Genomic DNA, 56,324 nt, shown 5'->3' with positions numbered 1-56,324 from the left:
GCTAGTGCTGGGCGTCGCGGGTGTCGGCCTCGCGGAGGCGGCGGGCCATGATCGTGAGGAGCTTGTAGGACAGCCCCGGGACGGTGTCGAGCAGACCGCTGAACTCGCGCTGGCCGAGGACGAGCACCTTCATGTCGGTGTCGGCGACCACGCTGGCGTTGCGGGGCTCCCTGGAGAGCAGGGCCAGCTCGCCGAAGTACGCGCCGGGGCCGAGCTCGGTGATGATCTCGTCGTTGCGGCGCACGGTGGCGGAGCCCTCGAGGATGAGGAAGAACTCGTGGCCGATGCGGCCCTGGTCGACGAGCATCTTGCCGGCCGCCACGTCGATCTCGTCGGAGGCCTTGCCCACCTTTTGCAGATCCTTCCGGGAGCACGCCGAGAACAGCGGGACGCTGGCGAGGTGGTCGAGGTAGTTGGTCTTGGCCATGGCGGGCAACGGTAGCCCCTCACGGCCTGCGGCGACCGGATTCGCGCCTCGTCGCATCGCGGGTTCACGTTCCCGAAACAGACAGGCGACGGTGCGGAAACCCTGCCTCCCTACGGTCGCCGACATGTTCGCGACCTCGAGGAGGAAAAAGTGAGAACGAAGCTCGCCCTGGGAGCGGGGCTCATCGGGGTGGCGGTGCTGGCCTCGGCCGGCCCCGCCGGCGCCCAGGAGGCCACCGACATCCCGCTCGACGACGTGCAGATGATCCTCGACAACACGTTCGTGTTCATCTGCGCCGTGCTGGTGCTGTTCATGCAGGCCGGCTTCGCCATGCTCACCGCCGGCCTCACCCGGGCCAAGAGCGTGGCCAACATCCTCATGAAGAACATGATGGACATGTGCGTGGGCATCCTGGTCTTCGCCCTGATCGGCTACCACATCGCCTACAGCGGAGCCGACTACTTCGGCTTCAGCTGGCTCTTCAGTGGCTACGCCGATGCCCCGACCACCGACTACAGCCTCATGTTGCCGGTCGACTTCCTCTTCCAGGCGGCGTTCGCTGCGGCGGCGGCGACCATCGTGGCCGGAGCGCTGGCCGAGCGGACCCAGTTCCGCGGCTACCTCATGTACACGGTGTTCATCACCGGCTTCATCTACCCGATCGTCGTGAGCTGGCAGTGGGGTGGGGGCTGGCTCTCGCAGCTCGGCACGCCCTTCCAGGACTTCGCCGGTTCCACGCTTGTGCACTCAGTCGGCGGCTGGGCCGCCCTGATGGGGGCGATCATCATCGGCCCCCGGATCGGGAAGTTCGGCGCCGACGGCAAGCCCCGCGTGATGCAGGGCCACTCGATCGCCCTCACCGTGATCGGCGTGTTCATCCTCTTCATCGGCTGGTTCGGGTTCAACCCGGGCTCCCAGCTCGCCGCTGACATCGAGGTGCCCCGCATCGCCGTCAACACCGCCCTGGCCGCTGCGGCCGGTGGCGTGGCTGCCATGATCGCCAGCTGGGTCACCAGCAAGAAGCCCGACGTCTCGATGGCCGGCAACGGGATCCTCGCCGGCCTGGTGAGCATCACCGCCGGCGCCTGGGCGCTCGACGGGTTCGGCGCGATCATCGCCGGCGCCATCGGTGGCGTGATCGTGGTCTTCGCCGTGATCGGCTTCGAGCGGGTCCGCATCGACGATCCCGTGGGCGCCATCTCGGTCCACGGCGTCTGCGGCGCATGGGGCACGCTCGCCGTCGGCCTCTTCGCCAACGGCAACGCTCCCTTCCTCGACGAGGGGTCCGACGGTCTGTTCTTCGGCGGCGGAACCGAGCTCCTGATCAGCCAGGCCATCGGGGTGGTCGCGGTGTTCGTCTTCGTGTGCATCACCGCCGGCATCCTGTTCTCGGCCATCAAGGCCATGGGCTGGCTGCGGGTCTCCCCCGAGGAGGAGATGGCCGGGCTCGACATCAGCGAGCACGGCGCCCACGGCTACGCCGACGACACTGTGTCGGCGAGCTCCGGTGGCATGGCCACCGGCACCACCCGCGAGACGACGACGGTCTAGGAGGCCACCATGGAGCTCATCACCGCCATCATCAAGCCTCACGCCCTCGACGCCGTGAAGGACGCCCTCAAGGTTGTCGGGGTCCAGGGGATCACCGTCAGCGAGGTCAAGGGGTTCGGCCGCCAGGGCGGCCACACCGAGACCTACCGTGGGACGGAGTACACCGTCGACTTCGTCCCCAAGGTCAAGGTTGAGGTCCTCGCCGAGGGCACCGACACCGACCGTGTGGTCGACGCCATCGCCGCCGCGGCGGGCACCGGCAAGATCGGCGACGGCAAGATCTGGGTCACCGGCGTGGGCCGGGCCGTGCGGATCCGCACGGGCGAGGAGGGCGTCGACGCCATCTGACCCTGCGGGGCCAGCGTGACGCAACCCTCATCCGGACGGCCAGTGGGGCCGGCGCACCAGCGCCGGCCCCACTGTCGCGCTCGGGGCGAGCTTCTGGCACCAGGAACGCGCTGCTCGTCGGCGCGTTCCTGGTGCCAGAACGCTTGACGGGCCCCGTTCGGTCCTCCTACTCGGCGGGGCTGTCGTCAGTCGTCGTCGCCCACGTCCCGGCGCCGCAGGGCCTCGGCCAGCTCGTCGATGACGGTGTCGGGGCTGAGCTCGGTGCCGGCCCGGTAGGCGGCTCGGCCAACCATGTGGGCGGCCACGGGGGCGGTGATGAACTGCAGGCTGGCGGCCAGCACGAGCTTGGCGATGTCGCCCCGGTTCTCGACCAGCATCGACGTGCCGACCACCACCAGGAGGAGGCCGAGCGTGATGGCCTTGGTGGCGGCGTGGATGCGGGCGAACACGTCGTCGAACTGCTGGAGGCCGATCGCCGCCAGCAGGGCGAAGGTCACACCGCTGACGAGGAAGACGGAGGCGACGATCTCGACGGCCGACATCAGCGCGCCCCCCGTCGCTCGATGAAGCGGGCCACCGTGACGGTGCCGATGAAGGCGATCAGCGAGGCCACCAGGAGCACGTCGAGGAACGTGCCGCGCCCGGTGCGGGCGGCGTTGACGGTCACGCCCATGACGATGACGATCAGGAGCGAGTCGAGGGCGATGATCCGGTCGGCGAGGGACGCTCCGCGCACGAGGCGCACCACGCAGAGGCTGGCGGCGAGGGCGAGGCCGATGAAGCAGCCGAGGGCGACGGTGCTCACGAGGCTTCCGTCCGCAGGGCGTCCTCGACGTCGGCCAGGCGGCGCTCGGCCAGGGCGATGGCCGTCTCGGTGTCGAGAGCCCGCAGCACCCGCAGCTCGAGGTTGAGCACGTCGACCCGCACCCGCTCGATGGTGCGCAGGTGCAACACGTGGACGTAGAGCACGGTGGGGTGGCGCTCGATCTCGAGGGTGAGGGTGCCGGGGGTGAGGGAGATCATGTTGGCAACCGTGGCGACCACCACGTCGGAGGCGCCGGTGAGGGGGACGGCCACGATGGCCTCGTTGACGTTGGCGTTGCTCGGGGTGATGACCTCCCATGCCACCACCACGTTGGCCTCGAGCAGCTTCCAGAGGAAGTAAGCGAGGAGCTGCACGGCTTTGAGCGGGCGGAAGGTGCTGACCGCCGAGGCCTTCCGCACGGGGAAGAAGGTGGTGAGCAGGAGGCCCACCACCACGCCGCTGGCCACGTTGGCCGCGCTGACGTCCTCCCACAGCGCCACCCACACGACGAGCAGCCAGAGCACGGTGATGAGTCGGGCGGTCATCGGTCGAGCACCGCCCCCACGTAGGTGGTCGGGTCGAGGATGTCGACCGCCGCCCGCTCGCTCAGCTCGTAGATCGGCTGGGCGAACGCGGCGACGCCGAGGCTCAACCCGACCAGCCCGACGGTGGCGGCGACCATCAACCGGGGCGCTGCCAGCCGGCTGGGACCGTCGACGGGCTCGGTGGGCTCCCCCCAGAAGACGGCGTTCCAGATCTTCGTCATGGAGAACAGGGTGAGGGCGCTGACCGCCAGGCTGATGCCAGTCACCGTCCACTGACCCTCGGCGAGACCGGCCTGCACCAGCGACAGCTTGCCGACGAAGCCCGAGAAGGGTGGGAGCCCGGCGAGGCTCATGGCCGGGAGGGCGAAGAGGACCGCGACCACCGGTGTCCGCCGGACCAGGCCGCCGAGCCGTCCCAGTGCCCCGGTCCCGGTGGTCTGCTCGACGAGGCCGCCGACGAGGAAGAGCGACGTCTTCACCGGGATGTGGTGGATGACGTAGAGGATGGCGCCGGCCAGCCCGGCCACGCTGTAGAGAGCCAACCCGAAGATCATGTAGCCGATCTGGCTGACGATGTGGAAGCTGAGGATGCGCTTCACGTCATCCTGGGCCACGGCCCCGAGCACGCCCACGACCATGGTGAGGGCAGCCACCGCCAGCAGCAGCGTGGTGGGGAAGCCCTCCCCGCTGAAGAGCAGTGCCTGGGTGCGGATGATGGCGTAGACGCCCACCTTGGTGAGCAGGCCGGCGAAGACGGCGGTGACGGCCATGGGGGCGGTCGGGTACGAGTCGGGGAGCCAGAAGAACAGCGGGAAGATGGCGGCCTTGATGCCGAAGGTGACGAGCAGCAGCGCCCCGAGAGCGGCCTGCACGCCGTCGGGGATGGCGTCGAGGCGCCCCACCAGGTCGGCCATGTTCACCGTGCCGGTGGCGGCGTAGATGAGGCCGATCACGGTGATCAGCAGGGTGGAGGCCATGAGGTTGATGACCACGTACGTCATGCCCGCCCGGATCTGGGCCCGGCTGCCTCCGAGGGTGATCAGCACGTAGCTGGCCGACAGCATGATCTCGAAGGCCACGAACAGGTTGAACAGGTCGCCGGTGAGAAACGAGGCCGACACGCCCGCGGTGAGCACCAGGTAGAGCGGGTGGAAGTAGAACGCCGACTTGTCGGCGCGGGGCTGGCCGATGGCGTAGACGAGCACGGCCAGCACGGTGGCGAGCGACACGCAGAGGAAGAGCGCGGCCATGAGGTCGGCCACGAGGGTGATGCCGATGGGCGCCGGCCAGCCGCCCATGTCGACCGCCACCACGCCGTCGGCCTCCACCTGCACGAGCACGGCCACGGAGATGGCCATGGCCGCCGCCACGGTGAGCACGCCGATCACCTGCTGCGCCAGCACTTGGCGCCACAGCACGAGGGACACCCCGGCGCCGAGCAGGGGCAGGGCCACGAGGAGGGGGACGAGGATGTCCATCACCGGACGTCCTCGTCGTCGACCGTTTCGCCCAGGCCCCGGAGCACGTCGATCTCGTGGCCCTCGCGCGCACGCTGGGCGATGCGGCGGTCCTCGATGTCGTCCTCGGCCTCGTCGTTGTGGGTGAGGGTCCAGCTGCGGTAGGCCAGCGCCAGCAGGAAGGCCATGATCCCGAAGGTGATGACGATGGCGGTCAGCGCCATGGCTTGGGGGAGCGGGTCGGCGAAGGTGCTGGCTCCCTCGGCTGCGGCCGTCCCGATGCCGTCCTCCACCGCGCCGCCGGCCTGGGCCCCGCCGATGAGGGGGACGTCGCCGGCGCGGCCGCCTGCCATGAGCAGGAGCAGGTTGGCGCCGTGGCCCATGAGGGCAAGGCCCATGACGATGCGGGTCAGCGTGCGTTGCAGCATCAGGTAGGTGCCGGTGGCGTAGAGCACGCCGACGGTGAGGGCGAGGATGAGGATCACGTCGCCGCCTCCCCGCCCTCGGCCGGGGCGGCCTCGCCCTCGGTCTCCTCGCGCCCGAGCGAGCGCAGGACGCCCACCACCAGGCCGACGACCACGAGGTAGACGCCGATGTCGAAGACCAGCACGGAGGTGAACGAGACCTTGCCCAGCAGCGGGAGGTCCTGGGGGTGGTAGCCGCTCTGCAGGAAGTCGCCGCCGAACACCAGGGACGCCATGCCGGTGAGCACGGCGATGATGACGCCGGTGCCGAGGAGGACCTCGGGTGTGACGGGCTCGATCCGCTGCACCTCGTCGGCGCCGCCGCCCACGTAGCGGAGCATGAAGGCGGCCCCGGCGACGAGCCCCCCGATGAAGCCGCCCCCGGGGGCGTTGTGGCCGGCGAAGAGCAGGAACAGCGAGAAGAGCAGCACGGTGTGGAACGTGACCCGCACGCCCACGTCGAGCACCAGGGAGCGCCGGAACCTCATGGCTGCGCCTCCCGCTCCATCCGCTCGACCCGGGCGGCGCGCCCGGCGGCGACGGCCCGCTCGCGCCGCGCTGCCCGCACCAGGCCGGCGATGCCCAGGGCAGCGACGGTGAGCACCACGATCTCGCCCATGGTGTCGAAGCCCCGGAAGTCGACCAGGATCACGTTCACGACGTTGCGCCCCTGGGCCTCGGGCACCGACAGCGCCAGGTGGGCGTCGGAGACGGGGCTCTCGGTGCGCACGCTGGCGGCGACCATTGCGAAGGCGGCGATGAAGACGCCGACCCCGCTGGCCACGAGCACGCGCGGGGCCTGGCCGAGTCGCCAGCGCTGCGCCTCGAAGCGCTCGGGCAGGTGGCGCAGCACCAGCACGAAGATCACCAGCACAAGGGTCTCGACCAGCAGCTGGGTGAGGGCGAGGTCGGGGGCTCCTTGGATGATGAACAGCACGCCCACGCCGAAGCCCACGCCGCCGAGGAAGATCACGGCGGCGAAGCGGCGGTGCGACCAGGCGGTGGCCACGGCGGCGACGGCCACCACGCCGGCCACGACCAGCTGGAGCCAGGTGTCGGCCACCACGATCTCGGTGGGGAAGCGGGTGCCGGTGAGGAGCAGGGTGCCGGGGACGGCGAGCACCGTCATCATGATCACCCCGAGGTACACGGGCAGCGACCCGTTCTGCAGCACGGAGGTGACCCGCTCGGCGGTGCGGATGGTGCCCGAGACGGCGAAGCGATAGCCGTCGTCGGCGTTGGGCAGGGCCGGCACCCGTGCCTGGAGGGCCTCGACCTGGCGGCGGCCGAAGAAGAGGAGGGACCCGACCAGGAACGTCCCGATCGACAGCACGAGCGCGGTGTTGAAGCCGTGCCAGAGGATGAGCTTGTGGGGCTCGAGGAGCGGGTCGAGCGCTCGCCCGGCCTCGCTCACGTAGGGGCTGATCGGGCTGGGGAACAGGCCCATGGCCAGGCCCAGCACGCCGACCACGGCGGCGGGGCCGAGGAGGGCCCAGCCCGGCCGGGGGACGTCGGGGCCGATGGGCTCGCCGCCGAGCTCGTGGGCGCCCTTGTCGGCGAAGGCGCCCCAGAGGAAGCGGGCGGTGTAGGCGAAGGTGATCACCGAGCCCACCACGATGGCCACCAGCACCAGGACCCGGGCGCCGCCGAGATCGGCGTCGAGGATGCTCTCGAAGGCGGACTCCTTCGAGATGAAGCCGATGAGCGGCGGGAGGCCGGCCATGGAGGCGGCGGCGAGGGCACTCACCACGAAGGTGGGCTTCAGCCGCCGACCCAGACCCGACAGCACACGCAGGTCGCGGGTGTGGGCCTGGTGGTCGACGATGCCCACGACCATGAACAGGGTGGACTTGAACGCCCCGTGGGCCACCAGCAGGGCGGCGCCGGCGAAGGTGGCGCCTTCGAGGCCCACGCCCAGCAGCACGACCATGAACCCCAGCTGGCTGATGGTGCCGTAGGCGAGCACCAGCTTGAGGTCGTGCTGGCGCAGGGCCCGGTAGCCACCGACGAGCATGGTGGCCGCCCCCACGGTGAGCACCAGCGGCCGCCAGAAGCCGACATCGGCAGCGAACGACGGCGACAGGCGGGCGATGAGGTACACCCCCGCCTTCACCATGGTGGCCGAGTGCAGGTAGGCGCTCACCGGGGTGGGGGCGGCCATGGCGCCAGGCAGCCAGGAGTGGAACGGCACCTGGGCCGACTTGGTGAACGCGCCGGCGAGCAGCAGGAGCATGGCGGCGGGCACCACGCCGCCCGAGGGCGGCGACGCAAGGATCTCCGAGAGGGTGAAGGTGCCGGCCGCCTGGCCGAGGAGCACGCTGCCACCGAGGAGGGCGAGCCCGCCGGTGCCGGTGATGAGGAGGGCCTGGAGGGCGGCGGCCTTGGCCGCCGGTTTGGTGTCCTCGAAGCCGATCAGCAGGTAGGAGGTGATCGACGTCAGCTCCCAGAACACGAAGAGGAGCAACAGGTTGTCGGCCAGGACGAGGCCGAGCATCGCCCCGGAGAACCCCACGAGGGTGGCGGCGAAGCGGCCGAGGCCGGCCCGCATGGAGAAGTAGGCGTCGGCGTAGGCGAAGATGAGCACGCCGATGCCGCTCACCAGGCCCACCATGAGGAGCGAGAAGGCGTCCAGGCGCAGGGTGGCGTCGAGGCCGAGGCTCGGGAGCCACTGCCACGTCTCGGTCACCGGTGTGCCGTCGATGACGCCACCCGCCTTCGTGGCGGCCCACACCACCGTGGCCAGAGGGCCGAGGCCGCACAGCAGGAACACGCGCGTGCCCAGCCGCTTCGATGCCCAGGGGGCGACGGCGGCCAGCGCGGCGTGGATCCCGAGCAGGACGAGCAAGCGCTACGTGTCCTGGCGGTCGGCGGGGTCGTCGGGCTCGCCGGCGCCGGCTGCGGCCTGGTTGGCCACGGCGGCGGCTGCCTCGGCCGCCTTGGCCGGGTCGCCGAGGTAGCCGGAGGACACCTTGGCGAGGTGCTCGTCGAGCTCGAACACCAGGGGGATGCCGGTGGGGATGTTGAGGTCGGGGATGTCGTCGTCGCTGATGTCGTCGAGGTGCTTGACCAGGGCGCGGAGGCTGTTGCCGTGGGCGGCGACCATGACCCGTCGACCCTCGAGGAGGTCGATGCAGATGTGGTCGTGCCAATACGGCATCATCCGCGCGACCACGTCGGCCAGGCACTCGCTGGCGGGCAGCAGGTCGGCGGGGAGCATGGCGTAGCGGGGATCGTGGCGGGGGTGGCGCTCGTCGTCGGGGTCGAGCGGCGGGGGTGGGGTGTCGTAGCTGCGCCGCCAGACGTGGACCTGGTCGGCCCCGTACTCGGCCGTGGTCTCGGCCTTGTTGCGACCCTGGAGGTCGCCGTAGTGGCGCTCGTTGAGCCGCCAGTGCCGTCGCTGGGGCACCCACAGCCGGTCGAGCTGCTCGAGGGCGATGTTGGCGGTGCGGATGGCGCGCTTCTGCAGCGAGGTGTGGACGATGTCGACCTCGAGGCCTTCGGCAGCCATGAGGCGGCCGGCCTCGCGGGCCTCTGCCTCGCCCACCTCGGTGAGGTCGACGTCGTGCCAGCCCGTGAAGAGGTTCTCGGCGTTCCAGACGCTCTGGCCGTGGCGGAGCAGCACCAGCGTGGGCATGGCAAGACCCTACGAGACGGGCCGGGGCGAAGCACCCCCCAGACTTGACAAGAGGACGCTCAACTTCGATGTGTCATGCAGACGCATCGTGGTTACACTCACCACCAAGCAGATCGCCGCCTCCCGAGGGGGAGGCACCCCCCGAACCTGGAGGAACCCCATGGCAAAGGCCGTCGGCATCGACCTCGGCACCACCAACTCCGTCGTCAGCGTCCTGGAGGGCGGTGAGCCGACGGTGATCCCCAACGCCGAGGGCGGGCGGACCACCCCCTCGGTGGTCGCCTTCGCCAAGAACGGCGAGGTCCTGGTCGGTGAGGTGGCCAAGCGCCAGGCCATCACCAACCCCGACCGCACCATCCGCTCGGTCAAGCGCCAGATGGGCACCGACTGGAAGACCGACGACGTCGACGGCACGACCTACACCGCCCAGGAGATCAGCGCCCGTGTGCTCCAGAAGCTCAAGCGCGATGCCGAGGCCTACCTCGGTGACACCGTCACCCAGGCGGTCATCACGGTGCCGGCCTACTTCAACGACGCCGAGCGCACCGCCACCAAGGAGGCCGGTCAGATCGCCGGACTCGAGGTCCTGCGCATCATCAACGAGCCCACCGCCGCCGCCCTCGCCTACGGCCTCGACAAGGAGGGCGCCGAGCAGACGATCCTCGTGTTCGACCTCGGTGGCGGCACCTTCGACGTGTCGGTGCTCGAGATCGGCGACGGCGTCTTCGAGGTCAAGTCCACCCACGGCGACACCAGCCTCGGCGGCGACGACTGGGACCAGCGGGTCATCGACTGGCTCGTGCAGCAGTTCAAGGCCAAGGAGGGCGTCGACCTCGCCGCCGACAAGATGGCGGCCCAGCGCCTCAAGGAGGCAGCCGAGAAGGCCAAGATCGAGCTGAGCTCCACGCAGTCGACCCAGATCAACCTCCCCTTCATCACCGCCACCCAGGAGGGCCCCAAGCACCTCGACGAGACCCTCTCCCGGGCCAAGTTCCAGGAGCTCACCGCCGACCTCCTCGAGCGCTGCCGCTCCCCGTTCGAGCAGGCCATCTCCGACGCCGGCATCGACAAGGGTGCGCTCGACCACGTGATCCTCGTGGGCGGATCCACCCGCATGCCGGCGGTGGTCGAGCTGGTCCAGTCGTTCACCGGCAAGGAGCCGAACAAGGGCGTCAACCCCGACGAGGTGGTGGCCATCGGCGCCGCCGTCCAGGCCGGCGTGCTCAAGGGCGACGTGAAGGACGTCCTCCTGCTCGACGTCACCCCCCTCTCCCTCGGCATCGAGACCAAGGGCGGGGTGATGACCAAGCTCATCGAGCGCAACACCACCATCCCGACGCGGCGCACCGAGGTCTTCACCACCGCCGACGACATGCAGCCGTCGGTCGAGATCCACGTCATCCAGGGCGAGCGCGAGATGGCCAGCTACAACAAGACCCTGGGCAAGTTCCAGCTCGTCGAGCTGCCCCCCGCCCCGCGCGGCGTGCCGCAGATCGAGGTCACCTTCGACATCGACGCCAACGGCATCGTCCACGTGTCGGCCAAGGACCGGGCGACCAACAAGGAGCAGTCGATGACCATCACCGGTCAGAGCTCGCTCGACAAGGACGCCATCGACAAGATGGTCCGCGACGCCGAGGCCCACGCCGAGGACGACCGCAAGCGCCGCGATGAGGCCGAGGTTCGCAACAACGCCGACAGCCTCGTGTACCAGACCGAGAAGGTCCTCCGCGAGCACGGCGAGAAGATCGAGGGCACCGAGAAGGAGGCCGTGGAGTCGGCCCTCGCCGAGCTCAAGACGGCGGTCGACGGCAGCGACATCGAGGCGATCCGCACCGCCACCGAGACCCTCATGGGCGCCAGCCAGACCTTCTCGCAGCGGCTGTACGAGGCGGCTGCCGCCGAGGGTGGGGCAGCAGGCACCGCCGGCAGCGACGCCGGCTCGGCCCCGGCCGACGACGAGGTCGTCGATGCCGAGATCGTCGAGGACGAGGACAAGTCGGCCTGATGTCGGACGTCAACCCCACGCACGTGGAGCCCGACGACCCCCGAGCCGACGCCGAGGCGCCGGCCGAGGGGGTCGCCCGCGGGCCTGACGACGCCCCACCGGCTGACACCGGTCCAACCGACGACGGGCCCGACGACGGGCCGCCCTCGGTCGAGGACCTCCTCGCCTCGCTCGAGGCGGTCACCGCCGAGCGCGACGAGTACCTGGCCCTGGCCCAGGCGAAGCAGGCCGAGTTCGAGAACTTCCGGAAGCGCACCATGAAGCAGCAGGCCGACGACGTCGCCCGGGCGGCGGGCTCGCTGGTCGAGGTGATGCTGCCCGTGCTCGACGCCTTCGACTACGGCGTGGCCCACGGCGACGAGTCGCTGGTCCCCATGCGCGGCCAGCTGCTGGGCGTGCTCGAGCGCGAGGGCCTCGAGCGCCTCGACCCCGTCGGCGAGGCGTTCGACCCCAACGAGCACGAGGCCGTCGCCCACGAGGCCGGCGACGGGGGTGAGCCCGAGGTGGCCGAGACCCTCCGGGCCGGCTACCGCTGGAAGGGCCGCCTGGTGCGGCCCGTGATGGTCCGGGTGAGGGACTGAGGCACCGTGGCGCCGCAGCGTGAGTGGTTCGAGAAGGACTACTACGAGATCCTCGGCGTGCCGGAGACGGCGACGCAGAAGGAGATCACGCGCGCGTACCGCAAGCTCGCCCGGGACACCCACCCCGACGCCCACCCCGGCCTCGAGGACCGCTTCAAGGAGGTCTCGGCGGCCTACGACGTGATCGGCGACGCCGAGAAGCGCAAGGAGTACGACGAGGTCCGCCGGCTCGGCCCGGTTGGCGCCGGCTTCGGTGGGCCCGGCGGTGGCGGGTCGCCCTTCGGGGGCTCCGGCAGCTTCCGGGTCGACGACCTGGGCGACCTCGGCGACATCTTCGGCGGCCTCTTCAACCGTGGGCGTGGGCGGGGCGGGCCCCGTACCGCCGGGCCTCAGCGGGGGGCCGACCTCGAGGCCGAGCTCCACATGGCCTTCGTCGACGCCGTCAACGGGATCACCACCTCGATCAACCTCACGAGCGAGGCCCCGTGCTCGACCTGCCACGGCACCGGGGCGGCGCCGGGCACGTCGCCGACGGTGTGCACCGCGTGCGGCGGTCGTGGCGTGCTCGACGAGAACCAGGGCATGTTCTCGTTCAGCCAGCCGTGCTCGTCGTGCGGGGGCCGCGGGTCGGTGGTCACCACGCCGTGTCCCTCCTGCGGGGGCTCGGGGTCGGAGCACCGGCCCCGCACGGTCAAGGTCCGCATCCCCGCCGGGGTCGACGACGGCCAGCGCATCCGCCTGAAGGGGCGCGGTGGTCCGGGCCGCAACGGGGGCCCCGCCGGCGACCTCTACGTCGTGGTCCGACTCGAGGCCCACCCCATCTTCGGTCGGCGGGGCGCCGACCTGACGCTCGACGTCCCGGTCACCTTCCCCGAGGCCGCCCTCGGGGCCGACATCAAGGTGCCCACCCTCGACGGCGAGCCCGTGACCCTCCGCCTCCCCGCCGGCACCCGCTCGGGCCGGACCTTCCGGGTCAAGGGCAGGGGGGTGCCCAAGAGCTCAGGGGCCGGCGACCTCTTGGTGGCGGTCGAGGTGGCGGTGCCCGCCCGCCTCTCCGGCGCCGAGCGCGAGGCGGTCGAGGCGCTTGCCGCCGCCAATCCCGAGTCTCCCCGTGCCCACCTGGGAGTATGAGGTGAGCCATGCCGAGCCGTGACCGCAACCACGCCGTGTTCGTGATCTCCGTCGCCGCCGAGCTCGCCGGCGTCCACCCGCAGACCCTGCGCATCTACGAACGCAAGGGCCTCGTCGACCCTGCCCGCACCGGCGGGGGCAGCCGCCGCTACAGCGAGCACGACCTCGACCGGCTGCGGCGCATCAGCGAGCTCACCGACGAGGGCCTGAACCTCGCCGGGGTCAAGCGCGTCCTCGAGCTCGAGGCCGAGGTTGCCAGCCTCGAAGACGAGCTCGCCGAGGCCCGCGAGCAGGCCCGCACCGACATCGACCGGACCCATCGTCGCTACCGCCGCGACCTGGTCCCGCTCTCCCAGGCCATGGAGCTCTTCGGGCGCCGCATCCGCTGACCGCCGCGGGTAGGTCGTCACCCGTGCCCTCCTCCGGTCGGTTGGTGCGGTTACGGTCCTTGCGGCGGCCGGGCGACCGTGCCGCTGGACCGACGAAGGGGGATCCCGATGTCCACGCGCAGCTGCCCCGGCCGGTTGGCGGCTGTGCTTGCGGCGGCTGCCATCGCGGGCGGCCTCGTCGCGTGCGGTGGTGACGACGTGGGTGAGGCGTTCTGCGAGGCGGCGCTGGCCATCGGCGCCCCCGGTGATCCCGACGTCGACTTCGCCACCGCCTCGGCCGAGGAGGTCCGGGCTGCCGAGGAGGCGTTCATCGAGGAGCAGTTCCAGCCCCACGTCGACGAGGTGGCGACCAGCGGACCCGAGGGGGTGCGCGACGACGCCGAGCGCCTCTCCGAGATCGTTGCCGAAGCCACCGCCGACCCCGAGAGCGACTTCGGACGGGCGCTGTTCTTCGGTGAGGGGGCGGCGGCGCGCTCCGCCATCGTGGCGGCTGCCGCGAAGGACGACGGGTGCGACTGGAACCGCGTCGAGGTGTCGGCGGTCGACTACGCCTTCGACGGTGTCGCCGACTCGGTGCCGGCGGGGACCGTGGCGTTCGAGCTCACCAACGACGGCGACGAGCTGCACGAGATGGTGGTCGTTCGCAAGGTCGACGACGAGGATCGGACCTTCGCCGAGCTGCTGGAGCTGCCCGAGGAGGAAGCGCAGCGGCTCGTCACCTTCGTCACCGCCGGCTTCTCCGCCCCGGGGGCGACGGCGTGGTCGGTCGGCGAGCTCGAGGCCGGCGAGCATGCCTTGCTCTGCTTCATCCCGGTGGGCACCGTCGATGAGGACCAGGCCCTGGCCGGCGACGGTCCGCCCCACCACACCCGGGGCATGGTCCACGTGTTCACCGTCGAGTAGGCGCCACCCCTCCGGCCCGCCGCAAAGTTGACAATGATGTAGTCAACTTTCCTCACACCAGGTACCCTGCGTGACATGGCGATCGACCCCAACCGCTGGACCGTCAAGACCCAGGACGCCTTCAACGCCGCCGTCGAGTCGGCCCGGGGCGCCAGCCACCCCGAGGTCACCCCTGATCACCTGCTCGCCAGCCTGCTCGACCGGGCCGAGGGCGTGGTGGTGCCCCTGCTCGAGAAGGTCGGCGTCGACCCCCGCGCCCTGGCCACGGCCACCGCCGGGCGCCTCGACGCCCTGCCCAAGGCCTACGGCGCCGCCGAGGCCGGCATGTCGCGCGACCTGCGGGCGGTGCTCGAGCGGGCCGACAAGGCGCGCACTGACCTGCGCGACGACTACCTCTCCACCGAGCACCTCATCCTGGCCATGGCCGACATCGTCGGCGCCTCCACCGAGGAGCTGCTCACCGCCCTGCAGGCGGTGCGGGGCAGCCACCGGGTCACCAGCCAGAACCCCGAGGAGAGCTACCAGGCGCTCGAGCGCTACGGCCGCGACCTCACCGAAGCGGCTCGCCAAGGCAAGCTCGACCCGGTCATCGGCCGCGACGAGGAGATCCGCCGGGTCATCCAGGTGCTGTCGCGCCGCACCAAGAACAACCCGGTGCTCATCGGCGAGCCGGGTGTGGGCAAGACCGCCATCGTCGAGGGCCTCGCCCGGCGCATCGTCGAGGGCGACGTCCCCGAGGGCCTCAAGGGCAAGCGGGTCATCAGCCTCGACCTGTCCTCGATGGTGGCCGGCGCCAAGTTCCGCGGCGAGTTCGAGGAGCGGCTCAAGGCCGTCCTCAAGGAGATCACCGACGCCGGGGGCCAGGTCGTCACCTTCATCGACGAGATGCACACCGTGGTGGGCGCCGGCGCCGCCGAGGGCTCCATGGACGCCTCGAACATGCTCAAGCCCATGCTCGCCCGGGGCGAGCTGCGCATGATCGGCGCCACCACCCTCGACGAGTTCCGCAAGCACATCGAGACCGACGCCGCCCTCGAGCGCCGGTTCCAGCAGGTCATGGTCGGCCAGCCCTCGGTCGACGACACCATCGCCATCCTGCGGGGCCTCAAGGAGCGCTACGAGGTCCACCACGGGGTGCGCATCCAGGACGCGGCGCTCGTGGCCGCCGCGGTGCTGTCCGACCGCTACCTGACGGGCCGGTTCCTGCCCGACAAGGCCATCGACCTCGTCGACGAGGCGGGCAGTCGCCTGCGCATCGAGATCGACTCGCTGCCCACCGAGATCGACGTCGTCGAGCGTCGCATCCGCCAGCTGGAGATCGAGCGGGTGGCCCTGGCCAAGGAGACCGACGAGGCATCGGCCGAGCGGCTCGAGGCCCTCGATGCCGAGCTGGGCGACCTGCGCGAGCAGTCGACGTCGATGAAGGCCCACTGGCAGGGCGAGAAGGAGGCCATCACCGCCATCCAGGAGCTCAAGGAGGAGCTCGAGGGCAAGCGCGAGTCGGTCGAGCGCGAGACCGACCTCGAGCGGGCGGCCGAGATCCGCTACGGCCAGGTGCCCGAGCTCGAGCGGCGGGTCGAGGAGGCCACCGCACGCCTCGACGAGCTCCAGTCCGAGCAGCGGATGCTGAAGGAGGAGGTCGACGAGGAGGACGTCGCCGAGGTCGTCGCCAAGTGGACCGGCATCCCGGTGGCGAGGCTCATGGAGGGCGAGGTCGCCAAGCTCGTTCGCATGGAGGACGTGCTCCACCAGCGGGTGGTTGGCCAGGAGGAGGCCGTTCGCTCGGTGGCCAACGCCATCCGCCGCAGCCGGGCCGGGCTGTCCGACCCGAACCGGCCCATCGGCTCGTTCCTCTTTCTCGGACCCACCGGCGTCGGCAAGACCGAGCTGGCCCGGTCGCTGGCCGACTTCCTCTTCGACGACGAGCGCGCCGTGGTCCGCATCGACATGAGCGAGTACATGGAGAAGCACTCCGTCTCGCGGCTCATCGGCGCCCCGCCCGGCTACATCGGCTACGACGAGGGCGGGCAGCTCACGGAGTCGGTCCGGCGCCGTCCCTACGCCGTGGTGCTGCTCGACGAGATCGAGAAGGCCCACCCCGACGTGTTCAACGTGTTGCTCCAGCTCCTCGACGACGGCCGCCTCACCGACGGCCAGGGTCGCACGGTCGACTTCACCAACGTGGTGCTGATCATGACGTCGAACCTCCCCGGGGACCCGCGCGACTTCTTCAAGCCCGAGTTCGTCAACCGGATCGACGACATCATCCGCTTCCGCTCGCTCGAGGAGGCCGACCTCACCCACATCGTCGACATCCAGCTCGCCACCCTGGTGGAGCGCCTGGCACGTCGCCGCCTCACCCTGGAGGTGACCGACGACGCCCGCCGGGTCCTCGCTGCTCGGGGCTACGACCCGGCCTACGGGGCCCGGCCCCTCAAGCGCCTGCTGCAGAAGGCGATCGCCGACCCGCTGGCCATGGCCCTGCTCGACGGGCGCTACGCCGACGGCGACACCGTGGTGGTCGATGCCGACGACGGTGAGGTCGTGCTCGCTCGAGGCGGTTGACTGGAGGGGTGAGCACGAGCGATCCCCCCACCGACGGCCAGCCCCTCCGGGGCCGCCGCATCGGGATCACCGCCGACCGGCGCTGGCAGGAGCAGGCTGACCTGTTCCGCAAGCGCGGCGCCGAGGTGGTCCACGGGCCCACCATGCGGACCGTCGACCTCACCGCCGACGACGCGCTGCGCCGTGCCACCGCGGCGCTCGCCGCCGACCCGCCAGCGGTCCTGGTCGCCACCACCGGCTTCGGGATGCGGCGGTGGCTCGAGGCCGCCGCCGTCTGGGGGGTCGAGGCCGACCTGCTCGCCGCCCTCGGCCGGGCCCACGTGGTCGCTCGCGGCGCCAAGTCGTCGTCGGCCGTCCGCCAGGCCGGCCTCGAGGTGGCGTGGCGTGCCCCCCACGAGACGATGGACGAGGTGCTCGACCACCTCGGGGAGCGCGGCGTCGAGGGGGCCCGCGTGGCCCTCCAGCTCTTCGACCCCGACGACCACCCCGCCACGGAGGCCCTGCGGGCAGCTGTCGGCACCGGGGGAGAGCTGGTGGAGGTCCCGCTCTACCGCTGGGTGCTCCCCGACGATCCGGCGCCCGCCCTGCACCTCGTCGACCTCGCCGTCGAGGGCGGCCTCGACGCCGTCACCTTCACCAGCCAGCCGGCGGTGCGGAACCTGTTCCGCATCGCCGGTGACGCGCCCGGCGACCGAGCCGAGGCCCTCCGTCATGCCCTCAACGGCCCGGTGCTCCCGGTCTGCGTGGGGCCGGTGTGCGCCCGGGCGGTCGAGGAGGAGGGCGTGACCACCTCGGTGTGGCCCGAGCCCAACCGCCTCCCGCCGATGGTCCGGCTCACCGCGGAGCTCCTCGGCCCCGCCTCACGTCTGGCCTGACCGGGCGAAAGTCTCAGGTCTGCGTCCCTCATGCCGATGGTTGAGCGATGGCTGGCAAACGCAAGGGGGCGCCCGGCACCGAGCCGGGCAAGGACATCCGCCGCGAGGCGCGCGTCGTCGGGCTCGGGGACAACGTCCCCACCCTGGACGACGTCGATCGCCGTCGCCTCCAGCTCTGGATCATCATGGCCACGGTCATGGTGTCGGTCACCGCCACCATGGTCGTCCTCTCGATGTGGCAGGAAGGCGACATCGAGACGTTCATCAGCCCCTTCATTGCGCGGGTGGGTGTGCTCGTGATCGTGGCCGGCTTTGCCGCCTACGCGGTGGAGAAGGAGCTGCACCTCCGACGGCTGACGCGGCTGCTCCTCGAGGAGCGGGTCCTTGTCACCGCCCTCTCGAACCGCCTGAGCGAGATGTCGGCCCTGCTCGAGGCCGGCCAGGCCATGAACTCGGTGCTGGAGATCGACGAGGTGCTCAGTCGCATCCTGGACAACGCCCTCGAGCTGCTCGGTGGCACCGCCGGCTCGGTCATGCTCCTCGACGACGGTCGGTTGCGGGCCGTGGCGGTGCGCGGCAACGACCACGCCCACGGCACCAGCGTCGCCATGGGGGAGGGCATCGCCGGACGGGTGGCCGCCACCCGGGAACCCCTGCTGCTCGACGGTGAGCTCGACGAGCGCTGGCGCGGCCGGCACCTCCGGGTTCAGCCGGTCCAGAGCGCCATGTCGATCCCCCTGGTCCACCGCGACACCCTCCTCGGGGTGCTCAACCTCAACGCCGGCTCGGGCCGCCAGTTCAGCGAGTACGACCTCCGTGCCCTCAGCCTCTTCGGCGAGCACGCTGCCGCCGCCATCGGCAACGCCCGCCTCTACGAGGTCACCGCCACGACCGCCAAGAACATGACCCACGAGGCGCTGCACGACCCGCTGACCCGCCTGCCCAACCGCACCCTCTTTGCCGACCGGGTCGCTCACGCCCTGCACCGCCGTCGCAGCCGCGAGACCGAGGTGGCGGTGCTCTTCCTCGACCTCGACGACTTCAAGCGGGTCAACGACAGCTGGGGCCACCAGGTGGGCGACGAGCTCCTCTGCGCCGTCGCCGCCCGGCTCCGGGCGGTCGTCCGCGACGGCGACACCGCCTGCCGGCTCGGTGGCGACGAGTTCGCCATCCTGATCGACGAGGCGAGCGGCCCCGGTGAGGCGCTCGCGACGGCCGACCGCATCATCACCGCCCTCTGCGCCCCGTTTTCCCTCGCCGGTCGGGACGTGGCCGTCCGGGCCAGCATCGGCGTGGCGCTCAGCGAAGAGAACATCCCCGACGCCGCCGAGCTGCTCCGCAACGCCGACGTGGCCATGTACCTCGCCAAGGACGAGGGCAAGGCATGCGCCCGGCTCTACCGGGACGGCATGCACACCTCGGTGCTCGAGCGCCTCGAGCTGGAGTCGGACCTGGGCCGGGCAGTCGAGCAGAACGAGCTGCTCCTCCACTACCAGCCGATGGTTGACCTCGGGTCGGGCCGCATCACTGGCTTCGAGGCGCTGGTGCGGTGGGAGCACCCCACCCTGGGGGTCCTGCCACCCGACCGCTTCGTCCCCCTCGCCGAGCAGTCGGGCCTGATCGTGGCCATCGACCGCTGGGTGCTGCTGGCCGCGTGCACCCAGGGTCGGGCGTGGCAGCTGGCGCACCCGGAGGAGGCGCCGCTGATGGTGGGGGTCAACCTCTCCACCCGCCAGCTCGAGCACGACTCGGTGGTCGACCTCGTGACGCTCGCCCTCGAGGTGTCCGGCCTCGATCCCGCGCACCTGGTGATCGAGATCACCGAGAGCTGGGTGCTCCAGGACACCCAGGCGGGAGCGCGGCGCCTGCTCGGCCTCCACGACCTCGGGGTCCGTCTGGCCATCGACGACTTCGGCACCGGCTACGCCTCGCTGTCGTACCTCAAGCACCTCCCGGTCGACATCATCAAGGTCGACCGCTCCTTCGTGGAGGGCCTCGGCCAGACCCCCGAGGACAACGTGCTCGTGCGGGCGATCATCCGCCTGGGCGAGACCCTCGGCCTCGAGGTCATCGCCGAGGGGGTCGAGCGCCTCGACCAGGTCGAGGCCCTCCGGGGGCTCGGGTGCTCCACCGCCCAGGGCTGGCACTTCTCCCACCCGGTGCCGGTGGACGACTTCTCCGACCTCCTGGTGCAGCAGCGGGCCGGCATCGGCTGCGCCGACATCGCCCGCCAGCGGGCGACGTCGGCGAGCGCCGTCGCCGACTGACGCTGGTCAGCTGTAGAGCGCCTCGATCTCGTCGGCGTACTTGGCGTGGACGCCTCGCCGCTTGAGCTTGGAGGTCGGCGTGAGCTCCTCGGAGTCCGGGAGCCACTCCTCGCCGAGGATGGTGACCTTCTTGACCCGCTCGGCGTTGTTGAAGTCGGCCATGACCTCCTCCACCCCCCGTTCGACCTCGGCCTTGACGTCGGGGTCGTCGGCCAGGTCGGCGAGCGAGGTGCCCTCCTTGCCGTTGGCGGCGGCCCATGCCGTGGCGGCATCGGGGTCGAGCACCACGAGGGCGGAGACGAAGGGCCGCTTGTCGCCGATGGCGCAGGCCTGGCCGATCAGCGGGACCATCTTCAGCGACGCCTCGAGGTTGGCGGGGCTGATGTTCTTGCCGCCGGCGGTGATGATCAGCTCCTTCTTGCGGTCGACGATCTTGACGTAGCCCTCGTCGTCGATCTCGCCGATGTCGCCGGTGTGGAGCCAGCCCTCGCCGTCGAGCGCCTCGGCGGTCTTCTCGTCCTCCTTGAGGTAGCCGGAGAAGACGTTGCCGCCCTTGGCGATGATCTCGCCGTCGTCGGCCAGCTTCACGGTGCAGCCGGGGATGGCGCGCCCGACGGTGCCGGGCTTGATCTTGTACGGGTCCCAGGTGAGGGGGCCGGAGTTCTCGCTCATGCCGTAGATCTCCGACAGCGGCACCCCGATGGTGACGAACCACTCGAGCATCTCGGGCACGATCGGGGCGGCACCGGTGACGGCCACCTCGAGGGCGTCGAGGCCGACGAGCTCGCGCACGGGCTTGAACGCCACCTCGTCGAGGAAGCCGAGGGTGGCCTCCTCGTCCTCGGTGAGCTCGCGCGACTGGGTGGCCTTGGCCAGCGCGAGGGGCTTGGCCGCCTCGACGGCCTCGTTGAACTTCTGGCCCTTCTCGGGGTCGGCGGCGAGGGCGCCGTTGACCCCGGCGTAGACCTTCTCCCACACGCGGGGCACACCGAAGAGGATCTGGGGGCGCACCTGGCCGGCGTAGGCGGCGATCTGGGACGGGTCGGGGCAGGTGGTGACCTCCTCGCCGAAGAGGGCACCGAGGTAGTGGGTCGACATGCGCTCGGCCACGTGGGCCATCGGCAGGTAGGAGATGGAGCGGAAGCCCACGAACTCGCGGTCGACCATGCGGCGGTAGCTCTCGGCCGTCCAGCAGATGTTGTAGTGCGAGAGCATCACGCCCTTGGGCGGGCCGGTGGTGCCGGAGGTGTAGATGATCGTGGCCAGGTCGTCGGGCGTGGCCACCTTGGACGCGGCCTCGAGGTCGCCCGGCTCGTGGTCGAGGATCGACGACCAGGCGACGACGTCGTCGCCTGCGAGGCCGTCGGGGTCCTCGAGGATGGCGATCGTCGCCAAGTCGGGGAGGCCCTCGCGCACCTTGAGGAAGCGCTCGAGGAAGCCGACGTCCTCGACGATGGCCAGGGTGGCCTCGCCGTGGCCCACGAGGTACTCGACCTGCTCGGGAGAGGAGGAGTTGTAGATCGAGTACGGCGTGGCGCCGAGCATGAGGGCGGCCATGTCGGCCACGTGGAACTCGGGGCGGTTGCGCATCATGAGCGCCAACCGGTCGCCGGCGCCCACGCCGAGGGCGCGGAGGCCCTCCATGGCCCGAGCGACCTGGTCGGCGTACTCGCCGAAGGTCATCTCCTGCCAGTCGTCGCCGTCCTTCCAGCGCAGCGCCACCTGGTTCGGGTGCTCGCTGGTGGTCCCGAGGAACAGCGACGAGACCGTCTGCCCCTGGATGGCAGCGTCGATCTCTTCCTTGGTCACCTGGTCGGCCATGGACTCTCCCTCGTACGGTCGGGCGTGGTCCGTACGGTTCTACCAGGCTTCCCCTCGTCGTACCCCGGCCCCGCCGTGCCGCCGAGGAACCTCCGCCTTGACCACTCGGTCGGGCGGCGGGCAGCATGGGATCTTGACCGACCGGTCTAGTTTTCTCTGACCCCGAGGAGTTCCCCCATGGCCACCGCTGTCATCGTCGACGCCGTCCGCACCGCCGGCGGCAAGCGCAACGGCAAGCTCTCGGGCTGGCACCCGTCCGACCTCGCCGGCGAGACCCTGAAGGCCCTCGCCGAGCGCAACGACCTCGACCCCGCCCTCGTCGACGACGTGATCATGGGCTGCGTCATGCAGGTGGGCCACCAGGGCCTCAACATCGGTCGCAACGCCGTCCTCGCCGCCGGTTGGCCCGAGACCGTGCCGGCTACCACCGTCGACCGCCAGTGCGGCTCGTCGCAGCAGTCGGCCCACTTCGCCGCCCAAGGCGTCATCGCCGGCGCCTACGACGTGGTGGTCGCCGCCGGCGTCGAGGTCATGAGCACCACCCCGATGGGGGCGTCGATCACGCCCGGTTCGTTCCCCTTCGGGCCCGCCACCGTGGCTCGCTACGCCGACCAGGGCGGCCTCGTGCCCCAGGGCATCTCGGCCGAGCTCATCGCCGACAAGTGGGGCCTCACCCGTGAGGACCTCGACGCCTTCGGCGCCGAGTCGCAGCGCCGGGCGCTGCAGGCCACCGAGGAAGGTCGCTTCCAGAACGAGATCGTGCCGGTGAAGGGCAAGCTCTGGGACCGCGAGAAGAACGAGGTCGTCGAGCTCGACGAGATGGTCACCCAGGACGAGGGCATCCGCCCCGGCACCACCGCCGAGACCCTCTCCAACCTCAAGCCCGCCTTCAAGCCCGACGGCAAGGTCACGGCCGGCAACTCCAGCCAGATCACCGACGGCGCCTCCGCCACGCTGATCATGAGCGAGGAGAAGGCCAAGGCTCTCGGCCTGACACCCCGGGCCCGCTTCCACAGCTTCGCCCTGGCCGGCACCGACCCGATCATGATGCTCACCGGCCCCATCCCCTCCACCGCCAAGGTGCTCGAGCGGGCCGGCCTCACCGTCGACGACATCGACCTCTTCGAGGTCAACGAGGCGTTCGCGTCGGTCGTCCTCGCCTGGCAGGCCGAGCACAAGACCGACCTCAGCAAGGTCAACGTCAATGGCGGCGCCATCGCCCTCGGCCACCCGCTCGGCTGCTCCGGCACCAAGCTCATGGCCACCCTGCTCAACGAGCTCGAGCGCACCGGTGGCCGCTACGGCCTCCAGACCATGTGCGAGGGGGGCGGTCTCGCCAACGCCACCATCATCGAGCGCCTGGGCTAGCGGGTCGGGCTCGCGGGGCGCGTGCCGCCCCCGCGGGGCCCGTCACCGAGGGCGGACCCCTCCCACCCCCTCCGCAAGCTCCGGCATGGAGGGCGAGCGGAGCGAGCCCGACCAATGGGCAGGTGTCATTGGGGCCGAAGGTCCCTCCCCCTCGGTGCCACCCGCTCGCTCCGACGCCCCGTCCCGACGCTCGAACTTCTGGGCGGGGCTCGCCGCTGGGATGGGGGCCGCTCCGTCGTACAATCGCTCTGTGGGCACCTTGGTCAATGTTGGCGTTGCCCTTTTGGCGGCGGTGGTGATCTGGAAGGTGGGCACGGCCATGTTGGGCTCGTTTGCGCGGCCCGTGCCCGAGCCGCCTCCGCCTGGCGAGCTGCGCAAGGTGCGCTTGCGCTACCGGTGCCCGCAGTGCCACATGGAGATCCGGATCGACCGCGCCGGGGAGGAGCTGCCGGAGCCACCGCGGCACTGCATGGACGAGATGGAGCTGGTGGCCCCGCCCATGGAGTGATCCGTCTGGGCGGTGCGCCCGGTCGCCGGCGCGACCGCATCCACCGCCCAGACGTTTCCCACAGCCTGTGGACAACCCTGGGGAGGATCACACGCGTGTAACTAGCCCGCCACCCGTCCGTCATCCGGGCGCCACCTCTCCGTCACGTCGCCTGGGCGGTCGTCCGGTCAGTGGTACTTGGTGGCGGTGATGAAGCCGCCGGTGATCATGACCAGGCCGACGAGCAGGTAGCGGTTGTCGGCGTCGCCGGGCAGCAGCCCGAGGTAGTTGACGATGATCACCAGCGCACCCAGTGCCAGCAGGCCGAACATGAGCACCGGCACCCACGGGGCGCTGACCTTCTCCTCGGGCGGGATCGGTGGCGTGTAGCGGGTGGAGGCCCCGGGGACCTGCCCGCTGGGGGTGTGGACCCGCGCCGCGGGGGCGCCGGTGCGCCCCCCGGGCTTGGTCCCCTTGGGGGTCACCCGGCCGGAGCCGGTGCGGGAGGTGCGCCGGGAGGACGCCTTGCGTTCAGCCATGGCCGGAAGGGTAGTGCGGCGGGTGCGGGCCGACCGGCCGCCCCGGGGGCGGGGAACCCGGCGGGGCGGGAGGTCCGCCGGCAGTAGCCTCGGCGGCGATGAGCGCCCGCGTCCTCGTCGTCGACACCGACGACTCGTTCGTCTACAACCTCGTCCAGTACCTGGGCGAGCTCGGAGCCGAGCCGCTGGTCCACCGCCACGACGACCTCGATCTCGCGGGCGTCGACGCATTGGCGCCCGACGCCGTGCTGATCTCGCCCGGTCCCGGACGTCCCGACGACGCCGGCCTCTCCAACGACGTGATCCGCCACCTCGCCGGGGAGGTGCCCATCCTGGGTGTCTGCCTCGGCCACCAGTGCATCGGCCAGGTCTACGGCGGCAAGGTGGTGCGGGCGCCCGACGTCATGCACGGCAAGACCTCGCAGATCCGCCACTCGGGCACCGGCGTCTTCGCCGGGCTGCCCGACCCGCTGGAGGCCACCCGGTACCACTCCCTGGTCGTCGACCGCGACAGCGTGCCGGACGAGCTGGAGATCACCGCCGAGGCCGACGACGGCGTGGTCATGGGGCTGCGCCACCGGGTGCTCGACGTCGAGGGCGTGCAGTTCCACCCCGAGTCGATCCTGACCGTCGGTGGTCACGACCTGCTGCGCACCTGGCTGGACCGCATCGCGTCCTAACGGCCGAGGCGGGCCGGCACGGCCCGACGGGACTACGGCGCGTCGCCCTCCGGGGCGGTGGTGGTGGTCTCTGCCGCCGTGGTCGTGGTCGTCTCGGCGATGGTTGTGGTGATCAGCGCGGTGGTCGTGGTCGTCGTGGTCTCCTCTGGCCCGCGGGAGACGACGACGGTGACGTTGGAGCCCCGCGCCAGGTCGCGACCGGCGGGAGGGTCGGTGGCGATGACCTCGCCTTCGGGGGCGCTGTTGAAGCGCTCGACCACCTGGGGCCGGAACCCGCGGTCGAGGAGGATGTTCACGGCATCGGTCTGGGAGCGCCCGACCACGTTGGGCACCGGCACCAGCTCGGGCCCGGAGGAGACGTCGAGGCGCACCATGGTGCCCGCCGGGACCTCCTCGCCGGGCAGGATGCTCTGGCGGAGGACCTCGCCCTCCGGGCGGTCGTCGCTCGGCACGGGGACGATGTCGGCTTCGAGGCCGACACCCTCGAGCTTCAGGCGGGCGTCGTCGACGGGTTCGCCCACCACGCTCGGGACCGCAACGGGTGGCTGGCCCGAGCTGACGAAGATCTCGACCTCGGAGCCCTCCGCCAACCGGACGCCGGCGCCGGGATCCTGGCGGAAGACCAGGCCCTCGGCCACGTCCTCGTTGGCCTCCGCCCGGGGCACGGGGACGAAGCCGGCATCGCGCAGGATGCGCTCGGCATCCTCCTGCGACTTCGTCACGACGTCGGGCACGTCGACCTGGGCGGTGGTGTCACCACCGAAGCCGAGGTTCTGGGCGAAGAGGAAGAGCAGGAAGGCGAGCAGGGCCAGCAGTGCGAGGAGCAGGATGATGAACGCCGGGCTGCGCTGCGGCCGCGGGCCCTCCTCGTAGAAGTCGTCGTCGAGCACGGCGCCGGCCGCGTAGGTCTCCTCGTGCCGGGGGACGGCCCGGGTGGCGCCCACCGCTGCCGTGGCGGCGCCCGCCCCCACCGCCGTGGTGGCGTCGGGCGGGGCCATCAGGGGTTCGGCGACCACGGGGCGTCCCTCGCGGAATCGACGGAGGTCGAGGCGCAGGTCCTCGGCGGAGGGGTACCGGTTCTGGGTGTTCTTGGCCATGGACTTGGCCACGACGGCGGCGAGGGGGGCCGGCACGTCGGGGTTGCGGTCGCGCAGCGGCTCGGCCGACTCCTGGACGTGCTTGTACGCCACCGCCACCGGGCTGTCGCCGCTGAAGGGCGGCCGGCCACTGAGCATCTCGTAGAGCACCACCCCCAGGGAGTACACGTCCGAGCGCGGGTCGACGCTCTCGCCGCGGGCCTGCTCGGGGGAGAAGTAGGTGGCGGTGCCCATCACGGTGCCGGTCTGGGTGAGGTTCTCGCCCGCCGAGACGGCGCGGGCGATGCCGAAGTCGGTGACCTTGACCTGCCCGGTGGTGGAGATGAGGACGTTGCCGGGCTTGACGTCGCGGTGGACCACGCCGTTGCGATGGGCGAAGCCGAGGGCGGCGGCGATGTCGGCGGCCACGTCGGCGGCTCGGTCAGGGTGGAGCGCCCCTTCGTCGCGGATGATCTGCGCCAGGCTCCGGCCCTCGACGTACTCCATGACGATGAAGTAGGTGTTGTCCTCTTCGCCCCAGTCGTAGACGGAGACGATGTTCGGATGGCTCAGGTTGGCGGCCGACTGGGCCTCGCGGCGGAAGCGCTGGACGAAGGAGGGGTCGGTGGCGAACTCGGGGAAGAGGACCTTGAGGGCGACTGGGCGGTCGAGCAGGGAGTCCCGAGCGAGGAAGACGTCGGCCATCCCGCCCCGGGCGATCTTGCGGTGGAGCTCGTAGCGCCCGTTGAAGACCTGTTGCCCCTGATCTGACATATCCGGGGCAGCCTAGGCGTCGTGCCGGGAGGGCCCGAGGCACGGGGCAGCGGAAGGCCGCTCAGCCGGTGACGGCCAGGGCTGCCTCGAGCACGGCGCGGGCGATCGGTGCCGCCACCCGCCCCCCGGTCTGCTCGCTGGCGCCGGGCTGGCCCTCGACGATCACCGCCACCGCCACCCGGGGGGCGTCGGCGGGGGCGAAGCCGATGATCCAGGCATGGGAGGCGGGTGGATCGGACCCCAGCTGGGCGGTGCCGGTCTTGCCGGCGGTGGGGACACCAGGGATGCGCAGCCCCCCAGCGGTGCCGTCCTCGACGACGGCCACCATGGCGTCGCGCAGCAGGGCGGCGTCCTCGGTCGACAGCGCCCGGCGCCACTCCCGGGGCTGGAAGCGCCGGAGGACGTCGCCCTCCGAGTCGCGGATCTCGGCCATGACGTGCGGCTCCATGATCGACCCGCCGTTCGCCACGGCGGCGGCGACGAGCGCCATCTGGAGCGGGGTCGAGCGCACGGCGTTCTGGCCGATGGCGGTCTGGGCCACCACGGGGGTGTCCTTGTCGAAGTCCTCTCCGCCGATCCGGGAGCGGGCCACGCTCGGCAGGTCGATCGGGGGGGTGTCGTTGAAGCCGAACGCCTCGGCGCCGGAGACGAGGGCGCCACCGCCGATCTCGACGCCGAGTCGGGCGAAGGCGGTGTTGCACGAGACCCGCATGATGTCGACGAGGGTGCCCCCGCAGGTGCTGCCGCCGAAGTTGCGCACCGGGCGGGTCGTCAGGGGCGGGGTGAACTCCGACTCGGCCGGGAACTCCGGCTCGTCGAGCGAGAGCTGCCCTCCTGCCAGGCCCGTGGCGGCGGTGACGACCTTGAAGGTGGAGCCCGGGAAGAACGTCTCCCGGTAGCTGCGCGGGAGGAGAGGGTTGGCGGGCTCCTCGAGCGCGGCGCGTCGTGTCTCACGGGCCGCCGAGAGGTCGACCTGCGAGAGGGGCCCGGGGTCGTAGCTCGGGAAGCTCCACAGGGCCAGGATCGAGCCGTTGCGCGGGTCGATGGCCACGACCGAGCCGCGACGCTCGCCGAGCTGGTCCCGTGCCGCCTGCTGGACGATGGGCGGGATGGTGAGGGTCACGTCCGCGGTGCGCTCGGGGTCGAGGAGGAGGTCGAGGACGCCGCGGACCGTCGTGGCCGCCTCGCGACCGGCCAGGGCGTCGTTGTAGGTGCGCTCCACCCCGTCGGAGCCGGTGGCGAAGGAGAAGTAGCCGGTGATCTGGCCGAAGAGGTCACCGGTGGGGTACTCCCGCTGGCGGCCGATGCGCCCGTCCACCGGCACCGACCGGGCCAGCACGGAACCGTCGGCGGCGAGGATCTGGCCGCGGGGCCGGCTGTAGTCGCGCACCACCGCCCGGTTGTTGTTGGGGTGGTCGTTGTACTCGTCGGCTCGCAGCACCTGGACGATGTTGAGCTGGACGAACAGAGCGGCGTAGAGCACCAGCAAGCCGATGCCGAGCCGGCGGATCTGGCGGTTCACCGCGTCACCGTGGTGGCGTCGGAGATGCGCATGAGCAGCGCCAGCAGCACGTAGTTGGCGACCAGGGAGGAGCCGCCGTAGGAGACGAACGGCAGGGTGATGCCGGTGAGGGGCACCAGGCGGATGACCCCGCCGATGATGATGAAGCTCTGCAGCCCGAGGATCCCGGTGAGCCCGGCGGCCAGCAGCTTGTCGAAGGGGGTGTCGGCGCGCATGGCGATGCGCAGGCCTGCCCCGACCATGAGGAGGAAGGCGGCCAGGACGGCGGTGGCGCCGAGCAGGCCGAGCTCCTCGCCGATGGCGGCGAAGATGAAGTCGGTGGTGACCGCCGGGATGCGGTCGGGGTTGCCGAGGCCCGGCCCGGTGCCGGCGATGCCACCCCAGGCGAGGGCGAAGGTGGCCTGCACGACCTGGAAGCCCTGCCCGGAGATGTCGGTCCAGGGGTCGATCCAGATGCCGGTGCGGACCCGCACGTGGGCGAAGAGGTGCCAGGCCACGAAGGCGCCCATCGAGAACAGCGCGGCGCTCACCGCCATGTACGAGGCCCGCTCGGTGGCGATCCAGAGCATGACGACGAAGAGCGAGAAGAACAGCAGCGACGAGCCGAGGTCGCGCTGGGCGGTCATCACCAGCAGCGAGGCACCCCACGCCAGGAGCACGGGCCCGAAGTGCTTGAGGTCGGGCAGCATCAGGGGGCCGAACCGGTGGGTGGCCATGCTGAGCAGCTCGCGCTTCTCCACCAGGTACGAGGCGAAGAAGATCGCCAGGATGATCTTGGCGAACTCCCCGGGTTGGAAGCTGATCGGGCCGATGCCGACCCAGATGCGGGCGCCCTGGACGGTTCGGCCGATGCCAGGGACCAGCGGCAGCAGGAGCAACACGATGCCGACGAGCATGAACGTGTAGCGGTAGCGCTCGAGGTCGCGCGTGCGCCGGACCACCACCAGGGTCCCCACGTAGGCGCCGATGCCCACGGCGACCCAGGTCGCCTGGAGGGCCGCGAGGTCCTCGTTGAGGCGGGCGATGAACACGTAGCCGATGCCGTTGAGGAGGCCGGCGAGGGGGAGGAGCATCCCGTCGGCGGCGGGAGCCAGGCGGCGTGTGACGACGTGGGCGACGCCGAGGAGGCCGAGCACCACCACGAGGAAGGGCACGATGTCGACCGGGATCGAGGCGGTGGAGCCGAGCGAGGCGAGGACGTAGAGGCTGGAGGTGATGAGGGCGCCGAGGAGGATGAGGCCGAGCTCGGTGTTGCGGCGCACGGTCCGCATCACGGGGCGGCCCCGGTGGTCGTGGTGGCCTCGGTCGTCGTCGTCGTCGTGGTCGTGGTGGAGGTGGTGGTGGTGGTGATCGAGCGAGCCTGGTCCTCGAGGTTGTCGACGTAGCGGCGGGCGGCGGCGAGCGACGGCTGCTCCTTGCCGGCCTCGAGCTCGTGGCGGCGGGCGGGGGGCACGTCGTCGGCCGGGAAGCCGGTGGGCTCGACCACCGTCGGCTGGATCCACAGCACGCCTCCCGGGCGGCCCTGGAGGATCACGACCTCGTCGTCCACGATGCGCACGTGGTAGGTGCTCCGCGCGAACCACGCCACTGACCCGACCGCACCTGCCACCACGGCCACCACGGCCAGCAGGAAAAGCGCCGAGCGCCAGGTGAACCGCGACGGAGCGTCGCCGCCGGTTGCGTCGGTGGCCGTGGTGGGCACGGCGCCGCCGTCGCTTCCCTGGAGGTTGGCGAGGTCGGCTGCGGCCATCGCGGTGCCCCCTCGGCGCCGGACGGTGGGCGAGTCGGCGGTGCCCCCCGCCACCGCGGCGGATGCCGCCTCGGCCCTGCCGCCGTCGTCGACGACATCGACGACGACCACGGTCACGTTGTCGCGCCCGCCGGCCTCCACCGCCAATCGCACCAGCTCGCGGGCGGCCTCTCCGGGGTCGGCGAGTCGGCGCAGCACGGCCGCGGTGAGGTCGTCGTCGAGCTCCCCGGTGAGCCCGTCGGAGCAGAGGAGGTAGCGGTCACCGCGGTGGGGGGTGATCTCCCAGGAGTCGACCTCGATGTCGTCCTCGTTGCCGAGGACCCGGGTGACGATGTTCTTCTGCGGGTGGATGCGGGCCTCGTCGGGGGAGAGGCGCCCCTGGCGGACCATCTCCTCCACCAGGCTGTGGTCCTCGGTGACCTGGAGGAGCTCTCCGCCCTGGAGCAGGTAGACGCGCGAGTCGCCCACGTTGGCGACCACGATGCGCTCGTCGCCGTTCTCGTCGTCGTCGCCGTCAGGACCCACCAGGGCGATGGCGCACAGGGTGGTGCCCATGCCCCGCAGCTCGGGGTCGTCCTCGGCCCGGTCGATCACGGCCCGGTTGGCCAGGCGGATGCCCTCCACCAACCCGTCGTGGGTGGGGGCGGCGCCGGCCCGAAGCGCCTCCAACGCCACCTTGCTGGCGACCTCGCCCCCGGCGTGGCCGCCCATCCCGTCGGCCACCGCGAAGATCGGGTCGGCCTCGAGCGAGGAGTCCTGGTTGATGGTTCGGACCCGGCCGGTTTCGGAGGCCGAGCCCCACCGCAGCGTGGTCATCGGCCCATCACCCGCCGACCTCCATCACGGTGGAGCCGATCTTGAGGTGGTCGCCGCGCTTCATGGCCACCGGCGCCGACACCTTGGCGTTGTTGAGGTACGTGCCGTTGGTCGAGCCGAGGTCCTCCACGAAGAGGGTGCCGTCGCGGGCGAACACCCGGGCGTGGAGCTGGGAGACGTAGCTGTCCTCGAGGGTCACCTGGCAGCCGGCAGCGCGGCCCACCGTGAGCTCGTCTCCGAGGTCGTAGGACCTGCCCTTCTGGTCCTTGGGCTCCACCACCACCAGCCGCTCGGCCCGCCCCCGGGGGGTGACTCGGCGCTCGCGCCGCGGTGGACGGCCTCCGCGGGCGGCCCGGCCCGCGGGGACGGCGGCGACCTTGGGCCCGTTCACCTCGGCCCACACCGCCCGGAGCACGCGGAAGAAGAAGAGGTAGAGCAGGGCGAGGGCGCACAGCTTGAGGACGGCCAGCAGGGGCTCGGGCAAGGGTCAGCCTGCTTCGAAGCGGAGCTTGGCGTCGCCGACGGTGAGGGTGTCGCCGTCCTTCAGGCGCCGCTCGCTCACCGTGGCGCCGTTGACGCGGGTGCCGTTGGTGGAGCCGAGGTCGACCACCTGCCAGCCGTCGCCCACCGGGCGGATCTCGGCGTGCTTGCGGCTGACGCTGGAGTCGGAGAGCTGGATGGTGGAGCCGGGCGCCCGCCCGATGATCGCCACGGTGTCGCCGAGCGAGACCCGGGAGTCGTCGGGCAGCACCACGGTCCCGCCGCCGGTGCCCCCGGGGCCCTCCTTGAAGCGGGCGGAGAGCCCGAACGACCCGGTGCCCAGCTCCTGGTCGAGGCGGAGGAGCACCTCGACCGGCCCCATGAACGTGTAGCCCTCCTCGCGGGCGTGGGCCCGGGCGGCGTCGCCGAGCTCGCGGGTGAGGCTCTCCTCGATCTCGGCGAACTGCTCGTGGTCCTCGGGGCCAAGCGTCACGGTGAAGTCGTTGGGGGCTGCGACCTCGCCCCGGACGTTGACCGTTCGCTGGTCGTCCATCTCCCGGACGAGGCGCCGGCCGAGCTCGACCGGCCGCAGCGACGACTTGAAGGCTCGGGCGAAGACGCCTTCCACCAGGCGCTCGAGGCGCCGTTCGAATCCCTTGAGGCCCATGCGGCCGCAACTCTACTCAGGCCCCCTAGATCGCACCTCGGCCCGCGTGCGGTAGCCTCTCCGGGCTTCACTCGCGCGAGTGGCGGAATTGGCAGACGCGCAGGATTCAGGTTCCTGTGCCCGAAAGGGTGTGGGGGTTCAAGTCCCCCCTCGCGCACTCGCAGGTCGATGGCCACCTACCCGTGGGTCAGCCGTCGTCCGGCGCCGGCGCCGGAACCGCGCGCAGCGTCACCTCGGTGATGGCGTGGTGGGCGATCCCGTTGACCTCGAGCCGCCAGCCGTCGACGACCACGATGTCGCCCGGCGCCTCGGGGATCCGGCCGAGGTGGTGGAGGATGAGGCCGGCGACGGTGGTGTAGTCGCCATCGGTGTCGAGCTCGACGCCGATGTCGACGAGGTCGTGGACGGGGAACGAGCCGGCCAGCACCATGGTGCCGTCGGGGAGGTGGCGGACACTGGTGACATCGCGGTCGTGCTCGTCGTAGATCTCACCGGTGAGCTCCTCGACGAGGTCCTCCAGGGTGACGATCCCCTCGGCGCCGCCGTGCTCGTTGATGACGAGGGCGAGGTGCTGGCGGGCGATCTGCATGTCGCGCAGGGCGTCGAGGACTCCAACCGTCTCGGGGAGCACCATCACGGGGCTGGCCACCCCGGCGACGTCGCCTCCGTCGCTCGCCCCGATCAGGTCGCGCAGGTGGACCACGCCGAGCGTCCGGTCAAGGTCGCCATCGACCACCGGTGCCCGCGAGTGGCCGCGTTCCACCAAGAGCCTGACGGCTTCGTCCCGGGACGCATCGCTCGGGAGGGTGAGCACCTGGGGTCGGGGGACGACCACCTCCCTCAAGGTGCGCTCGGCCGCCTCGAAGGTGCCGTCGATGATGAGGTGCTGCAGGGGCGTGAACCGTCGCTGGGAGGCCAGCACGTCGCGCAGCTCCTCTTCGGTCATCTCCTCGATCCGGGCGTCCGGGTCGCCGCCGAGGAGCCGGACCACCACGTCCGTGGCCTTGCCGAGGAACCACACCAACGGTCGGGCCAGGGACGACAGGGCACCGAGGGGTCGGGTGGCGAGCAGTGCCCAACGCTCGGCCCGCTGCATGGCGATCCGCTTGGGGGCCAGCTCGCCGACCACGAGGGTCACGAAGGTGAGCACGGCGGTGACCGCCACGATCGACACCGGTCGGGATGCCCGTCCGAGGAAGCCGAGCACCTCATCGAGCGGCTCGGCCAGGGCCACGGCCGCCGTGGCCGAGGCGAGGAACCCGGCCAGGGTGATGCCGATCTGGATGGTCGCCAGGAAGCGGTTCGGGTCGCGCGCCAACGCCGCCAGGCGCCGGCCGGTCTCGCTCGCCTCCGCGAGCCGCGCCAGGCGCGACTCGCGCAGGCTGATCAGGGCGATCTCGCTGCCGGCGAAGACCGCGTTGATGAGCACCAGCACCACCACCAGTCCCAACTGGGGGCCCACTCCATCCAAGGGACGCTCCTCCTGCTCTCGGGGCGCGCCGGGTGCGCGCCCACGTCACGAGTGGTCGGAGGGCCGAGGAGGAGCGCGCCCGTGCCGAGGTGGGGATCGCCGGGGAGCGGTGCGCGTACTTGGAGGTTCAACAGCCATCGGCCGGCGTCAGGCTAGGACTGGCAGGCTCGCCGGATCAATCGGTGGTCGGCGAGCAGGCGCAGGGCGAGCTTCCTCGCCTCCTCCACCCACACCACGCTCGACGCCACCGCGACGCAGGCCAACCACTGGCCGGAGGTGATGGTGGTGGTGTCGAAGAGGGCCCGCATGGCACCGAGGTGGGTGGTGCCCACCTGGAGGGCGGCGACGGCGCCGAGCGCCCACCACAGCTTGGCGTTGGTGAGTGTCTGGCGGCGGAACACGCTCAGTCGGTCGCTGCGGGCGTTGAGGATGTTGAAGAACTGGAACAGCACGAAGGTGTTGAACGCCATCGTCCCCGCCGCCGTGGGAACGCCCGCCCGGGCGGCCTCGCCCGGCGCGAGGGCGAGGACGGTCAGGGTGCCAGCGGCCATCACCGCCGCCGACAGCCCGATGGTCACCCACCGGCCCCTGGTCAGGATGCGCTCGGCTCGCGGTCGGGGCTGGCGCTCCATCACGTCGTGGTCCACGGGGTCGAGCCCGAGGGCCATGGCCGGGGGGCCGTCCATGATGATGTTGACCCAGAGGATCGAGATGGCGCCGAACGGCTTGCCACCGGCCAAGCCGAGCACCGACGACCCGAGGAAGAGGGCGGCGAAGCCGAGCGTGGTGCTCAGCTGGAAGCGGACGAACTTGACGATGTTGTCGTAGATCCCCCGACCGTGCTGGACGGCCTGGACGATGGTGGCGAAGTCGTCGTCGGTGAGGACCATGGTGGCGGCCTCCTTGGTGACCTCGGTGCCGGTGATGCCCATTGCGATGCCGATGTCGGCCCGCTTCAGCGCCGGAGCGTCGTTGACGCCGTCGCCGGTCATGGCCACCACGTGGCCCTGAGCCTGGAGAGCGGCGACCAGCCGCAGCTTGTGCTCGGGCGACACCCGGGCGAACACCGAGGTGCCCGGCAGGGCGTCGGCGAGCTCGGCGTCGGTCATGGCATCGATCTCCGCGCCGGTCATCGCCGTCACCCGGCCGATCTCGTCGGCGAGCCCGAGCTCCCGCCCGATGGCGATGGCGGTGGCGGCGTGGTCACCGGTGATCATGGTGACCCTCACCCCGGCCCTCCTCGCCGTGGCGATCGCCGAGCGGACCTGGGGGCGGGGCGGGTCGAGGATGCCGACCAGGGCGACCACGGTGAGGTCGTGCACGATGGCGAGGGGGTCGTCCTCCGCCTCGGCTCGCCACCCTTCGGCCAGCTCGCGGTCGGCGACCGCCAGCACCCGTAGGCCCTGGCCGGCCACGCGCTCGTTGTGGGCCTCGAGCCGGTCGAGCGCCTCGGCGATGGGGATGGGGAAGCCGCCGGGCCCGATGGCGTGGGTGGCGCGGGCGAGCAGCTGGTCGGGGGCGCCCTCGACCAGCAGGCGGATCGACCTCCCCCCGCCGGGGAGCGGCCACTCGTGGACGCTGGCCGCCAGCTTGTGGCTCGAGTCGAACGGGACCTCCGCCAGGCGGGGGTGGGCCGCTCGCATGGCAGCGACGTCGAGGCCACCCTTGGAAGCGAGCACCACCAGGGCACCGTCGGTGGGGTCGCCGACCAGGGCCCACCCGCTGTCGTCGCTGCGCCGGACGCTCGACTGGCTGCACAGCGCCATGGGTGCCAGCGCCCGCTCCAGGATCCCCTCGGCCAGGTCGTCGGCGCCGTCGATGGCGCCGACCGGCGCGTAGCCCTCCCCCGAGACGGCCAACGAGCGATCCTGCAACACGAGCTGGCGGGCGGTCATCTGGTTGAGGGTGAGGGTGCCCGTCTTGTCGGTGCAGATCACGCTCGTGCACCCGAGGGTCTCCACCCCCGCCAACCGCTTCACGATGGCGTTGCGCTTCGCCATGGTGGACACGCCGATGGCGAGGGTCACCGCCGTCACCGCAGGGAGGCCCTCGGGGATCGACGCCACGGCCAGGGCCACGGCGGTGAGCAGGAGGTCCTCCACGGTCTGCCCCCGGAGCAGGCCGATGCCCACCACGAGGGCGACGATCACGCCGGCGAGGCCGGCCAGGCTGCGCGCCAGGCCGTGGAGCTGGTGCTGCAACGGCGTCAGCTCGTCCGCAGTGCCGCGCAGCAGGTCGGCGATGTGGCCGATCTCGGTGTCCAGCGCCGTGGCCGTGACCACCATCTCACCCCGCCCCCGGGTGACGGTGGTGTTCATGTATGCCATGTTCCGTCGGTCGCCCAACCCCACGCGGTCTCCCGCGACGGGTGAGGTCGACTTGGCCGAGGGGACGCTCTCGCCGGTGAGAGCCGCCTCCTCGACCTCGAGCTGGTGGGCGACCAGCAGGCGGCCGTCGGCGGGGATCCGGTCACCGGCCTCCACGACCACGACGTCGCCCACCACCAGCTCCTCGGCCGCCACGGCGTGCTCCTGCCCGTCGCGGCGGACGCGTGCGGTGGCCACCAACATGGTCCGTAGCGCTGCGAGCGATGCCTCGGCCCGGTTCTCCTGCACGAAGCCGATCACGGCGTTGACGGCTACGACGACGAGGACCACCACCGGTGTCTTCAGCTCCCCCGAGACCAGGAAGCTGATGACCGCGGCCGCGACCAGGATGAGGGTAAGGAGGTCACGAAGCTGAGCCGCCAGCCGCCGCCAGGCCGGCACCGGCACTGCCTCGGGGAGGCGGTTGGGCCCGCTGCGAGCGAGGCGGGCCACCGCCTCCACGCTCGACAAACCGACGTCGGCCTTCACGCCGAGTCGGGCGAGGATCGTGGCGGCATCCTCGGCGTGGGGTGCGTCGCCGGGGGTCCGCGCAGCGGATGCGGTCAGGTTCGTCACGTGGTTGCCTTCGGTCGGGGGTGGGACCGAAGGTCTCTCCCGACCGCCGAAGCGATCCGCTGCCCCGAGCCGCTGGCGGCCGTGATGACGAGGCAGGCACAGCACCGAGGTGCCGGGGATACTCCCCTTCTTCCTGTCACCGAGAGCGTAGCGGCCGGCTAGGCGTCACCGCGCGACGCAGCGGTTGCGCAGCTCGCCGATCACCTCGGCTCCGCTGACGATGACCTCGCCGTCTTGCAGGAAGCGGCCCCTCGGAGCGCCCACCCCCGAGGGGGTGCCGGTGAAGATCAGGTCGCCCGGTTCGAGGGTGCAGATCGACGACAGGTGCTCGACGAGCTCGGGCACGGGGAAGATGAGGTCGGTGGTGCGCGCCTCTTGCATGCGCTCGCCGGCGACCTCGCACCAGATCCCGATGTCGTCGGGGTCGGTGAAGGCGTCGACGCTGACGACGGCGGGCCCGATGGGGCCGTAGGTGTCGAAGCTCTTCCCGAGGGAGAACTGGGCCGGGTTGCCGTTGAGCTGCACCGTTCGGTCGGAGATGTCCTGGCCGAGGCAGAGCCCGGCCACGTGCGCCCAGGCGTCGTCGGCGCTGACGTGGCGACCGCCGTGGCCGATGACCACCACCAGCTCGACCTCCCAGTCGACCGTCGGTCCCGAGAGGACGACGTCGGCGGTGGGGCCGGCCAGGCAGCTCGGGAACTTGGTGAACGTGACCGGCGCCGTGGGCAGCTCGAGGTTCGACTCGGCGGCGTGAGCGCGGTAGTTCAGCCCGATGGCGAAGACCTTGCTCGGCCGGGGCACGCACGCGCCGAGGAGCGTGTCGGCTACGTCGCCACTGGGGGAGCGGTCCGCCGCACGGGCCTGCAGGTCGTGGAGCTCGGGGTGGCGGGCGACGGCAGCCATCGGCTCCGCCAGCGCCTCGTCGCCGCCGAGCACCGCCAGGTCATACCAGTGGTCGCCCTCGACGAGCGCAGCGCGGCCGTCGACGTTGGCCAGCCTGAACATGGAGCACCTCCCGCGTGTGGTCGTCGAATGATCGCAGGCGGACCGCACCGACGGTGACCGCGTGCCCACCGGTGTCGGGGCGCCGTCGCCGCCGCGGCTCCCGCTCCGCCTACTCGAAGGGGCGGTCCTCCCACCACGGGTAGAAGTCGGGCATCCCGTCGCTCACCCGCATGGGGAACTCGGCGGGACGCTTCTCGAGGAACGAGGTCACCCCCTCGCGGGCATCCGCGCTCGCCCCCCGGGCGCCGATGGCGCGCGAGTCGACCTTGTGGGCTTCCATCGGGTGGTCGGCGCCGAGCATGCGCCACAGCATCTGGCGGCTGAGGGCGACCGACACCGGCGCGGTGTGCTCGACGATCTCCCGGGCGATGGCACGCGCCGCGGGGAGCAGGTCGACGGGGGCATGGACGCTGCGGACCAGGCCACCCGCCAGTGCCTCCTCGGCGCCGAAGACCCGCCCGGTGACGACCCACTCCTGGGCCTGGCTGATGCCGACCACCCGTGGAAGGAACCAGCTCGAGCACGCCTCGGGAACGATGCCCCGGCGGGCGAAGACGAAGCCGATCTTGGCCGTCTCGGAGGCGAGCCGGACGTCCATGGGCAGGCACATCGTGATGCCCACCCCCACCGCCGGTCCGTTGATGGCGGCGATGACCGGCTTGGTCGACTCGAAGATCCGCAGCGCGACCCGTCCGCCGCCGTCGCGGGGCACCCCTGCGTCGTCGATGTCGACGCCCACCTCGGCCCCCCGGGCGCCGGCGTCGAAGGTGTCGCCTCCCGACGACAGGTCGGCCCCGGCGCAGAAGCCGCGGCCCCGACCGGTGACGATGACGGCGCCAACGTCATCGTCGGCGTCGGCCCGGTCGAAGGCGTTGAGCAGCTCGTTCATCATCCGCCCCGTGAAGGCGTTGAGCTGGTCCGGGCGGTCGAGGGTGATGGTGAGCACACCGTCGGCCACGTCGTAGGAGATCTGGGTGAGGTCCACACCCCTTTGCTAGCCGAGCCGGAGGAGGTGGCGCGGCGCGCTCAGGTCTCCTCGCTCACCTCGGCCGAGGCCTCGACGGTCTCGTCGCGCAGCTCCACGTCGGGGAGGATGACGCCCCGGGCCCGCAGCTCGTTGCCGACGGCGGACACCATGGCGGCGAGGGGCACGGCGACGAAGGCGCCCACGAGCCCCCCGACGATCGCACCGGTGGTGATCACGACGATGATCACCACCGGGTGGAGGGCCACGGCGCGGGCCATGACGACGGGCTCGAGGAAGTTGCTCTCGACCTGCTGCACGAGGAGGACCACGCCGAGGATGATCAGGGCGTCGGTCAGCCCCCCGCTCACGAGGGCCACGATCACCGCGACGCCACCGGCGAGCGTGGCGCCCACCAACGGGAAGAACCCGCCGAAGAAGGTGAGGATCATGAGCGGGATCACGAGCGGTACCCCGACGATGATCAGGCCGGCGCCGATGCCGATGGCGTCGACGGTGGAGACGACGATCGTGCCTCGCAGGTAGCCGCCGAGGCTGAACCACGCCCGGCTGGCGGTGGCCCGCACGGTCTCCTCGTCGTCCCGGCGGACGTGGCGCATGAACCACGAGGTGATGCGGTCGCCGTCCTTGACGAAGAAGAAGCCGAGCACGAGGGCGATGAGGAACCCGGCCACCACCTCGAGGGCGAGGACCGCCCCGGTGGTGAGCTGCTCGGTGAGCTGCTCGGTGCTGCCCCGGAGCTGTTCGAGCGCCCGGCTCGAGTAGTCCTCGATCTGGCTCTCGTCGAGACCGAGCGGCCCCTCGATCAGCCAGGCCTGGATGTCACCCAGGCCCTCCGAGAAGGCGTCGCCCAGCTCGCTGAACTGACGCACCACCGCCGCCCCGAGGAAGACGAGCACCCCGAAGAAGGCGAGGTAGGCGGGGATGACCACCGCCACGGCCGCCAGGGTGCGCTTCCAGCCCTTGCTCACCAGCCACTGCACGGGCGGGATGAGGGCGGTGGCGATGAGCACGGCGATGAAGATCGGCAGGACGATGACGATCAGGAGGTGAAGCACCACCAGGACCACGACGACGGCGACGGCGACGAGCAGCACCCGCCAGGCGATGGCCGCTACCCGCTCGAGGTTGGGCGGGACACCCGGCGTCGAGCGGTGCTGGTCGGCGCGGCCCGTCATGGCCCCTCGACCCGTCGCGCCTGGACCTCGGCGAGGGCGCGGGCGACGTCGGGGCTGGCGCCCGAGCCAGCCGAGCCGTTGAGCACAAGGAACCAGTGGGGCCCCCGGGTGAAGGCCACGGCATAGGCGGTGAACGTCCCGGCCTCGGACTCGTCGAGCGTCACGTAGCCGCGCGCCCCGTCGACCCCGGGCACGTCGAAGGGCTCGGCCCCCCGGGCGAGGAGGGTCTCGGTGCCATCCTCCAGGTACCGGGCAGCGGCCTCGTCGCTCCCGAGCTCGTAGGCGGCCACGTAGACGACGTCGTCGTCGGGTGTCAGCCAGGCACGCGACCACCCCCGCTGGAACCCGCGGGTCTCGAGCAGGGCGCGCTCGGCCGCGTGGTCGACCTCGGCGGCCGCGGCCCCCTCGAGGTCGAGCGGGCCGGCGCCCATGGCGGCGTCCGCCTGGACGTAGCCCTCGGGGGCGTCCTCGATGAGCAGGTCGGCCATCGACGTGTCCTCCGGCATGGTGGTGGTGGTCTCGGGCGTGAGCTCCAGGGTGCCAGGTGCCGCGTCGCCGATCCGGCCCTCGCCTCCATCACCGCCGCACGCCGCCAGGAGGACGGCGGCGAGGGCGACGGCTCGCACCCTCACCACGCCAGCGCCCCGATGCCCACCATGCCCACGACGCCCATGGTGGCCCATGCCACCACCGGCTCGCGGTGGCGCAGCGCTGCCATCCGCCGGCCCATGGCCGGACCCGACCGGGCGCCGGCCACCACCACGACCATGGTGGTCACGCGGGCGACGGCGAAGGCGGCGCCGGTGGCGGCCGACGCCCACGGCCCGAGCGAGGCGGCGACGAGGAGCATCGCCCACCACGTCCATGACGTCAGGATCGTGAGCGGGCCCACGCCGAGCCGGGCGCCGTACAGCAGGGCGGCGGTCCCGGGGCCGAAGAGCCGCCCCCATGCCTGGGGGACCTGGCGTCCCACGGCAAGGGGGCGGAGCCGGCCGGTGGTCCGGTGGGCGAGGTCGGCGACCACGGCCACGCCGGCGGCAGCCGCTGCCCCGGCGGGGGGCAGCGGCTCCCCGCCCGCACCGGCCCACGCCGCGCCGAGGGCCAGGCCCACAAGCCCGCCGGTGGCGACACCGGCGAGGGCGAGCACCGCCACGACCCACACTCCTTCGGCCCCTCGCACGGAGGGGCGCACGGTCTCGGCGACCGAGAGGCCTCAGGGCGACCAGAGCGACCGCAGCCCGGCCGCCACGGCGAGCACCGCAGCCACCACCGCCGGGATCACCGCCGTGCCGGGTTGGCGCGTGCCGACCAGTAGCCGTCGGGCTGGGCGGACGGCTGGCCGGCGGCTCGGGCCTCGCCGACGGGACGCTCCGACTCGGGCTGAGAGATGACGGGGAGGCCCTGGCCTGCCTGGCCCTGGAGGAAGTGGGTGTCGAAGCGGTTGAGCGACGACTGCAGGTCGTAGATGCCGGCATCGCCGAGGGCGCCGAGGGAGCCGCCGACGACGCCCCGGGCGAGCGAGGGCTCGTGGGCCACGATCCAGCGGTAGATGTCGGCGCCGAGGACGCCGTCGGGGTGGAACAGCAGCACACCCCGGCTCCCGGCCAGGCCGGCCGCCACCTCGGTGCTCCCGGCGGGCACGAGGTTGACCGACAGGTTGATCCGGCGCTCGTCCCGGGCGGCGAGGTCGGCGAGTGCCAGGCCGAGGGCGACATGGTCGGCGCCGTGCACGGCGAAGGCGCCGGCCACCTCCGGTGCCCGCTCGGCCATGCCGGGCCCGACGAGGTAGGTGACGGTGGCGGGGGCGTCGGGGCCGGTCGTGAGCGAGACGGCCTCGTCGAAGCCGACCACCAGGGCGGCCCGCCCGGCGCCGGCGACGGCCGCTGCCGCCGGTGCGGCGGTGGCCGACGGCCCGGTGGCGGCGACGGCCAGCACCCGACTGCCGCCGACGCGCGCCAGCACCCAGCGGGCCGTCTCGGCCGAGGCCGTTGCCAGGTCGTCCGCCTGGTGGACCCTGGTCACCTGCAGACCCATGGACGTCAGCGCCGCGTCGACCGCCGGGGTCATGGCCGGGCCGACCACGAAGGCCTCGACGGCGCCGAGGCGCTGGATCTCGTCGGCCACGGGTGAGGGGACCCGGTCGCGGTCGCTGAGCAGGAGGGGCCCGTGCACCGCGGCGGCGACGGGCCCGGCCACCGAGGCAGCGAGGTGGTCGTGGGCGTCGCCGATGACCACCGCACCCCCGCGCCCTGCGGCCGCCAGCCCGCTGCGGGCGACCGCCACGGCGGCGGCGCTCATCCCTGCGGCCCGCAGCGTGGGCTTGGCCATGACCCGGGGGTCGGCGAGGCAGCTCTCGAGGATGCAGAGGACGTTGGTGCCACTCGGGCAGTACCCGTGGACGTTGGGGTAGTCGACCCGGCAGCAGTCGCAGATCTTCTTCAGCCCGCCGTTGGAGCAGCAACCGGGGCTGGCGTACCAGCACCAGCCCCACACGTCGCCGGGCCCGACGCAGTCGAAGGTCGGGCACTTGGCGGCGACGCCCGACTGCCCGCAGACGCGGGCTTCGGCTCGGTCGGCCAGCAGGGTGGCGAGGGCGGGGCCCCCGGCGACGAGCACCGCCACCTTGGCCATCCGGTCGAGGAAGGAGCGGCGGGTCGTGCGAGCCGCGAGGCGCCGGCCGAGGCGCTCGACGGCGCCGTTGAGGCCGGCGACGCCGGTGGTCGTGGGCTCCTGCCTCACTCGTCCGTCCCCTGGGCCGACTCGGCGCGCTGGCGGGCCTCGAGGAGGAGCTCCTCGACCTGCTCGAGCGAGTTGGCGACCCCCCGGCCCCGGACGATGCCCTCGCGGTCAACCGCCACCACGTAGGGCGTGGACTGGACGTTGAACGCCGAGAAGGTCGGTCTGGTCGTGTCGTCGAGGTCGATGACGTGCATGGCGAGCTCCCGGTACTGGCGGCGCAGGGCGTCGAGCGAGGGGCGGAGTGTGGCGCAGACCTCGCAGGTCGGCGCGGTGAAGGCGAGCAGTGTGGCCCCGGCCTCGCCGTAGCGGTGCTCGGCGGCCATCGGCGCCGGGCGGTCGAGCTCGGGCCCCTCGCCGGCGAAGTGCACGCCGAGGGGGTGGAGACGGGCGTGGAGCACCCCGATCTGGCGCAGCAGCGCCACCACCGACACGGCGAGCACGAGGACGGCCAACCACAGCAGGACGTACGAGGCGACCCACACGCTGCCGCTCATGGCCGCCTCACCCTGGCCCGCCGCTCAGGTCGACTCGGAACGTCGCCCCGGTGGCCCGGCGGACCTCGCAGAGGGCCAGGACCAGGGCGGCCACGGCGGCGGCGGTGGTCACCGCCACCACCGACTCGAGGGTGGGGACGACGACCCGTGGTGCAGTGGCGGCGATCACCGCGGCGAGGGCGAGGACGCCGTTGCGCACGAGCTCCACGAACGACACCGGCTCGCTCCGGGCGGTGCCGAAGCAGCCGCAGCCCACGTCGACGCCGGCCCGCAGGGCGCGGACCAACAGGGTGGTGAAGCCGGCGAGCACCGCCAGCGCTACCACCGCCGCCCACCCAGGCACGAGGACCAGGCCGGCCGCAAGGCCGAGCTCGGCGACGGGCACGGCGGTGGCGAGGCCGGCGGGCGCCGGGAGCCCGAAGGCGCGGAAGGTGCGCTCGGTGGTGCCCCGGTCGCGCAGCTTGGCGACACCCGCCCAGGCGAAGGTGGTGGCGAGCACCAGGGCGACGCAGTAGGCGACGGCGTCCACGGTCAGGAGCCCTCGTCGTCGCTGGGTCCGATGCTGGTGGCGCTGGATGCCGGTGGGGACGCGACGACCACGGCGGTGGTGTGCACCGGTGAGGACGACCCACCGGTCGACCCGCGGAAGGTGGCGTCGCCGTAGGCGAAGACGCCGCCGTCGCGCGCCACCAGCCAGTAGCCGTCGCCGGTGGCGGTGGTTGCCATGCCCACGATGGGCTGGTTGAGGGCGATCCCGCCGGCGGACCCTTGGAAGCGGGCGGCGCCGAAGCTGAAGACGCCGCCGTCGCGCGCCACCAGCCAGTAGCCGTCGCCGGAGGGGTGGGCGGCCATGCCGACCACCGGCTCGTTCAGCCGCCGGTCGCCGGTGGAGCCGCGGAACGGCGTCCCGCCGAAGGCGAAGACCCCTCCGTCGGCGGCCACGAACCAGTAGCCGCGGCGGGGCGATGCCGCCATGCTGACGATGGGTTCGTTCAGGGTCAGGTTGCCCGTGGAGCCGTAGAACGGGGCCCCGTGGCTGAACACGCCGCCGTCGCGCGCCACCAGCCAGTAGCCGTCGCCGGAGGGGTGGGCGGCCATGCCGACCACGGGCTCGTTGAGGGCGATGCCGGAGGTGCTGCCACGGAAGGGAGCGTCCCCGGCGCGCAGGACCACGCCGCTGGCGGTGGCCATCCAGTAGCCCTCGCCGCTCGGGGTGCCGGCGGCGGCCACGACCGGCGAGGGCAGGCCACCGACCCCGGCGTCGCCGAGGGTGGCGGCGTCGCTGAAGGTCCGCACCCCGCCGTCGGCGTCGACGAGGCGGTAGCCCTGGGCGCCACCGCCGGCTGCCGTGGTGGCTCGGTGGCCGCCGCCGTCGTGGCTGGCGCCGCCACCGACGGTGAGGCCCGCCACCAGCGTGATGGCCGCGAGCAGGAGGGCAGCGGCCGCGGGCGAGCGCCGCTTCCGCATGGTGGATAGCGTGGCGCCGCCGAGCACCGACCAACGGTAGCCCGGTGGTCGCACCGACACGGGCGCAGGCGGATCTCGCCCGCCCCTTGCATCTGGTCTGGATCGGCCGATGGGGTGCGTGAGGTTCGAGCGGTGACCCGGGGAGTGGCCGATGGCGATGGCAGGTGAGCGGGGTGGCGCCCTCTCGTTGGACCGCGTCGTGTCGGGTGCGGTCACCTCGGAGGTCTTGAGCCTGGTGCGGGTGCGGGAGGGCGACGACGGCGTCGCCCGGCTCCTCGAGCTGGCAGGGGAGCGACGCTCGGTCGCGGAGCTCGAGGACCTCACGGACTGGAGCTCCTATGAACAGGGCCGCTGCCTGCTCGAGGCCGCCGGCGAGGTCCTGGGCGGCAGCCACCACCTCCGGGAGGTGGCGCAGCACTGGGTGCGCGCCGGGGCTGCCGGTGACGTCGCCGCCGTCCTGCAGTCCCTCGGGTCGCCCGAAGCGCTGCTCGAGGCCATGCCGGAGGTCGTGTCCAAGTTCTCGACGGTGACGCCGATGGAGACCGTCGAGGTCAGGGAGGGCGGTGGCGTCGTGGCGGCCTGGCCGATCGAGGGGGCACCCCGCTACCGGGAGGTGTGCGACTACACCGCCGGCGCCCTCGGCATCGTCCCGCTCATCTTCGGGCTCGGGCCCGCCGAGGTGCGCGAGGTGGCCTGCGTCCTCGACGGGAGCGACCGGTGCGTCTTCGACGTCCGCTGGGCCGCCCACACGAGCAGTGAGGCGGCGGCCGAGGCGCTGCGCGGCGAGCTGGCGGCCGTGAACGCCCGCTTCGACAGCTTCCGGCGGACGGTGGCGAGCCTGGTGGCCGGAGGCGACCTCGACGAGCTCCTGCGGCGGATCGTCGACCAGGCCAGCGGCGCCGTGCGGGCCCCCGCCCACCTGCTGGCGATCCGGATGGGGTCGGGAGCGCCGCTGGTCCACAGCGTGGGCCTCACCAGTGGCGAGGCGGAGCTACTGGCGGACGACGTGCTGACCGGCGACCCGGACGACGGCGCTGGCTCTCGCCTCGTGGTCGACGTCACCTCCGACGGGCGCCGCCACGGCCGCCTCGTGGCCCTCTTTCCCCCCGGGTCCCGCTTCCTCGAGGCCGACCGCTCGCTCCTCGCCGACTACGCCGACTTGGCTGCGGCCGCCATCGCCCAGGCCGCGGCGCTCGAGAGCACCCGCCGCGACGCCCTCACCGCCACGGCCCTCCTCGATCTGGCGTGCACCCTGGCCGAGACGACCGACGGCGTCGAGGTGGCCGAGGCCCTCGTCGAGGCGGTCACGGAGGTCATCGACTGCGACCGGGTTGCCGTCTACCTCTTCGACCGGGAGACAGCGCTGCTCCAACCCGTTTCCTTCCGGGGCTTCCCCGCCGAGCACGAGGCGTTCCTGCGAAAGGTGACCATCTCGGCCGACGACACCCCCCTGTTCGAGCAGATGCTCACCATGCCCGAGCCGCTCTGCTTCACCGCTGACGTCGACGACCCGTGGGTCGGCGCCATGATGCAGGCCACGGGCCTGGAGGCCGTCGTGGTCAATCCGCTGGTGAGCGCCGAGCGCTTCTACGGCGTCAGCGCCGCGGGGGTGGTGGAGCGGCCCGAGCGCCTCGAGCCCACCCCGGAGCTGCTCGCCCGGTTCCGGGCCCTCGCCGATCAGAGCGCCACCGCGCTGCGCAACGTCGAGCTCGTGGCCCACATCCAGCACCAGGCGCTCCACGACGGACTCACCGGCCTGCCGAACCGGGCGCTCTACGAGGACCGGGTCGAGCTCGCCCTCCAGCGCGCTCGGCGGACCGGCCACGAGGTCGCCGTGCTCTTCGTCGACCTCGACGACTTCAAGAAGGTCAACGACACCTACGGCCACCGCGGTGGCGACGAGGTCCTGTGCCTGGTCGGCGAGCGCCTGCGCGGCTGCTTGCGGGCGAGCGACACCGTGGCCCGCCTCGGCGGTGACGAGTTCGTGGTGCTGGTGGCCGACTCGCCCAACGGGGCGGGCATGGCCGCCGAGGCGGTGGCCGCAAAGGTCCTCGACGCCCTCCGGATGCCCTTCGCGGTCGACGGCGGCGAGGTCGTGGTGTCGGGGAGCATCGGCATCGCCACCTCGATCGGCGGCGACCAGGACCGGGCCGCGCTGCTACACGCCGCCGACGACGCCATGTACGCGGCCAAGGCGGCCGGGAACGGCCGCTGGGCGGTCGCCGGGTCGTAGCCGGGGTCAGCCGGCGTCGTCGTCGGGCGGTGCGGCCGGCGGGGGCAGGGTCACCACGGTGGGGTCTTCGTGGTGGGCGCGCCGCCAGGTCCCCTCGGCCCGGGAGACGACCTCGCGGAGGGGCAGTCCCGTGCGCTCGGCCACCCGGACGGCGTCGTCGTGCTCCACCTTGGCCCGGCCTGGCGAGACCTTGACCCGCACCACCAGGCCCTCGACCTCGACCTCGTCGACGGTGCGCCGCACCGGCCAACGCTCGATGGTCCCGCCGCGGACGCCGAGGGTGCCGGTCTCGGCGACGAGCACGCCTCGGATCTCCGCCGCCAGAGCCACGTCGGCCAGCACGCTCACGGTGTGAGCCGGCCGGCCCTTCTTCATCACGATGGGGGTCACCCAGGCATCGTGGGCACCGGCGTCGAGCAGGGCGGCGATGGTGTGGGCGAGGGTCTCGCCGGTGACGTCGTCGACGTTGGCCTCGAGCAGCACCACCGGCTGGCCTCCTGTGCTGGAGGCGGTGGCCGGCGACCGCTCGGCCCGTCCCACCACGACCTGGGTCATGTTGGGCAGGTCGTCGAGCTCGCGGGTGCCGGCCCCGAAGCCGCTGGCGGTGATCGTCATCGCCGGCATCGGCCCCCACGAGGTGGCGAGTGCCGCCAGCAGACCGGCGCCGGTCGGCGTGGTGAGCTCCACGCCGACATCGAGGCCCCGCGTCGGTGCGCCGGCCAGGAGGGCGACGACCGCCGGCGCCGGGTTGGGGAGGGCGCCGTGGGCGGTGCGCACCATGCCGGTGCCGGTCGCCACCCGGCTGGCGGCCACCTCGTCGACCTCCAGCACCTCCAGTGCGGCGGCCACCCCCACGATGTCGACGATGGCGTCGATGCCGCCCACCTCGTGGAAGTGCACCTGCTTGAGGGGCCGGCGGTGCATGCGAGCCTCGACCTCGGCGATGCGGGCGAAGGTGGCCAGTGCCCGCGCCCGGACCCGCTCGGGCAGGCGCGCCTCCTCGATGACGCCGGTGATGTGGGTGTAGGTGCGCACCACGGTGTCGTCGGCGGCCACGACCACCGCCGAGGTGGCGGCGATGCCGCCCCGCATCGTGGGGCGAGCCTCGAGGCGCCAGCCGGTCACCGGCAGCCGTCGCAGCAGGGCCCGGACCTCGTCGACGTCGGCGCCGGCGTCGATCAGGGCGCCGAGGGCCATGTCGCCGGCGATGCCGGCGAAGCAGTGGAACCAGGCGACGGTGGACCCGCCGGTGCCGTCAGCCATGGCGGCCGAGGACCCCGACGGTGCGGGCCACGGCGCAGGCGGCGCCGAAGCCGTTGTCGATGCCGACCACGGTGATGCCCGCCGCGCAGCTGGAGAGCATGCCGAGGAGGGCGGTCACGCCCTCGAGAGCGGCGCCGTACCCGACGCTGGTGGGCACCGCCACGATCGGGGCGGCCACGATGCCGCCCACCACGCTGGGCAGCGCACCCTCCATGCCGGCGACCACCACGACGACCTCGGCGGCGGTCAGGTCGTCGAGCGCTTCGAGCAGGCGGTGCACCCCGGCGACGCCCACGTCGGTGACCCGGACCGTCCGCAGCCCGTAGGCGGCCAGGGTGGCGGCGCACTCGTCGGCCACCGGCAGGTCGGCCGTCCCGGCGGTGACGACGGCGATCCGCTCGCTGCGCTCGGGCGACGGTCGCCACACCACCGTCGCCGGCCCGTCGCCGGTGACGGTGAGGGTGCCGCCCGGTGCGGCGGCGAGGGACGCGGCGACCTGGGCCTGGTCGGCCCGGGTGAGCAGGACCGGCCCGTCGCCGACCGACAGCAGCTCGGTGACGATGGCGGCGCACTGCGCCGGTGCCTTGCCCGGTCCGTAGACCGCCTCGGCCACGCCCTGGCGCAGTCGCCGGTGGTGGTCGACGCGGGCGAAGCCGAGGTCGGCGAAGGGGAGGCGCCGCAGTGCCGCCATTGCGTCGTCGGGGGCGACGGTGCCTGCCCGCACCCCCTCGACCAGCGCTCGGAGCGCGACCTCGTCCACCCCTCCATCCTTGCCGCTTCGGCCCGGCCCGGGCGACGCCGTAGCCTGCAGCGCCATGCCACGCATCGGCTTCCTCGGCCCCCTCGGCACGTTCACCGAACAGGCGCTGTTGACCCAGGCCGACCTGGCGGCCGCCGAGCTGGTGCCGCTGGCCTCCATCCCCGACGTGCTCGCCGCCACCAGCGATGGCGAGGTCGACCTCGGCTTCGTGCCCATCGAGAACTCCATCGAGGGCTCGGTCAACATCACCCTGGACGCCCTCACCTTCGATGCCGACCTCCTGTTGCAGCGCGAGGTGGTGATCAACGTCGTCATGAACCTGCTGGTGCCGCCAGGGGTCACCCTGGAGCAGGTGGAGCGGATCGTCTCGATCCCCGTGGCCACCGCACAGTGCCGGCGGTGGTTGCAGGCCCACCTGCCCGACGCCGAGCACGTGCCCGCCAACTCCACCGCCGAGGCGGCTCGCCTCGTGGGCGAGGAGCGCGACGGGCGCTCGGCCGCCATCGCCCCGGCGCTGGCCGGTGAGCTGTACGGCCTCACCGCCCTGGGCACCGACATCGAGGACCACCCCGAGAACCAGACCCGCTTCGTGGTGGTCGCCCGGTCCGGGGTCCCGGCGCCCACCGGGCACGACAAGACCACGATCGTGTGCTTCCAGCACGCCGACCGACCCGGCAGCCTCCTCGGCATCCTCCAGGAGTTCTCGGCGCGGGCCATCAACTTGACCTACCTCTCCTCCCGGCCCACCAAGCGCAGCCTCGGCGAGTACTGCTTCTTCATCGACCTCGAGGGCCACCTCGCCGACGAGGTGGTGGCCGACTGCCTGCGCGAGCTCAAGGCCAAGCTGGCCGACGTGAAGTTCCTGGGGTCGTACCCCGCCGCCGGCGACCAGGGTGACGCCGTGCGGCGTGACGTGGTGGCCTCGTGGCGGGCGGCCGACGAGTGGCTGCGCGCCATCCGAGCCGACGTGGTACCCGGCGAGGGGTAGCGTCGCGGGGCGAGGAGCGGTGGCAGAGTCCGGTCGATTGCAGCTGCCTTGAAAGCAGCCGGCCCTCCGGGGCCCGGGGGTTCGAATCCCTCCCGCTCCGCCACGAGGCCGGTCCGGCCGCCTCGCCCGGTATGGTGGTGCGGCTCATCGGGAGAGGTGCCGGAGCCAGGTTGAACGGGACGCCCTGCTAAGGCGTTGTGGTCCGCAAGGGCCACCGTGGGTTCGAATCCCACCCTCTCCGCTCTGCCCCCCGCTGTCTGTCGGGGAGGGCGTGCCGGTTCGGTGTGACCGAAGTCACCCGGACCAAATGTTACGGATCGGCGTCGCGACCGGTAACGTTCTCGCAACAACCACAACCAGCACGTCCTCGACGCGCGCCGCGACCTGAGCCCCAGGTCCCTCTGGCAGCGTCCCGACACCTGTCCGCTCCTCGCTCGTTTGCGTGAGGGGAGTGCGGTTGCCCCCTCCCACCAGCTCGCCTGGCGGGTGCGCGTGGTGGCCCCGGGCCTGGAGGTTCTCCCGTGATCACCCATCCCCTCGATCGACGCACGACGCCCATGGCGCCGCTCCCGGAGCGCCGCGCCACCCGGTGGCCCCTGCGTCGCGCTGTGGCCGCCGCTGCGGCGTTCGCCACGGTGGCCGGCCTGGCCCTGGTGCCGTCGTCGTTGCCCGCGTCGGCCGATGCCGGCTCCGTCTACGGCTTCGGCAGCGCCGGCGACCACGGCGAGCCCGGCGCCGCCGTCGCCGAGGTGGCGGGCATCGCCGCCGCCCCCCAAGGAGAGGGCTACCTCGTCGCCACCCGCGATGGCGGTGTCCACGCCCGCGGCGACGCCTCCTTCCACGGCTCGATGCACGGCACCCCCCTCGCCCAGCCGGTGGTGGGCATCGCCGCCCACCCCACGGGCGACGGCTACTGGATGGTCGCCCGCGACGGCGGGATCTTCTCCTTCGGCGCCGCCGAGTTCTTCGGCTCCACCGGCGCCATGCGCCTGAACCAGCCGATCGTCGGCATGAGCCCGACCCCCTCGGGCGAGGGCTACTGGATGGTGGCCTCCGACGGTGGCGTCTTCTCCTTCGGCGACGCACGCTTCCTCGGCTCGATGGGTCACACCGCCCTCAACTCGCCGGTGGTCGGCATGGCCACCACCCCGAGCGGCGACGGCTACTGGATGGTCGCCGCCGACGGCGGGATGTTCTCCTTCGGCGACGCGGTGTTCCGCGGTTCCGCCGCCGACAGCCCCAGCGCCGACATCGTCGGGATGGATGTCTCGCCCTCCGGTGACGGCTACTGGCTGGCGACCGAGCACGGCGGGATCTTCTCCTTCGGCGACGCCGGCTTCTACGGGTCGTTCGGCGAGACCCGCCCGCAGGCGCCCATCACCGGCGTCGCCGCTCAGCGCACCGGTGACGGCTACTGGCTGGTCACCGGCAAGCCCGAGCCGGCTCCCGACGTGCACTCCGCCTCAGTTGACCCCCGCTGGGACCGCCTGGCGGAGTGCGAGTCCGGTGGCAACTGGTCGATCAACACCGGCAACGGCTACTACGGCGGGCTGCAGTTCAGCCTCAGCTCGTGGCGGGCCGTCGGCGGCACCGGCTACCCCCACCAGCACTCCCGCCTCACCCAGATCGAGATGGGAGAGCGCCTCCGGGCCGAGCAGGGCTGGGGTGCCTGGCCCCATTGCAGCCGCAAGCTCGGCTACACCTAGGGGCTCACGGGTCCTGTACCGACGGGAGGCCTTCCCAGCCTCCGCAGGCTCCGGCTGGGCCCCTTCCGTCGGCGCCACAAGCTCGCTGTCCGCTGAAGAGGGTCCCGGCCTCCGGCCGGGGCCTTCTTCGCGGTCAGGTGGTGTCGGTCTTGTCCTTGGCGAAGAAGCCGAGGATGGCGCTGAGCACCGCCAGGATGAGGGCGACGTAGAGGACCCACCGCAGGGCGCGCAGCACCACGCCGAGGATGCTGAGCACCACGATGGCGGCGACGATGACGCCGATGACTCGCCACATGGGCGGACCTCCCTGGTCGACGGGTCGCGGGGATGTTCCCCGTCCCCGCTCCCGCCAGTCCACCCGCTCGGGGCGCACGCGTCCACCGGCGGTGGCCGGGCCGCGCCGGCGACCGGGCGGCTAGAGGAGGTCGAGCAGCTCGCGGGGGTGGCGAAGGACGACATCTGCCGCCAGGTCGACGGCCCGGGGGTTCCACGCCGCGGCGGCGAACGCGGCGCCCTCCGCAGCAGCGCAGCGGGCGTCGTGGGCGGTGTCGCCGACGAAGACGACGTCGGCCCCGCGCATGTCGAGGGCAGCCAGGACGGGGCCCAGCCGCTTGGGGCCGCCACCGAAGTCGTCGGCGAAGAGGGCGACCTCGGGCTCCCAGCCGAGGCCAGCCAGCTCAGCGACGCCCGAGACCCTCGCTTTGTTGGAGCACACCGAGTAGCCGGACAGCGCGGCGAGCGCTTCATCGACCCCGGGGAAGGGTCGGGCCTCGGAGGTGTCGTAGGCGGCGAGGTAGTCGTCGAGTGCCAGTCCGAGGCGGGCGCACTCGTCGGCCACCACGTGGCCGAAGGTGACCTGATCGGCGGGCACGCCGAGGCGGACGAAGGCGCCGGCCAGGGCGGCGTCGGAGTCGAGCAGGGTGCCGTCGAGGTCGAAGACGAGGTAGGGCATGGCTCCTCCGGGTGGGGTGCCGCCATGGTGGCCGATGCCGTCAGGGCGACGGCATCGGCGGTGCCGGCCCGCCCGGCGGTGGGTCTGAGGCCTCGATGATGAGGCGGGGGCCCCGGTCGTAGGTGAGGTAGCTCCAGGCCCAGTTGACGAACACGCTCAGGCGGTTCCGGAACCCCACCAGCAGGAGGAGGTGGAGGCCCAGCCACGCCAGCCACGCCGGCGTCCCCGAGAGCCGGATGCCGAGGGGGAGGTCGGCCACCGCCGCCCGGCGGCCGATGGTGGCCATGGTTCCCCGGTCGCGGTAGCGGAACGGCGCCGGGCTCGTGGTGCCCTCGGCCTCGGCCCGCAGGACCGGCCCGACGTGGGCGCCCGACTGCTTGGCCACCGGGGCGAGCTGGGGGAGCGGCCGCCCGTCGGGCCCGAGGACGGCGGCCACGTCACCAACGGCGAAGGCCTCGGGGTGGCCGGGGAGGCGGAGGTCGTCGCCCACGACGATCCGCCCACCGCCGGTCTGGTCCACTCCGAGGGCGTCGGCGAGGGGGTTGGCGCGCACGCCTGCCGCCCACACCAGCGTCGAGGTGTCGATCCGCTCGCCCGACGTCAGGGTCAACGCGTCGGCGGCGACCGACGCGACCTGCTGACCGAGGCGCAGCTCGACACCCCTTCGGCGCAGCTCCTCCACCCCGTGGCGACGTGATTGGGGGCTGAACGGGCCGAGCACGGTGTCGGCCATCTCGACCAGCACCACCCTTGCGCGGTGGACCGCCAGGCGGGGGAAGTCGTGCCGCAGTACCATCTCGAAGAGCTCCATGAGGGCGCCGGCGATCTCCACCCCCGTCGGCCCGCCGCCCACCACCACGAAGGTCAGGGCGCCGCGGTCGATGAGCAAGGGGTCCTCGTCGGCGGCCTCGAAGCGCTCGAGGATGTGGTTGCGCAGCCGGATGGCGTCGGTCAGCGAGTACAGCGGGAAGCCGTGCTCCTCGGCGCCGGGCACCCCGAAGAACCCCGCCACCGCGCCTGCCGCCAGCACCAGCCGGTCGAAGGGAAGGGCGGGGTGGTCGCCGTCGAGCTCGAGGGTCCGCTGGTCCCAGTCCACTCCTGTCACCACGCCCCGCCGCACCGTCACGTTGTCGACGCCGGCGACGATGCCGCGGACGGCGTGGCTCACGTCTGCCGCCGCCAGGCCGGCCGTGGCGACCTGGTAGAGGAGGGGCTGGAAGGTGTGGAAGTTGTTGCGCTCGACCAACGTGACCTCGGCCCGCGAGCCCGCCAGCGCTCGTGCGCAGTCGAGGCCGGCGAAGCCCGCACCCACGATGACCACCCGCATGATCGTGATTGTGTTCACAAGATGGGCCCGGCGTCGAGGGGTTTCCAGGGACCGCAGGTCGGCTGGGAGCCTCAGGACCGAGGCGGTAGGCTCGTCCCTCGCAATCCAGCGCTCGTAGCTCAACGGATAGAGCATCTGACTACGGATCAGAAGGTTGGGGGTTCGAATCCCTCCGAGCGCGCGAGAATGCCCTGGTCATCGGGTTCGTGACCTGAGCAGTGCCTCGCTTCGGACCCCTCTTGGCAATCCGTTGGCAATCCCGACGGGTCGCAACCTGAGAGGGAGGTCCCCATGCGAGGGCACCTGCAGCAGCGCAGCCGCGACACCTGGCGGCTGAAGGTCTACGTCGGCCGATCGGCCGACGGGAAGCGCCGGTACATCGAGCGGACGGTGCGCGGCAGCCGCCGGGACGCCGAGGGTGAGCTCGCCCGCCTGGTCGTCGAGGTCGACGAGGGTCGCCACGTCGCCTCGGCGCCGATGACGGTCTGCGAGGTGGTCGACCGGTGGCTCGAGATCAAGGCGTCGACGGTGGAGGCCAACACCGAGCGGGGCTACCGGTGGGTGGCCGAGCGCTTCGTGAAGCCGGCCTTCGGCGACCGCAAGGTGGCGTCGATCCGCACGCTCGAGCTCGACCACTGGTACCAGCAGCTCCGGTCGTCGGGCGGCCGGCGCGGCAGGCCGCTGTCGGGGCGCACGGTGCGCTACTGCCACACGGTGATGCGCCAATCGCTCGAACAGGCGCGCAAGTGGGGCCTCATCGCCCGCAACCCGGCAGTCGACGCCACACCGCCGGCAGCTCGCCGGACGGAGATCAAGCCGCCTTCGGTGGCCCAGGTCCACGATCTGCTGGCAGCCTCCTTCGAGTTCGATCCTGACTTCGGCGTCTACCTCTGGCTGCTCGCCGTCACCGGTTGTCGTCGGGGCGAGGGGTGCGCGCTGCGGTGGAGCGACATCCGGTGGGACCGAGGCGAGATCGCCATCAGCCGCTCCATCGCCCAGGTCGACCAGCAGCGGATCGAGAAGGACACCAAGACCCACCAGGCCCGCCGAGTGTCCGTCGATTCCGCTACGGGTGACCTGCTGCGTGAGTTCCACCTCCGGGCCCGGGAGCGGGCCCTGGCGGTCGGGGTGGCGCTGGCCGACGATGCGTTCCTGTTCTCCGAGGAGGCCGACGGCTCGGCGCCATGGCGACCCGACGTCTGCACGAACTGGTTCGGTCGCCTCCGGGCCGACCTCGACCTCGACCACGTCCGGCTCCACGACGTCCGCCACTTCGTGGCCACCGCGCTCGGCGACGCCGGCACGCCGATCGCCACCATCAGCGCCCGCCTCGGCCACCGGGACAAGGCCACGACCCTGAACATCTACAGCCACTCGCTCCCGGCCACGGATGCCGAGGCCGGCGCCGTCATGGGCGCGCTGCTCGGGACGATCCCGGATGGGCGCGGTCGGGCCACGAGTGGCCCAGGGTCCTGATGAGCGTCGGCAAGCAGTGCTCAGCGCGCCGACGGCGCGAGAGCCACCATCGCAGCGCCGGGCAGAAGGGTCCATGCTCGTGGAGGAGTGGTCGCCAGCTTCGCGGGTGAGCAGCCGGGTGGGGGGCCTCGCAGGGGTAGGGGGTTGACATCGGGGGGTACAGTCCGCATGTAGTGCACGTACAACTGTGCGACAGCACACTTGTGGTAGTGCTACAGTCAGCCGGCGTTTGACCGACAGTGAAGTATGCACTTCCCGAAGGGCGTGGAAGCGGTCGAGCCCGTGAGAGGAGCGTGTGCGGATGACCCGCACCACGGATGAGAGGGTCGAGGCGGTCATCGAGGCGCAGGAGCGCGCCTACAAGGAGTCTGTCCAGCGCTCTGCCGTGCAGATCGCCGCGCAGCTCTTGGAGATGGTCGGCCAGCGGATCGCAGCCGTCGGGGTCGGGCTCTCCGACGCTCGCCCGATCCGGGCCTGGGCCGCCGGAGGAGAGATCCGCTCCGACAACGAGGAGGGGCTACGGCTGCTGTACCGCGTCGCCCGCTCGATCCAGCTCGTCTACGACGAGGAGACCGCTCGAGCGTTCCTGCGGTCCAGCAGTCCGTTCCTGGGGGACCGCTCGCCGCTGGAGGTCGTCGCCGAGGGCGATGCGCGGGCGGTGCTGGAAGCGGTGCGCGCCTTCCTTGAGGACTGACGACAGGCTCGCTTCCTCGAGCACGGGTGTCTGGAGCAACGGCTACGCCGGGTCCACGGGCGTGGGGGCGTGTCGGTCGACGTGCAAGAGGCGGTGGGAGCGCGCGCAGCGTGAGACGCAGGTGTCCCGGAGGGAAACCTGCAAGGGTGTGTCCGGAGGATGGGATGGTTCCCGGACTCACGGTGCGTGGGATCCCGGATCGCAAACGACTGTTGCGCTCTCGTGCGGGACGGCCAGCGACAGTAGGAACGCCGGGTTCCTATGGAGTCGGGAATCCGCGCCCCTCGCTCGTGCGAGATGGGTGTGGCGTCCACCCACGGCTGCCGGAGCGCTACAAGGGCGCCCGTTCGTCGCCCTCGGCGACTGTCACCTGGCGGCAGCAGCACTCCGGATGCCGAGCGCAGGCCTGCACGATCACGCCGTGCTGCACGAGGCAGCCACAGTCTGCGCAGGCGATCTCCACGACCCCGACGGTAGCGGGCAGGGCCGGCGATCTCGACCCGCCGAGAGGCGTGGAGTGCCTCTCTTCCATCGGATCCCGGAGCCAGTCCGCCTGGTTCGCTCCTGTCCAAGAGGTTTCCGGTTTCCGTCCCGTGCCAGGTCCAGCGGGTCCCGCACAGTACGAATTCGGATTCCTGCGCGAGATCCCGTGCTCCTCAGTGGCCTAGTGAGGTAACTGGACCATCGAGGAGGTCACCATGCTGAACCGCTCCA

General features: G+C 72.1%; 51 protein-coding genes and 4 tRNA genes. 22 read left to right on the top strand and 33 right to left on the bottom strand.

Features of this window, described 5'->3' with window-relative positions; all coding sequences use genetic code 11:
• Position 1: 1 nt before the first annotated feature.
• Complete coding sequence (locus VMN58_05340) at positions 2-427, bottom strand: cyclic nucleotide-binding domain-containing protein (protein ID HUF32617.1); 426 nt, start codon at positions 425-427, stop codon at positions 2-4.
• A 150-nt stretch (positions 428-577) separates the two neighbouring features.
• Between VMN58_05340 and amt the strand changes: the two genes are divergently transcribed.
• Both amt and VMN58_05330 read left to right on the top strand, forming a co-directional pair.
• Positions 578-1,978, top strand: coding sequence for an ammonium transporter (gene amt / locus VMN58_05335; GenBank protein ID HUF32616.1), 1,401 nt, complete (start codon positions 578-580; stop codon positions 1,976-1,978).
• Positions 1,979-1,987: 9 nt separating this feature from the next.
• The gene (locus VMN58_05330) at positions 1,988-2,326 is read left to right on the top strand and encodes a P-II family nitrogen regulator (protein ID HUF32615.1); all 339 of its coding nucleotides are present in this window, start codon (positions 1,988-1,990) and stop codon (positions 2,324-2,326) included.
• A 185-nt stretch (positions 2,327-2,511) separates the two neighbouring features.
• Here the strand turns inward: VMN58_05330 and mnhG are convergent, their stop codons facing one another.
• Genes mnhG through VMN58_05290 form a run of 8 tightly spaced genes read right to left on the bottom strand, consistent with a single transcriptional unit; the run spans position 2,512 to position 9,231 of the window.
• Positions 2,512-2,868, bottom strand: coding sequence for a monovalent cation/H(+) antiporter subunit G (gene mnhG, locus VMN58_05325; protein ID HUF32614.1), 357 nt, complete (start codon positions 2,866-2,868; stop codon positions 2,512-2,514).
• Complete coding sequence (locus VMN58_05320) at positions 2,868-3,131, bottom strand: monovalent cation/H+ antiporter complex subunit F (protein HUF32613.1); 264 nt, start codon at positions 3,129-3,131, stop codon at positions 2,868-2,870. Before VMN58_05320 ends, mnhG begins: the two co-directional genes overlap by 1 nt.
• On the bottom strand, positions 3,128-3,676 hold the full coding sequence (locus VMN58_05315) for a Na+/H+ antiporter subunit E (protein HUF32612.1): 549 nt from the start codon (positions 3,674-3,676) through the stop codon (positions 3,128-3,130). Before VMN58_05315 ends, VMN58_05320 begins: the two co-directional genes overlap by 4 nt.
• Entirely contained in the window at positions 3,673-5,154 is a 1,482-nt protein-coding gene (locus VMN58_05310; GenBank protein ID HUF32611.1) for a Na+/H+ antiporter subunit D, read from the bottom strand. Before VMN58_05310 ends, VMN58_05315 begins: the two co-directional genes overlap by 4 nt.
• Positions 5,154-5,618: an NADH-quinone oxidoreductase subunit K gene (locus VMN58_05305; protein ID HUF32610.1), complete on the bottom strand. Its 465-nt coding sequence runs from the start codon at positions 5,616-5,618 to the stop codon at positions 5,154-5,156. Before VMN58_05305 ends, VMN58_05310 begins: the two co-directional genes overlap by 1 nt.
• Positions 5,615-6,085 (bottom strand): MnhB domain-containing protein, encoded by a 471-nt coding sequence (locus VMN58_05300; protein ID HUF32609.1) that lies wholly within the window; start codon positions 6,083-6,085, stop codon positions 5,615-5,617. The genes VMN58_05305 and VMN58_05300 overlap by 4 nt, the downstream gene beginning before the upstream one ends.
• Positions 6,082-8,442 (bottom strand): hydrogen gas-evolving membrane-bound hydrogenase subunit E, encoded by a 2,361-nt coding sequence (mbhE, locus tag VMN58_05295; GenBank protein ID HUF32608.1) that lies wholly within the window; start codon positions 8,440-8,442, stop codon positions 6,082-6,084. The genes VMN58_05300 and mbhE overlap by 4 nt, the downstream gene beginning before the upstream one ends.
• A gap of 3 nt (positions 8,443-8,445) precedes the next feature.
• Complete coding sequence (locus VMN58_05290) at positions 8,446-9,231, bottom strand: phosphoglyceromutase (GenBank protein HUF32607.1); 786 nt, start codon at positions 9,229-9,231, stop codon at positions 8,446-8,448.
• 160 nt (positions 9,232-9,391) lie between these two features.
• Here VMN58_05290 and dnaK point away from each other — a divergent pair, with 160 nt between their 5' ends.
• From dnaK to VMN58_05250, 8 genes are all read left to right on the top strand, one after another.
• The gene (gene dnaK, locus VMN58_05285) at positions 9,392-11,239 is read left to right on the top strand and encodes a molecular chaperone DnaK (GenBank protein HUF32606.1); all 1,848 of its coding nucleotides are present in this window, start codon (positions 9,392-9,394) and stop codon (positions 11,237-11,239) included.
• Positions 11,239-11,820 carry a nucleotide exchange factor GrpE gene (locus VMN58_05280; protein ID HUF32605.1) on the top strand — a complete coding sequence of 194 codons (582 nt, stop codon included), beginning with the start codon at positions 11,239-11,241 and terminating at the stop codon, positions 11,818-11,820. Before dnaK ends, VMN58_05280 begins: the two co-directional genes overlap by 1 nt.
• 6 nt (positions 11,821-11,826) lie before the next feature.
• Positions 11,827-12,951: a molecular chaperone DnaJ gene (gene dnaJ, locus VMN58_05275; protein ID HUF32604.1), complete on the top strand. Its 1,125-nt coding sequence runs from the start codon at positions 11,827-11,829 to the stop codon at positions 12,949-12,951.
• 8 nt (positions 12,952-12,959) lie between these two features.
• Entirely contained in the window at positions 12,960-13,340 is a 381-nt protein-coding gene (locus VMN58_05270; GenBank protein HUF32603.1) for a helix-turn-helix transcriptional regulator, read from the top strand.
• A 108-nt stretch (positions 13,341-13,448) separates the two neighbouring features.
• Entirely contained in the window at positions 13,449-14,243 is a 795-nt protein-coding gene (locus VMN58_05265) for a hypothetical protein (protein ID HUF32602.1), read from the top strand.
• A 75-nt stretch (positions 14,244-14,318) separates the two neighbouring features.
• Entirely contained in the window at positions 14,319-16,808 is a 2,490-nt protein-coding gene (gene clpB / locus VMN58_05260; GenBank protein ID HUF32601.1) for an ATP-dependent chaperone ClpB, read from the top strand.
• A gap of 8 nt (positions 16,809-16,816) precedes the next feature.
• Complete coding sequence (locus tag VMN58_05255) at positions 16,817-17,683, top strand: uroporphyrinogen-III synthase (protein HUF32600.1); 867 nt, start codon at positions 16,817-16,819, stop codon at positions 17,681-17,683.
• A 47-nt stretch (positions 17,684-17,730) separates the two neighbouring features.
• Complete coding sequence (locus tag VMN58_05250; GenBank protein HUF32599.1) at positions 17,731-19,950, top strand: EAL domain-containing protein; 2,220 nt, start codon at positions 17,731-17,733, stop codon at positions 19,948-19,950.
• A 6-nt stretch (positions 19,951-19,956) separates the two neighbouring features.
• On the opposite strand, the gene VMN58_05245 is transcribed toward VMN58_05250, so the two are convergent.
• Entirely contained in the window at positions 19,957-21,771 is a 1,815-nt protein-coding gene (locus VMN58_05245) for an AMP-dependent synthetase/ligase (protein ID HUF32598.1), read from the bottom strand.
• A 177-nt stretch (positions 21,772-21,948) separates the two neighbouring features.
• On the opposite strand from VMN58_05245, the gene VMN58_05240 reads away from it, so the two are divergent.
• On the top strand, positions 21,949-23,139 hold the full coding sequence (locus VMN58_05240) for a thiolase family protein (protein ID HUF32597.1): 1,191 nt from the start codon (positions 21,949-21,951) through the stop codon (positions 23,137-23,139).
• 250 nt (positions 23,140-23,389) lie between these two features.
• Positions 23,390-23,647 (top strand): hypothetical protein, encoded by a 258-nt coding sequence (locus VMN58_05235; protein ID HUF32596.1) that lies wholly within the window; start codon positions 23,390-23,392, stop codon positions 23,645-23,647.
• Between the two features lie 167 nt (positions 23,648-23,814).
• Here the strand turns inward: VMN58_05235 and VMN58_05230 are convergent, their stop codons facing one another.
• Positions 23,815-24,165, bottom strand: coding sequence for a cell division protein CrgA (locus tag VMN58_05230; protein ID HUF32595.1), 351 nt, complete (start codon positions 24,163-24,165; stop codon positions 23,815-23,817).
• A gap of 98 nt (positions 24,166-24,263) precedes the next feature.
• On the opposite strand from VMN58_05230, the gene VMN58_05225 reads away from it, so the two are divergent.
• On the top strand, positions 24,264-24,845 hold the full coding sequence (locus VMN58_05225) for an aminodeoxychorismate/anthranilate synthase component II (GenBank protein ID HUF32594.1): 582 nt from the start codon (positions 24,264-24,266) through the stop codon (positions 24,843-24,845).
• 32 nt (positions 24,846-24,877) lie between these two features.
• Here the strand turns inward: VMN58_05225 and pknB are convergent, their stop codons facing one another.
• The 6 genes from pknB to VMN58_05195 form a co-directional block, all read right to left on the bottom strand.
• Positions 24,878-26,695 (bottom strand): Stk1 family PASTA domain-containing Ser/Thr kinase, encoded by a 1,818-nt coding sequence (gene pknB, locus VMN58_05220; GenBank protein ID HUF32593.1) that lies wholly within the window; start codon positions 26,693-26,695, stop codon positions 24,878-24,880.
• A gap of 61 nt (positions 26,696-26,756) precedes the next feature.
• Complete coding sequence (locus tag VMN58_05215; GenBank protein HUF32592.1) at positions 26,757-28,217, bottom strand: penicillin-binding protein 2; 1,461 nt, start codon at positions 28,215-28,217, stop codon at positions 26,757-26,759.
• Positions 28,214-29,479, bottom strand: coding sequence for an FtsW/RodA/SpoVE family cell cycle protein (locus VMN58_05210; protein ID HUF32591.1), 1,266 nt, complete (start codon positions 29,477-29,479; stop codon positions 28,214-28,216). The genes VMN58_05215 and VMN58_05210 overlap by 4 nt, the downstream gene beginning before the upstream one ends.
• Before the next feature lie 8 nt (positions 29,480-29,487).
• The gene (locus tag VMN58_05205; GenBank protein HUF32590.1) at positions 29,488-30,783 is read right to left on the bottom strand and encodes a PP2C family serine/threonine-protein phosphatase; all 1,296 of its coding nucleotides are present in this window, start codon (positions 30,781-30,783) and stop codon (positions 29,488-29,490) included.
• 7 nt (positions 30,784-30,790) lie between these two features.
• Complete coding sequence (locus tag VMN58_05200; protein ID HUF32589.1) at positions 30,791-31,267, bottom strand: FHA domain-containing protein; 477 nt, start codon at positions 31,265-31,267, stop codon at positions 30,791-30,793.
• Between the two features lie 3 nt (positions 31,268-31,270).
• On the bottom strand, positions 31,271-31,930 hold the full coding sequence (locus tag VMN58_05195) for a DUF3662 and FHA domain-containing protein (protein ID HUF32588.1): 660 nt from the start codon (positions 31,928-31,930) through the stop codon (positions 31,271-31,273).
• Positions 31,931-32,003: 73 nt separating this feature from the next.
• Here VMN58_05195 and VMN58_05190 point away from each other — a divergent pair.
• A tRNA-Leu gene (locus tag VMN58_05190) sits at positions 32,004-32,087 on the top strand.
• A 30-nt stretch (positions 32,088-32,117) separates the two neighbouring features.
• Here the strand turns inward: VMN58_05190 and VMN58_05185 are convergent.
• From VMN58_05185 to VMN58_05135, 11 genes are all read right to left on the bottom strand, one after another.
• Entirely contained in the window at positions 32,118-33,392 is a 1,275-nt protein-coding gene (locus VMN58_05185) for a hemolysin family protein (protein ID HUF32587.1), read from the bottom strand.
• 161 nt (positions 33,393-33,553) lie between these two features.
• Complete coding sequence (locus VMN58_05180) at positions 33,554-36,343, bottom strand: cation-transporting P-type ATPase (GenBank protein ID HUF32586.1); 2,790 nt, start codon at positions 36,341-36,343, stop codon at positions 33,554-33,556.
• Between the two features lie 165 nt (positions 36,344-36,508).
• On the bottom strand, positions 36,509-37,348 hold the full coding sequence (locus VMN58_05175) for a fumarylacetoacetate hydrolase family protein (protein ID HUF32585.1): 840 nt from the start codon (positions 37,346-37,348) through the stop codon (positions 36,509-36,511).
• 109 nt (positions 37,349-37,457) lie between these two features.
• Positions 37,458-38,333: a crotonase/enoyl-CoA hydratase family protein gene (locus VMN58_05170; protein ID HUF32584.1), complete on the bottom strand. Its 876-nt coding sequence runs from the start codon at positions 38,331-38,333 to the stop codon at positions 37,458-37,460.
• A 41-nt stretch (positions 38,334-38,374) separates the two neighbouring features.
• Positions 38,375-39,511 carry an AI-2E family transporter gene (locus VMN58_05165; GenBank protein ID HUF32583.1) on the bottom strand — a complete coding sequence of 379 codons (1,137 nt, stop codon included), beginning with the start codon at positions 39,509-39,511 and terminating at the stop codon, positions 38,375-38,377.
• Positions 39,508-40,146, bottom strand: coding sequence for a hypothetical protein (locus tag VMN58_05160; protein HUF32582.1), 639 nt, complete (start codon positions 40,144-40,146; stop codon positions 39,508-39,510). The genes VMN58_05165 and VMN58_05160 overlap by 4 nt, the downstream gene beginning before the upstream one ends.
• Entirely contained in the window at positions 40,140-40,691 is a 552-nt protein-coding gene (locus VMN58_05155) for a hypothetical protein (GenBank protein ID HUF32581.1), read from the bottom strand. The genes VMN58_05160 and VMN58_05155 overlap by 7 nt, the downstream gene beginning before the upstream one ends.
• Positions 40,692-40,789: 98 nt before the next feature.
• A complete protein-coding gene (locus VMN58_05150) occupies positions 40,790-42,250 on the bottom strand; it encodes a hypothetical protein (protein HUF32580.1) in 1,461 nt (486 codons plus the stop codon).
• On the bottom strand, positions 42,247-42,744 hold the full coding sequence (locus VMN58_05145) for a thioredoxin domain-containing protein (protein HUF32579.1): 498 nt from the start codon (positions 42,742-42,744) through the stop codon (positions 42,247-42,249). The genes VMN58_05150 and VMN58_05145 overlap by 4 nt, the downstream gene beginning before the upstream one ends.
• A 7-nt stretch (positions 42,745-42,751) precedes the next feature.
• Complete coding sequence (locus VMN58_05140; protein HUF32578.1) at positions 42,752-43,273, bottom strand: MauE/DoxX family redox-associated membrane protein; 522 nt, start codon at positions 43,271-43,273, stop codon at positions 42,752-42,754.
• Between the two features lie 2 nt (positions 43,274-43,275).
• Positions 43,276-44,211, bottom strand: a complete 936-nt coding sequence (locus tag VMN58_05135) for a hypothetical protein (GenBank protein HUF32577.1) — start codon at positions 44,209-44,211, stop codon at positions 43,276-43,278.
• Between the two features lie 151 nt (positions 44,212-44,362).
• On the opposite strand from VMN58_05135, the gene VMN58_05130 reads away from it, so the two are divergent.
• Positions 44,363-46,444 carry a diguanylate cyclase gene (locus VMN58_05130; GenBank protein HUF32576.1) on the top strand — a complete coding sequence of 694 codons (2,082 nt, stop codon included), beginning with the start codon at positions 44,363-44,365 and terminating at the stop codon, positions 46,442-46,444.
• A 6-nt stretch (positions 46,445-46,450) separates the two neighbouring features.
• On the opposite strand, the gene larC is transcribed toward VMN58_05130, so the two are convergent.
• On the bottom strand, positions 46,451-47,707 hold the full coding sequence (gene larC / locus VMN58_05125) for a nickel pincer cofactor biosynthesis protein LarC (protein HUF32575.1): 1,257 nt from the start codon (positions 47,705-47,707) through the stop codon (positions 46,451-46,453).
• Positions 47,700-48,467, bottom strand: a complete 768-nt coding sequence (gene larB / locus VMN58_05120; GenBank protein ID HUF32574.1) for a nickel pincer cofactor biosynthesis protein LarB — start codon at positions 48,465-48,467, stop codon at positions 47,700-47,702. Before larB ends, larC begins: the two co-directional genes overlap by 8 nt.
• Before the next feature lie 55 nt (positions 48,468-48,522).
• Between larB and pheA the strand changes: the two genes are divergently transcribed.
• From pheA to VMN58_05100, 4 genes are all read left to right on the top strand, one after another.
• Positions 48,523-49,455: a prephenate dehydratase gene (gene pheA, locus VMN58_05115; protein HUF32573.1), complete on the top strand. Its 933-nt coding sequence runs from the start codon at positions 48,523-48,525 to the stop codon at positions 49,453-49,455.
• A gap of 13 nt (positions 49,456-49,468) precedes the next feature.
• A tRNA-Ser gene (locus tag VMN58_05110) sits at positions 49,469-49,558 on the top strand.
• A gap of 47 nt (positions 49,559-49,605) precedes the next feature.
• Positions 49,606-49,696: transfer RNA gene (locus VMN58_05105), tRNA-Ser, on the top strand.
• A gap of 280 nt (positions 49,697-49,976) precedes the next feature.
• Entirely contained in the window at positions 49,977-51,161 is a 1,185-nt protein-coding gene (locus VMN58_05100) for a transglycosylase family protein (protein ID HUF32572.1), read from the top strand.
• A gap of 133 nt (positions 51,162-51,294) precedes the next feature.
• Here VMN58_05100 and VMN58_05095 read toward each other — a convergent pair whose 3' ends face one another.
• The 3 genes from VMN58_05095 to VMN58_05085 all read right to left on the bottom strand — a co-directional run bounded on the left by VMN58_05095 (position 51,295) and on the right by VMN58_05085 (position 53,440).
• Positions 51,295-51,456: a hypothetical protein gene (locus VMN58_05095; GenBank protein HUF32571.1), complete on the bottom strand. Its 162-nt coding sequence runs from the start codon at positions 51,454-51,456 to the stop codon at positions 51,295-51,297.
• A gap of 120 nt (positions 51,457-51,576) precedes the next feature.
• Complete coding sequence (locus VMN58_05090) at positions 51,577-52,113, bottom strand: HAD-IA family hydrolase (protein ID HUF32570.1); 537 nt, start codon at positions 52,111-52,113, stop codon at positions 51,577-51,579.
• A gap of 40 nt (positions 52,114-52,153) precedes the next feature.
• Positions 52,154-53,440: an NAD(P)/FAD-dependent oxidoreductase gene (locus tag VMN58_05085; protein ID HUF32569.1), complete on the bottom strand. Its 1,287-nt coding sequence runs from the start codon at positions 53,438-53,440 to the stop codon at positions 52,154-52,156.
• A 108-nt stretch (positions 53,441-53,548) separates the two neighbouring features.
• On the opposite strand from VMN58_05085, the gene VMN58_05080 reads away from it, so the two are divergent.
• The 3 genes from VMN58_05080 to VMN58_05070 all read left to right on the top strand — a co-directional run bounded on the left by VMN58_05080 (position 53,549) and on the right by VMN58_05070 (position 55,610).
• Positions 53,549-53,621 (top strand) — tRNA-Arg (locus VMN58_05080).
• A 110-nt stretch (positions 53,622-53,731) separates the two neighbouring features.
• The gene (locus VMN58_05075) at positions 53,732-54,916 is read left to right on the top strand and encodes a site-specific integrase (protein ID HUF32568.1); all 1,185 of its coding nucleotides are present in this window, start codon (positions 53,732-53,734) and stop codon (positions 54,914-54,916) included.
• 301 nt (positions 54,917-55,217) lie between these two features.
• A complete protein-coding gene (locus VMN58_05070; GenBank protein HUF32567.1) occupies positions 55,218-55,610 on the top strand; it encodes an antitoxin Xre/MbcA/ParS toxin-binding domain-containing protein in 393 nt (130 codons plus the stop codon).
• Positions 55,611-56,324 lie beyond the last annotated feature (714 nt).

Source organism: Acidimicrobiales bacterium, from assembly GCA_035512495.1.
GTDB lineage: Bacteria > Actinomycetota > Acidimicrobiia > Acidimicrobiales > CADCSY01 > DATKDW01.
The sequence above is the reverse complement of the archived record's forward strand: the minus strand, read 5'-3'. Positions and strand labels throughout refer to the sequence as shown.

Excerpts from the sequence above, each read along its gene's own strand:
- mnhG (HUF32614.1), bottom strand. The coding sequence starts at position 2,868 with ATGTCGGCCGTCGAGATCGTCGCCTCCGTCTTCCTCGTCAGCGGTGTG.
- VMN58_05315 (HUF32612.1), bottom strand. The coding sequence starts at position 3,676 with ATGACCGCCCGACTCATCACCGTGCTCTGGCTGCTCGTCGTGTGGGTG.
- dnaK (HUF32606.1), top strand. The coding sequence starts at position 9,392 with ATGGCAAAGGCCGTCGGCATCGACCTCGGCACCACCAACTCCGTCGTC.
- clpB (HUF32601.1), top strand. The coding sequence starts at position 14,319 with ATGGCGATCGACCCCAACCGCTGGACCGTCAAGACCCAGGACGCCTTC.
- VMN58_05090 (HUF32570.1), bottom strand. The coding sequence starts at position 52,113 with ATGCCCTACCTCGTCTTCGACCTCGACGGCACCCTGCTCGACTCCGAC.
- VMN58_05230 (HUF32595.1), bottom strand. The coding sequence starts at position 24,165 with ATGGCTGAACGCAAGGCGTCCTCCCGGCGCACCTCCCGCACCGGCTCC.
- VMN58_05135 (HUF32577.1), bottom strand. The coding sequence starts at position 44,211 with ATGCGGAAGCGGCGCTCGCCCGCGGCCGCTGCCCTCCTGCTCGCGGCC.
- VMN58_05095 (HUF32571.1), bottom strand. The coding sequence starts at position 51,456 with ATGTGGCGAGTCATCGGCGTCATCGTCGCCGCCATCGTGGTGCTCAGC.
- VMN58_05280 (HUF32605.1), top strand. The coding sequence starts at position 11,239 with ATGTCGGACGTCAACCCCACGCACGTGGAGCCCGACGACCCCCGAGCC.
- VMN58_05195 (HUF32588.1), bottom strand. The coding sequence starts at position 31,930 with ATGGGCCTCAAGGGATTCGAACGGCGCCTCGAGCGCCTGGTGGAAGGC.
- VMN58_05250 (HUF32599.1), top strand. The coding sequence starts at position 17,731 with ATGGCTGGCAAACGCAAGGGGGCGCCCGGCACCGAGCCGGGCAAGGAC.
- VMN58_05290 (HUF32607.1), bottom strand. The coding sequence starts at position 9,231 with ATGCCCACGCTGGTGCTGCTCCGCCACGGCCAGAGCGTCTGGAACGCC.
- VMN58_05145 (HUF32579.1), bottom strand. The coding sequence starts at position 42,744 with ATGAGCGGCAGCGTGTGGGTCGCCTCGTACGTCCTGCTGTGGTTGGCC.
- VMN58_05130 (HUF32576.1), top strand. The coding sequence starts at position 44,363 with ATGGCGATGGCAGGTGAGCGGGGTGGCGCCCTCTCGTTGGACCGCGTC.
- VMN58_05165 (HUF32583.1), bottom strand. The coding sequence starts at position 39,511 with ATGACGGGCCGCGCCGACCAGCACCGCTCGACGCCGGGTGTCCCGCCC.
- VMN58_05070 (HUF32567.1), top strand. The coding sequence starts at position 55,218 with ATGACCCGCACCACGGATGAGAGGGTCGAGGCGGTCATCGAGGCGCAG.
- VMN58_05300 (HUF32609.1), bottom strand. The coding sequence starts at position 6,085 with ATGAGGTTCCGGCGCTCCCTGGTGCTCGACGTGGGCGTGCGGGTCACG.
- VMN58_05330 (HUF32615.1), top strand. The coding sequence starts at position 1,988 with ATGGAGCTCATCACCGCCATCATCAAGCCTCACGCCCTCGACGCCGTG.
- VMN58_05085 (HUF32569.1), bottom strand. The coding sequence starts at position 53,440 with ATGCGGGTGGTCATCGTGGGTGCGGGCTTCGCCGGCCTCGACTGCGCA.
- VMN58_05270 (HUF32603.1), top strand. The coding sequence starts at position 12,960 with ATGCCGAGCCGTGACCGCAACCACGCCGTGTTCGTGATCTCCGTCGCC.
- pheA (HUF32573.1), top strand. The coding sequence starts at position 48,523 with ATGCCACGCATCGGCTTCCTCGGCCCCCTCGGCACGTTCACCGAACAG.
- VMN58_05310 (HUF32611.1), bottom strand. The coding sequence starts at position 5,154 with ATGGACATCCTCGTCCCCCTCCTCGTGGCCCTGCCCCTGCTCGGCGCC.
- VMN58_05245 (HUF32598.1), bottom strand. The coding sequence starts at position 21,771 with ATGGCCGACCAGGTGACCAAGGAAGAGATCGACGCTGCCATCCAGGGG.
- VMN58_05075 (HUF32568.1), top strand. The coding sequence starts at position 53,732 with ATGCGAGGGCACCTGCAGCAGCGCAGCCGCGACACCTGGCGGCTGAAG.
- larC (HUF32575.1), bottom strand. The coding sequence starts at position 47,707 with ATGGCTGACGGCACCGGCGGGTCCACCGTCGCCTGGTTCCACTGCTTC.
- VMN58_05175 (HUF32585.1), bottom strand. The coding sequence starts at position 37,348 with ATGTTCAGGCTGGCCAACGTCGACGGCCGCGCTGCGCTCGTCGAGGGC.
- VMN58_05265 (HUF32602.1), top strand. The coding sequence starts at position 13,449 with ATGTCCACGCGCAGCTGCCCCGGCCGGTTGGCGGCTGTGCTTGCGGCG.
- VMN58_05205 (HUF32590.1), bottom strand. The coding sequence starts at position 30,783 with ATGACCACGCTGCGGTGGGGCTCGGCCTCCGAAACCGGCCGGGTCCGA.
- VMN58_05340 (HUF32617.1), bottom strand. The coding sequence starts at position 427 with ATGGCCAAGACCAACTACCTCGACCACCTCGCCAGCGTCCCGCTGTTC.
- VMN58_05240 (HUF32597.1), top strand. The coding sequence starts at position 21,949 with ATGGCCACCGCTGTCATCGTCGACGCCGTCCGCACCGCCGGCGGCAAG.
- pknB (HUF32593.1), bottom strand. The coding sequence starts at position 26,695 with ATGTCAGATCAGGGGCAACAGGTCTTCAACGGGCGCTACGAGCTCCAC.
- VMN58_05225 (HUF32594.1), top strand. The coding sequence starts at position 24,264 with ATGAGCGCCCGCGTCCTCGTCGTCGACACCGACGACTCGTTCGTCTAC.